Source organism: Variovorax ginsengisoli (genome assembly GCF_030486595.1).
Lineage (GTDB): Bacteria > Pseudomonadota > Gammaproteobacteria > Burkholderiales > Burkholderiaceae_C > Variovorax > Variovorax ginsengisoli_B.
Genome location: NZ_JAUJZH010000011.1, coordinates 1 through 55677, shown reverse-complemented (window position 1 = coordinate 55677; position 55677 = coordinate 1). Strand labels below are relative to the sequence as shown.

General features: G+C 69.7%; 54 protein-coding genes and 3 tRNA genes (1 of these 57 only partly in view). 44 read left to right on the top strand and 13 right to left on the bottom strand.

Features of this window, described 5'->3' with window-relative positions; all coding sequences use genetic code 11:
* Window positions 1-177 carry the beginning of a phenylacetic acid degradation protein PaaY gene (locus tag QZH52_RS16620; RefSeq protein WP_301810970.1) on the bottom strand. Its footprint begins 426 nt before the window's first position, so only the first 177 of its 603 coding nucleotides appear in the window; it begins with the start codon at window positions 175-177; its stop codon lies off the left edge, out of view.
* Window positions 178-339: 162 nt separating this feature from the next.
* On the opposite strand from QZH52_RS16620, the gene QZH52_RS16615 reads away from it, so the two are divergent.
* The 17 genes from QZH52_RS16615 (at window position 340) to QZH52_RS16535 (ending at window position 18471) form a co-directional block, all read left to right on the top strand.
* Window positions 340-1140, top strand: a complete 801-nt coding sequence (locus tag QZH52_RS16615; protein ID WP_301810969.1) for an enoyl-CoA hydratase-related protein — start codon at window positions 340-342, stop codon at window positions 1138-1140.
* A gap of 17 nt (window positions 1141-1157) precedes the next feature.
* Window positions 1158-1604, top strand: a complete 447-nt coding sequence (paaI, locus tag QZH52_RS16610; protein ID WP_286533655.1) for a hydroxyphenylacetyl-CoA thioesterase PaaI — start codon at window positions 1158-1160, stop codon at window positions 1602-1604.
* 35 nt (window positions 1605-1639) lie between these two features.
* Window positions 1640-2959: a phenylacetate--CoA ligase PaaK gene (gene paaK, locus QZH52_RS16605; protein ID WP_301810967.1), complete on the top strand. Its 1320-nt coding sequence runs from the start codon at window positions 1640-1642 to the stop codon at window positions 2957-2959.
* A gap of 24 nt (window positions 2960-2983) precedes the next feature.
* Window positions 2984-3997 carry a 1,2-phenylacetyl-CoA epoxidase subunit PaaA gene (paaA, locus tag QZH52_RS16600; protein WP_286520004.1) on the top strand — a complete coding sequence of 338 codons (1014 nt, stop codon included), beginning with the start codon at window positions 2984-2986 and terminating at the stop codon, window positions 3995-3997.
* 27 nt (window positions 3998-4024) lie between these two features.
* Window positions 4025-4330, top strand: coding sequence for a 1,2-phenylacetyl-CoA epoxidase subunit PaaB (gene paaB / locus QZH52_RS16595; RefSeq protein ID WP_286372007.1), 306 nt, complete (start codon window positions 4025-4027; stop codon window positions 4328-4330).
* A gap of 10 nt (window positions 4331-4340) precedes the next feature.
* Complete coding sequence (paaC, locus tag QZH52_RS16590) at window positions 4341-5114, top strand: 1,2-phenylacetyl-CoA epoxidase subunit PaaC (protein WP_301810964.1); 774 nt, start codon at window positions 4341-4343, stop codon at window positions 5112-5114.
* On the top strand, window positions 5111-5629 hold the full coding sequence (gene paaD, locus QZH52_RS16585) for a 1,2-phenylacetyl-CoA epoxidase subunit PaaD (protein WP_301810962.1): 519 nt from the start codon (window positions 5111-5113) through the stop codon (window positions 5627-5629). The genes paaC and paaD overlap by 4 nt, the downstream gene beginning before the upstream one ends.
* Window positions 5630-5639: 10 nt before the next feature.
* Entirely contained in the window at window positions 5640-6725 is a 1086-nt protein-coding gene (paaE, locus tag QZH52_RS16580; protein ID WP_286520009.1) for a 1,2-phenylacetyl-CoA epoxidase subunit PaaE, read from the top strand.
* A gap of 23 nt (window positions 6726-6748) precedes the next feature.
* Window positions 6749-7372 (top strand): TetR/AcrR family transcriptional regulator, encoded by a 624-nt coding sequence (locus QZH52_RS16575; protein ID WP_301810959.1) that lies wholly within the window; start codon window positions 6749-6751, stop codon window positions 7370-7372.
* Between the two features lie 54 nt (window positions 7373-7426).
* Window positions 7427-8581 (top strand): ABC transporter substrate-binding protein, encoded by a 1155-nt coding sequence (locus QZH52_RS16570; RefSeq protein ID WP_301810958.1) that lies wholly within the window; start codon window positions 7427-7429, stop codon window positions 8579-8581.
* Window positions 8582-8669: 88 nt separating this feature from the next.
* A complete protein-coding gene (locus QZH52_RS16565) occupies window positions 8670-9698 on the top strand; it encodes a branched-chain amino acid ABC transporter permease (RefSeq protein ID WP_286533667.1) in 1029 nt (342 codons plus the stop codon).
* Window positions 9695-11524 (top strand): branched-chain amino acid ABC transporter ATP-binding protein/permease, encoded by a 1830-nt coding sequence (locus tag QZH52_RS16560; protein ID WP_301810954.1) that lies wholly within the window; start codon window positions 9695-9697, stop codon window positions 11522-11524. Before QZH52_RS16565 ends, QZH52_RS16560 begins: the two co-directional genes overlap by 4 nt.
* Complete coding sequence (locus QZH52_RS16555; RefSeq protein WP_301810952.1) at window positions 11521-12258, top strand: ABC transporter ATP-binding protein; 738 nt, start codon at window positions 11521-11523, stop codon at window positions 12256-12258. The genes QZH52_RS16560 and QZH52_RS16555 overlap by 4 nt, the downstream gene beginning before the upstream one ends.
* Window positions 12259-12363: 105 nt before the next feature.
* The gene (gene paaZ, locus QZH52_RS16550) at window positions 12364-14409 is read left to right on the top strand and encodes a phenylacetic acid degradation bifunctional protein PaaZ (RefSeq protein WP_301810950.1); all 2046 of its coding nucleotides are present in this window, start codon (window positions 12364-12366) and stop codon (window positions 14407-14409) included.
* 79 nt (window positions 14410-14488) lie between these two features.
* Window positions 14489-17017 carry a DNA ligase D gene (ligD, locus tag QZH52_RS16545; RefSeq protein ID WP_301810949.1) on the top strand — a complete coding sequence of 843 codons (2529 nt, stop codon included), beginning with the start codon at window positions 14489-14491 and terminating at the stop codon, window positions 17015-17017.
* 55 nt (window positions 17018-17072) lie between these two features.
* Entirely contained in the window at window positions 17073-17462 is a 390-nt protein-coding gene (locus QZH52_RS16540; RefSeq protein WP_301810948.1) for a hypothetical protein, read from the top strand.
* A 91-nt stretch (window positions 17463-17553) separates the two neighbouring features.
* Window positions 17554-18471 carry a hypothetical protein gene (locus tag QZH52_RS16535; protein WP_286533676.1) on the top strand — a complete coding sequence of 306 codons (918 nt, stop codon included), beginning with the start codon at window positions 17554-17556 and terminating at the stop codon, window positions 18469-18471.
* A 6-nt stretch (window positions 18472-18477) separates the two neighbouring features.
* On the opposite strand, the gene QZH52_RS16530 is transcribed toward QZH52_RS16535, so the two are convergent.
* On the bottom strand, window positions 18478-19095 hold the full coding sequence (locus QZH52_RS16530; RefSeq protein ID WP_301810945.1) for a hypothetical protein: 618 nt from the start codon (window positions 19093-19095) through the stop codon (window positions 18478-18480).
* Window positions 19096-19253: 158 nt separating this feature from the next.
* Between QZH52_RS16530 and QZH52_RS16525 the strand changes: the two genes are divergently transcribed.
* Both QZH52_RS16525 and QZH52_RS16520 read left to right on the top strand, forming a co-directional pair.
* A complete protein-coding gene (locus QZH52_RS16525) occupies window positions 19254-20222 on the top strand; it encodes an AraC family transcriptional regulator (protein WP_301810944.1) in 969 nt (322 codons plus the stop codon).
* On the top strand, window positions 20219-20659 hold the full coding sequence (locus QZH52_RS16520; RefSeq protein ID WP_301810943.1) for a cyclophilin-like fold protein: 441 nt from the start codon (window positions 20219-20221) through the stop codon (window positions 20657-20659). The genes QZH52_RS16525 and QZH52_RS16520 overlap by 4 nt, the downstream gene beginning before the upstream one ends.
* On the opposite strand, the gene QZH52_RS16515 is transcribed toward QZH52_RS16520, so the two are convergent.
* Entirely contained in the window at window positions 20637-21110 is a 474-nt protein-coding gene (locus QZH52_RS16515) for a YqhA family protein (protein ID WP_301810941.1), read from the bottom strand. The genes QZH52_RS16520 and QZH52_RS16515 overlap by 23 nt on opposite strands.
* Before the next feature lie 81 nt (window positions 21111-21191).
* Here QZH52_RS16515 and QZH52_RS16510 point away from each other — a divergent pair, with 81 nt between their 5' ends.
* A complete protein-coding gene (locus QZH52_RS16510) occupies window positions 21192-21578 on the top strand; it encodes a DUF4345 family protein (RefSeq protein ID WP_301810939.1) in 387 nt (128 codons plus the stop codon).
* On the opposite strand, the gene QZH52_RS16505 is transcribed toward QZH52_RS16510, so the two are convergent.
* Window positions 21575-22393 (bottom strand): transglutaminase-like domain-containing protein, encoded by an 819-nt coding sequence (locus tag QZH52_RS16505; RefSeq protein ID WP_301810937.1) that lies wholly within the window; start codon window positions 22391-22393, stop codon window positions 21575-21577. The two genes, QZH52_RS16510 and QZH52_RS16505, sit on opposite strands and share 4 nt — an antisense overlap.
* 93 nt (window positions 22394-22486) lie before the next feature.
* Here QZH52_RS16505 and katE point away from each other — a divergent pair, with 93 nt between their 5' ends.
* Complete coding sequence (gene katE / locus QZH52_RS16500; RefSeq protein ID WP_436411593.1) at window positions 22487-24874, top strand: catalase HPII; 2388 nt, start codon at window positions 22487-22489, stop codon at window positions 24872-24874.
* 3 nt (window positions 24875-24877) lie between these two features.
* On the opposite strand, the gene QZH52_RS16495 is transcribed toward katE, so the two are convergent.
* Both QZH52_RS16495 and QZH52_RS16490 read right to left on the bottom strand, forming a co-directional pair.
* Complete coding sequence (locus tag QZH52_RS16495; RefSeq protein WP_301810934.1) at window positions 24878-25546, bottom strand: outer membrane lipoprotein; 669 nt, start codon at window positions 25544-25546, stop codon at window positions 24878-24880.
* 27 nt (window positions 25547-25573) lie between these two features.
* Window positions 25574-26524, bottom strand: a complete 951-nt coding sequence (locus QZH52_RS16490) for an amidohydrolase family protein (RefSeq protein ID WP_366919301.1) — start codon at window positions 26522-26524, stop codon at window positions 25574-25576.
* 10 nt (window positions 26525-26534) lie between these two features.
* Between QZH52_RS16490 and QZH52_RS16485 the strand changes: the two genes are divergently transcribed.
* From QZH52_RS16485 to QZH52_RS16460, 6 genes are all read left to right on the top strand, one after another.
* On the top strand, window positions 26535-30008 hold the full coding sequence (locus QZH52_RS16485; protein ID WP_301810931.1) for a response regulator: 3474 nt from the start codon (window positions 26535-26537) through the stop codon (window positions 30006-30008).
* The gene (locus QZH52_RS16480) at window positions 30005-30856 is read left to right on the top strand and encodes a CheR family methyltransferase (RefSeq protein WP_301810930.1); all 852 of its coding nucleotides are present in this window, start codon (window positions 30005-30007) and stop codon (window positions 30854-30856) included. Before QZH52_RS16485 ends, QZH52_RS16480 begins: the two co-directional genes overlap by 4 nt.
* 61 nt (window positions 30857-30917) lie before the next feature.
* Window positions 30918-31517, top strand: a complete 600-nt coding sequence (locus QZH52_RS16475; protein ID WP_301810928.1) for a chemotaxis protein CheB — start codon at window positions 30918-30920, stop codon at window positions 31515-31517.
* Complete coding sequence (locus QZH52_RS16470; RefSeq protein WP_301810926.1) at window positions 31507-32712, top strand: hybrid sensor histidine kinase/response regulator; 1206 nt, start codon at window positions 31507-31509, stop codon at window positions 32710-32712. The genes QZH52_RS16475 and QZH52_RS16470 overlap by 11 nt, the downstream gene beginning before the upstream one ends.
* 81 nt (window positions 32713-32793) lie before the next feature.
* On the top strand, window positions 32794-33150 hold the full coding sequence (locus QZH52_RS16465) for a response regulator (protein ID WP_286533696.1): 357 nt from the start codon (window positions 32794-32796) through the stop codon (window positions 33148-33150).
* Window positions 33151-33157: 7 nt separating this feature from the next.
* The gene (locus tag QZH52_RS16460; protein WP_301810923.1) at window positions 33158-33883 is read left to right on the top strand and encodes a hypothetical protein; all 726 of its coding nucleotides are present in this window, start codon (window positions 33158-33160) and stop codon (window positions 33881-33883) included.
* A 6-nt stretch (window positions 33884-33889) separates the two neighbouring features.
* On the opposite strand, the gene QZH52_RS16455 is transcribed toward QZH52_RS16460, so the two are convergent.
* The 4 genes from QZH52_RS16455 to QZH52_RS16440 form a co-directional block, all read right to left on the bottom strand.
* Window positions 33890-34108, bottom strand: coding sequence for a hypothetical protein (locus QZH52_RS16455; RefSeq protein WP_301810921.1), 219 nt, complete (start codon window positions 34106-34108; stop codon window positions 33890-33892).
* 190 nt (window positions 34109-34298) lie between these two features.
* A complete protein-coding gene (locus QZH52_RS16450; RefSeq protein ID WP_301810919.1) occupies window positions 34299-36290 on the bottom strand; it encodes an ATP-binding protein in 1992 nt (663 codons plus the stop codon).
* Entirely contained in the window at window positions 36287-37225 is a 939-nt protein-coding gene (locus QZH52_RS16445) for an ABC transporter substrate-binding protein (RefSeq protein WP_301810917.1), read from the bottom strand. Before QZH52_RS16445 ends, QZH52_RS16450 begins: the two co-directional genes overlap by 4 nt.
* Before the next feature lie 179 nt (window positions 37226-37404).
* Window positions 37405-39303 carry an ATP-binding response regulator gene (locus QZH52_RS16440; protein WP_301810915.1) on the bottom strand — a complete coding sequence of 633 codons (1899 nt, stop codon included), beginning with the start codon at window positions 39301-39303 and terminating at the stop codon, window positions 37405-37407.
* A gap of 257 nt (window positions 39304-39560) precedes the next feature.
* On the opposite strand from QZH52_RS16440, the gene phnD reads away from it, so the two are divergent.
* Window positions 39561-40568 (top strand): phosphate/phosphite/phosphonate ABC transporter substrate-binding protein, encoded by a 1008-nt coding sequence (gene phnD, locus QZH52_RS16435; RefSeq protein WP_436411596.1) that lies wholly within the window; start codon window positions 39561-39563, stop codon window positions 40566-40568.
* Between the two features lie 4 nt (window positions 40569-40572).
* The gene (locus tag QZH52_RS16430; RefSeq protein WP_301810913.1) at window positions 40573-41574 is read left to right on the top strand and encodes a phosphate/phosphite/phosphonate ABC transporter substrate-binding protein; all 1002 of its coding nucleotides are present in this window, start codon (window positions 40573-40575) and stop codon (window positions 41572-41574) included.
* On the opposite strand, the gene QZH52_RS16425 is transcribed toward QZH52_RS16430, so the two are convergent.
* Window positions 41571-41981 (bottom strand): hypothetical protein, encoded by a 411-nt coding sequence (locus QZH52_RS16425; RefSeq protein WP_301810912.1) that lies wholly within the window; start codon window positions 41979-41981, stop codon window positions 41571-41573. The genes QZH52_RS16430 and QZH52_RS16425 overlap by 4 nt on opposite strands.
* Before the next feature lie 101 nt (window positions 41982-42082).
* Here QZH52_RS16425 and fusA point away from each other — a divergent pair, with 101 nt between their 5' ends.
* Complete coding sequence (gene fusA, locus QZH52_RS16420; RefSeq protein WP_301810911.1) at window positions 42083-44143, top strand: elongation factor G; 2061 nt, start codon at window positions 42083-42085, stop codon at window positions 44141-44143.
* Window positions 44144-44157: 14 nt separating this feature from the next.
* Here the strand turns inward: fusA and QZH52_RS16415 are convergent, their stop codons facing one another.
* Window positions 44158-45504 carry a DotU family type IV/VI secretion system protein gene (locus QZH52_RS16415; RefSeq protein WP_301810910.1) on the bottom strand — a complete coding sequence of 449 codons (1347 nt, stop codon included), beginning with the start codon at window positions 45502-45504 and terminating at the stop codon, window positions 44158-44160.
* Between the two features lie 252 nt (window positions 45505-45756).
* Between QZH52_RS16415 and QZH52_RS16410 the strand changes: the two genes are divergently transcribed.
* Both QZH52_RS16410 and gph read left to right on the top strand, forming a co-directional pair.
* On the top strand, window positions 45757-46440 hold the full coding sequence (locus QZH52_RS16410; protein ID WP_286533714.1) for a LuxR C-terminal-related transcriptional regulator: 684 nt from the start codon (window positions 45757-45759) through the stop codon (window positions 46438-46440).
* A gap of 63 nt (window positions 46441-46503) precedes the next feature.
* Complete coding sequence (gene gph / locus QZH52_RS16405) at window positions 46504-47208, top strand: phosphoglycolate phosphatase (protein WP_436411592.1); 705 nt, start codon at window positions 46504-46506, stop codon at window positions 47206-47208.
* On the opposite strand, the gene QZH52_RS16400 is transcribed toward gph, so the two are convergent.
* Window positions 47169-47762 (bottom strand): chalcone isomerase family protein, encoded by a 594-nt coding sequence (locus QZH52_RS16400; protein ID WP_301810907.1) that lies wholly within the window; start codon window positions 47760-47762, stop codon window positions 47169-47171. The genes gph and QZH52_RS16400 overlap by 40 nt on opposite strands.
* Window positions 47763-48047: 285 nt before the next feature.
* On the opposite strand from QZH52_RS16400, the gene trpE reads away from it, so the two are divergent.
* The 12 genes from trpE to QZH52_RS16340 all read left to right on the top strand — a co-directional run.
* Complete coding sequence (gene trpE, locus QZH52_RS16395; protein ID WP_286655515.1) at window positions 48048-49550, top strand: anthranilate synthase component I; 1503 nt, start codon at window positions 48048-48050, stop codon at window positions 49548-49550.
* Window positions 49547-49939 carry a GxxExxY protein gene (locus tag QZH52_RS16390; RefSeq protein ID WP_301810902.1) on the top strand — a complete coding sequence of 131 codons (393 nt, stop codon included), beginning with the start codon at window positions 49547-49549 and terminating at the stop codon, window positions 49937-49939. Before trpE ends, QZH52_RS16390 begins: the two co-directional genes overlap by 4 nt.
* Window positions 49936-50520 (top strand): anthranilate synthase component II, encoded by a 585-nt coding sequence (locus tag QZH52_RS16385; protein ID WP_301810900.1) that lies wholly within the window; start codon window positions 49936-49938, stop codon window positions 50518-50520. The genes QZH52_RS16390 and QZH52_RS16385 overlap by 4 nt, the downstream gene beginning before the upstream one ends.
* 5 nt (window positions 50521-50525) lie before the next feature.
* Window positions 50526-51584: a low-specificity L-threonine aldolase gene (gene ltaE / locus QZH52_RS16380; RefSeq protein ID WP_301810898.1), complete on the top strand. Its 1059-nt coding sequence runs from the start codon at window positions 50526-50528 to the stop codon at window positions 51582-51584.
* A complete protein-coding gene (locus QZH52_RS16375; RefSeq protein WP_301810897.1) occupies window positions 51577-52233 on the top strand; it encodes a LysE family translocator in 657 nt (218 codons plus the stop codon). The genes ltaE and QZH52_RS16375 overlap by 8 nt, the downstream gene beginning before the upstream one ends.
* Window positions 52234-52246: 13 nt before the next feature.
* The gene (gene trpD, locus QZH52_RS16370; RefSeq protein WP_286533727.1) at window positions 52247-53272 is read left to right on the top strand and encodes an anthranilate phosphoribosyltransferase; all 1026 of its coding nucleotides are present in this window, start codon (window positions 52247-52249) and stop codon (window positions 53270-53272) included.
* 14 nt (window positions 53273-53286) lie between these two features.
* Window positions 53287-54087, top strand: coding sequence for an indole-3-glycerol phosphate synthase TrpC (trpC, locus tag QZH52_RS16365; protein WP_301810890.1), 801 nt, complete (start codon window positions 53287-53289; stop codon window positions 54085-54087).
* Window positions 54084-54806: a uracil-DNA glycosylase gene (locus tag QZH52_RS16360; RefSeq protein WP_301810889.1), complete on the top strand. Its 723-nt coding sequence runs from the start codon at window positions 54084-54086 to the stop codon at window positions 54804-54806. The genes trpC and QZH52_RS16360 overlap by 4 nt, the downstream gene beginning before the upstream one ends.
* A 96-nt stretch (window positions 54807-54902) precedes the next feature.
* A tRNA-Tyr gene (locus QZH52_RS16355) sits at window positions 54903-54988 on the top strand.
* Between the two features lie 65 nt (window positions 54989-55053).
* Window positions 55054-55127, top strand: a tRNA-Gly gene (locus QZH52_RS16350).
* A 41-nt stretch (window positions 55128-55168) separates the two neighbouring features.
* Window positions 55169-55243 (top strand) — tRNA-Thr (locus QZH52_RS16345).
* 74 nt (window positions 55244-55317) lie between these two features.
* Window positions 55318-55677 (top strand): GTP-binding protein (locus QZH52_RS16340; protein WP_301810887.1); only part of this gene is annotated, 360 nt, incomplete at its 3' end.

Genomic DNA, 55677 nt, shown 5'->3' with positions numbered 1-55677 from the left:
CTGCACGTTCGAGCCGCGCTCCAGGACGATGCGGCCGAAATCGCCGCGCAGTACGGCGCAGGGCCCGACATAGCAGTCGGGGCCGACGATCACGTCGCCGATCAGGACCGCGGTGGGGTGCACGTAGGCGCTCGGGTCGATGACCGGCACCACGCCTTCGATGGAATAACAAGGCATCGCGAAATCTCCGTCGTTTGAATTAAGGGTTATCCCTTGGCACTTTTGACTTGCGTCAAGCTCGGACCGATCCTATGATTAACCGACCGGTCGGTCAACGATACTTTTGACGCCGGTCAAGACCCCCAGCCCCACGCCAATAACCCAGACAGGAGGCACAGCTTGTCCGACTCCCTCGTCCTCGCGACCCAGCAGGGTCCGGTCCTGACGCTGACCTTGAACCGGCCCGCCGCCCTCAACAGCTTCACCGAAGGCATGCACCAGGCACTGCGCGCGGGGCTCGACGCCGCTGCCGCCAACCCCGAAGTGCGTTGCGTAGTGCTGACCGGCGCCGGCCGCGGCTTCTGTGCCGGCCAGGACCTGGCCGACCCGATGGTCGCGCCCGCGGCGCCGGGCGAGCCGCCCAAGGACCTCGCGCTGGCGATCAACACGCTCTACAAGCCGCTGGTGCAGCGCCTCAAGTCGATGCCGGTGCCGGTGATCGCCGCGGTCAACGGCGTGGCGGCAGGCGCGGGCGCCAACCTGGCGCTGAACTGCGACTTCGTGCTGGCCGGGCAGTCGGCCAGCTTCATCCAGGCTTTCGCCAAGATCGGGCTGGTGCCCGACACCGGCGGCACTTGGCTGCTGCCGCGCATCGTCGGCCGCGCCCGTGCGCTGGGCCTGGCGATGCTGGGCGACAAGCTGCCCGCGGCCGAGGCCGAGCGCATCGGCCTGATCTGGAAATGCGTCGACGACGCAGCCCTGGCCGACGAATGCGCCAAGCTCGCCCAGCGGCTGGCCGCGATGCCCGCGAAGGCGCTGGCCGCGACCCGCGCCGCGATCGACGGCGCGCAGGCGCTCACGCTCGACCAGGCGCTCGACATGGAAGCCGCGCTGCAGTCGCAGCTCGGCAGCGCCCACGACTACCTCGAGGGCGTGGCCGCCTTCGGCGCCAAGCGCGCCCCCGTCTTCACCGACCGATGAACGCAAGCCCCACAGACATGCCCGACACCTCCGACCGCACCCCCCAGCAGACCGCCGAACGGGTCCGCGAGCGCATGTACGCGAACGATCCCGCCGTGCGCGGCCTGGGCATCGACGTGACCGAGGTCGCGCCGGGCCAGGCCACGGTCACGATGACGGTGCAGGGCCACATGCTCAACGGCCACGCCACCTGCCACGGCGGCTTCCTGGCGGCGCTGGCCGACACCGCCTTTGCCTACGCCTGCAACTCGTACAACGAACTGACGGTGGCTTCGGGCTTCTCGATCGACCTGGTGGCGCCGGCGCGCGAGGGCGACGTGCTCACGGCCCGCAGCTTCGAGCTGTCGAAGGCCGGCCGCACCGGCGTCTACGACAGCGAGATCACCAACCAGCACGGCGAGCGCATCGCGATGTTCCGCGGCCGCTCCTACACCATCAAGGGCAAGCCGGCGGTCGCTGACTGACACGCCGCCGACCGAACCGCCAGAGGAGACACCACATGCCCGTCAAGCAACCCCAGCCCGGCGACCTCGATGCCATCGAGACCGCCAGCCGCGACGAGATCCAGGCGCTGCAGCTCCAGCGCCTGCGCTGGACCCTGCAGCACGCCTACGACAACGTGCCGCACTACCGCCAGGCCTTCGATGCCAAGGGCGTTCATCCGTCCGACCTGAAGCAGCTGAGCGACCTCGCGAAGTTTCCGTTCACGGCCAAGAAGGACCTGCGCGACAACTATCCCTTCGGCATGTTCGCGGTGCCGCGCGAGCAGGTGGCGCGCATCCATGCCTCGTCGGGCACCACCGGCAAGCCGACCGTGGTCGGCTATACGCAGGGCGACATCGACCGCTGGGCCGACCTGGTGGCGCGCTCGATCCGCGCCGCGGGCGGGCGCCGTGGCGACATCATCCACGTGGCCTATGGCTACGGCCTGTTCACCGGCGGCCTCGGGGCCCACTACGGCGCCGAGCGCGCGGGCTGCACCGTGATCCCGATGTCGGGCGGCCAGACCGAGAAGCAGGTGCAGCTGATCCGCGACTTCCGGCCCGACCTGATCATGGTCACGCCGAGCTACATGCAGGTGATCATCGAGGAGTTCGTGCGCCAGGGGCTGGACCCGCGCGAGAGTTCGCTCAAGGTCGGCATCTTCGGCGCCGAGCCCTGGACCGAGGCCATGCGGCGCGAGATCGAAGGCAAGGCCGGCATCGATGCGGTCGACATCTACGGCCTGTCCGAGGTCATGGGCCCGGGTGTCGCCAGCGAATGCATCGAGAGCAAGGACGGCCCGGTGGTCTGGGAAGACCACTTCTACCCCGAGATCGTCGACCCCGAGACCGGCGAAGTGCTGCCCGACGGCTCGGAGGGCGAGCTGGTCTTCACCTCGCTCACCAAGGAGGCGCTGCCGATCATCCGCTACCGCACGCGCGACCTCACGCGCCTGCTGGCGCCGACCTCGCGCAGCTTCCGCCGCATGGGCAAGATCGTCGGCCGCTCCGACGACATGCTGATCATCCGCGGCGTCAACGTGTTCCCGACCCAGATCGAGGAGATCGTGCTGCAGCACGCCAAGCTCTCGGGCCAATACCAGATCAACGTGGCGCGCGAAGGGCTGCTCGATACGGTCGTGGTGCAGTGCGAGCTGCAGCCGCAGGCCGCGGCGGGCACCGATGCCGCCGAGCTGCGCGAGATCACGCAATGGCTGCAGCAGCGCATCAAGACCCTGGTGGGCATCTCGACCACGGTCAACGTGCTCACCCCCGACACCATCGAACGCACGCTGACCGGCAAGGCCCGGCGCGTCGTCGACCAGCGACCGAAATAAGGCCCCGCGCCTGAAAGGATCACGATGTACACCCAAGCGATGGATACGATGGGCAAGGAGCCCGGCGACGCCAAGAAGCCGATCCGCTCCGCCGAAGAGATGCAGCTCGAGCAGCGCTTCGACGCCCGCATCGACGAAGGCGGCTTCATCGAAGCCAAGGACTGGATGCCCGAGCACTACCGCAAGACGCTGGTGCGGCAGATCAGCCAGCACGCGCACTCCGAGATCGTCGGCATGCTGCCCGAAGGCAACTGGATCACGCGCGCGCCGACCCTCAAGCGCAAGGCGATCCTGCTGGCCAAGGTGCAGGACGAGGCCGGCCACGGGCTCTACCTGTACTCGGCCGCCGAGACCCTCGGCACCTCGCGCGACCAGATGGTCGACGCGCTGCACAGCGGCCGCGCCAAGTACAGCTCGATCTTCAACTACCCGACCCTGACCTGGGCCGACATGGGCACCATCGGCTGGCTGGTCGACGGCGCCGCGATCATGAACCAGGTGCCGATCTGCCGCTGCTCCTACGCGCCCTATGCGCGCGCCATGATCCGCATCTGCCGCGAGGAGAGCTTCCACCAGCGCCAGGGCTTCGAGGCGCTGCTGACGATGATGCAGCACGGCACCGAGGCGCAGAAGGCGATGGTGCAGGACGCGGTCGACCGCTGGTGGTGGCCGTCGATCATGATGTTCGGCCCGCCGGACGACCAGTCGCCCAACTCGGCGCAGTCGATGCGCTGGGGCATCAAGCGCTTCACCAACGACGACCTGCGTGCCAAGTTCATCGACGCCGCGGTCGAGCAGGCCAAGGTGCTCGGCGTGACCCTGCCCGACCCCGACCTGAAGTGGAACGAGGAGCGCCAGCACCACGACCATGGCCCGATCGACTGGAGCGAGTTCTGGCGCGTGATCGGCGGCGACGGCCCCTGCAACCGCGAGCGCCTGGGCGCCCGGGTCAAGGCCTGGGAAGACGGTGCCTGGGTGCGCGAGGCCGCGCTCGCCCATGCCGCCAAGCGCGCCGAACCCACCTCACTGGCGGCCTGAGCGCCCCATCTGCAAGGAAAAGACGACATGACGAACCCCACCCCCGCCTCCGCCGCCGAATGGCCCCTCTGGGAGGTCTTCGTGCGCAGCCGCTCGGGCCTCGACCACAAGCATTGCGGCAGCCTGCACGCGGCCGACCCGAAGATGGCGATCCAGATGGCGCGCGACGTCTACACGCGGCGCCAGGAAGGCACCAGCGTGTGGGTGGTGCGCTCCGACCAGATCGTCGCCAGCGACCCGGCCGACAAGGACATGTACTTCGATCCGATGGAAGACAAGGTCTATCGCCATCCGACCTTCTACAAGCTCCCCGGTTCCGTCGACCACATGTGAGCGCCCGACCATGCAAGCCTCCATCGCCATCGAATCCACGCCCGCCGTGCAGTACCTGCTGCGCCTCGGCGACACCTGCCTGATCCTCAGCCAGCGCATCGCCGAATGGTCCGGCCACGCGCCGATCCTCGAAGAGGACATCGCCCTGTCGAACATGGCGCTCGACCTGATCGGCCAGGCCCGCGCCGTGCTGACGCACGCCGGCCGCATCGAGGGCCTCGGCCATGACGAGGACCAGCTGGCCTTCCTGCGCGACGAGAAGGACTACCGAAACCTGACGCTGGTCGAGCTGCCGCGCGGCGACTTCGCCTTCACGGTGCTGCGCAATGCCATGGTCGCGACGCTGATGAAGCTGCTGTGGGAGCGCCTGCGCGACTCTTCCGATGCCGAGCTCGCCGGCATCGCCGGCAAGGCGGTCAAGGAGGCGCGCTACCACCAGCAGCATGCGGCCGACTGGGTGGTGCGCCTGGGCGACGGCACCGAGGAATCGCGCCGGCGCATCGAAGCGGCGCTGGCCGACCTGTGGCGCTACACGCCCGAGATGTTCGAGTCCGACGCGGTCGACGAGGCCGCGGCCGCCGCCGGCCTGGGGCCGCGCTGGTCCGAGCTGGAGGCGCCCTGGCGTGCGGAGATGCGCACGATCCTCGGCGAAGCCGCGCTGGTCGAGCCCAAGGAAGCAGCCTTCCGCAGCACCGGCAAGAAGGGCGTCCACACCGAGCACATGGGCTACATCCTGGCCGAGATGCAGCACCTGCAGCGCTCGTTCCCAGGAGGCGTGTGGTGACTGCGCCCGCCGCGGCCGTCACGCGCTGCGCCCAGGCCTGGGACGTGCTCGGCACCGTGCTCGACCCCGAGGTGCCGGCGCTGTCGGTGCGCGACCTCGGCATCGTGCGCGACGTGATCGAGCATGACGACCGGCTCGAAGTCGTGCTGACGCCGACCTACTCGGGCTGCCCCGCCACCGAGGTGATCGAGCACGACGTGCTGGCCGCCATCGACCAGGCCGGCCTTGGCCCGGCCTATGTCACCTTGCAGCGCGCACCGGCCTGGACCACCGACTGGATCAGCGCCGACGGCCGCCGCAAGCTGTCCGAGTACGGCATCGCGCCGCCCGGACCGGCCTCGGCCGACGGCACGGTGCCGATCCGCTTCTTCGGCCGCCGGGTCGATGCGGTGGCCTGCCCGCGCTGCGGCAGCAGCAACACCGAGCGGCTGTCGGCCTTCGGCTCCACCGCCTGCAAGGCGATGTACCGCTGCGTGAGCTGCCGCGAACCTTTCGAACATTTCAAACCGATCTGACGGGCCTCCCATGAGCGTCATCTTTCATCCGCTTCGCGTGCGCGCCGTCGAGCCCGACACCGACGAAGCCGTCATCGTCTCCTTCGACGTGCCGACCGACCTGCGCGAGGCCTTCGGCTTCACCCAGGGCCAGTACCTCACCTTGCGCAAGGACATCGAGGGCCAGGACCTGCGCCGGTCCTACTCGATCTGCGCCGGCGTCGACGACGGCGAACTGCGCGTCGGCGTGCGCAAGGTCAAGGGCGGCACCTTCTCGAACTGGATCAACGAGAAGCTGCAGCCCGGCGACACCATCAGCGTGATGGCGCCGCAGGGCCGCTTCTTCGTGCCGATCGAGCCGCAGTCGAAGCGCCAGCACGTGGGGATCGTCGGCGGCAGCGGCATCACGCCGATCCTGTCGATCATGAAGACGGTGCTGGCGCGCGAGCCGCAGTCGCGCTTCACCCTCATCTACGGCAACCGCAAGCTGCAGTCCACGATGTTCAAGGAAGAACTCGAGGACCTGAAAAACCGCTACATGTCGCGCCTGGTGCTGCACCACGTGTTCTCGGGCGAGCCGACCGACGCGCCGCTCAACATGGGGCGCATGGACCGCGCCAAGCTCGGCGAATTCCTGTCGAGCGTGGTGCCGGCGGGCAGCATCGACCATGCCTACATCTGCGGCCCGTTCCAGATGAACGACGAAGCCGAGGCCGCGCTGCTCGCGGCCGGCGTGCCCGAGGAGCGCATCCACATCGAGCGCTTCGGGGTTGCCGCGCCCGAAGGCGCACCGGTCGGCGCCGTGATCCACGAGGCGAAACCGGGCGACGCCGAAGTGGCGAAGATCGTCATCGTGCGCGACGGCCTGCAGCGCGAGATCGAATTCCGCAAGGACCAGCCGAGCATCCTCGACTGCGCTTCGGCGGCCGGCATGGAAGTGCCTTTCTCGTGCACCTCGGGCGTCTGCGGCACCTGCCGCGCCAAGGTGATCGAGGGCAAGGTCCGGATGGAGCGAAACTTCGCCCTCGACAAGAATGAAGTGGCGGCCGGCTTCGTGCTGACCTGCCAGGCCCACCCGCTGACCGAGCGCGTGGTCCTCTCTTTCGACGAACGCTGAAACCAACACCCCCGAAGGAAGCCATGGCCCGAGGACGAGCTGCCGGATACGACGACCAACGCGACATGATCCTGGAGCATGCCGCGCTGCTGTTCGCCAACCGCGGCTATTCGGCGACCTCGATGAACCAGGTGGCGGAGGCCTGCGGCTTCTCGAAGGCGCTGCTCTATCACTACTACCGCGACAAATACAGCCTGCTCGTGAGCATCGCCGAGAACCACGTCTCGCGCCTCGAGGACCTGGTGAGCGACGTCGAGCGGCAGGGCCTGGCGCCGGCCGCGCGGCTGCGCGAACTGATCCGCCGCTTCGTCGAGGAATACGCCGGCGCCAAGCACGCGCATCGGGTGCTGACCGAGGACGTCAAGTTCCTCGAGGAAGACGACCGCGAGCGCGTGCTCGGCACGCAGCGCACCGTGGTGGCGGGATTCGCGCGCGTGGTCGCCGAACTGCGGCCCGACCTGGAGCAGGCCGCGCTGGCCAAGCCGCTGACCATGCTGCTGTTCGGCATGATCAACTGGATGTTCATCTGGATGCGCCCCGACGGCGAGCTCGACTACGACGCGATGGCGCCGGTGGTGGCCGACCTTTTTCTCGGCGGCCTGCCCGCCGTGCAAACGCCTGTTCGCGTGACGGCCATCGACGACTGACGCCCACGCTTCCCGCTTATCCTCAACCCCCTCGAAAAACCGGAGACAACCCGAATGAAACTACTCAAACCGATCGCCCTCGCCGCGATGCTGCTGGCCTCGGCGCTGGCCCAGGCCGACATCAACGTCGGCGTCACCGTGTCGGCCACCGGCCCGGCCGCCTCGCTCGGCATCCCCGAGAAGAACACGATCGCGCTGATGCCCAAGACCATCGGCGGCCAGAAGATCAACTACATCGTGCTCGACGACGCCAGCGACACCACCGCCGCGGTCAACAACACGCGCAAGCTGATCTCCGAGAACAAGGTCGACATCATCCTGGGCTCGACCACCACGCCGAACTCGCTGGCGATGATCGACGTCGCGGCCGAGAGCCAGACGCCGGTGATCTCGATGGCCGCCTCGGCCCGCATCATCGAGCCGATGGATGCCAAGAAGCGCTGGGTCTTCAAGACGCCGCAGAACGACATCATGATGTCGCTCGCGATCGCCGAGCACATGGCCGCCAGCGGCGTGAAGACGGTCGGCTTCGTCGGCTTCTCCGACGCCTACGGCGAAGGCTGGTACCAGGAATTCGCCAAGGCCGCCGAGCTCAAGAAGCTGCAGATCGTCGCCAACGAGCGCTATTCGCGCACCGACACCTCGGTCACCGGCCAGACGCTCAAGCTGATGTCGGCCAAGCCCGATGCGGTGCTGGTCGCGGGCTCCGGCACGCCGGCCGCGCTGCCGCAGAAGAGCCTCAAGGAACGCGGCTACGCCGGCAAGATCTACCAGACCCACGGCGTGGCCAATGCCGACTTCCTGCGTGTCGGCGGCAAGGACGTCGAAGGCACGCTGCTGCCGGCCGGCCCGGTGCTGGTGGCCGAGCAGCTGCCCGCGAGCAACCCTGTGAAGAAGTCGGCGCTGGCCTACGTCGCCGCCTACGAAGCCGCCAACGGCAAGGGCACGGTCTCGACCTTCGGTGCCCACGCCTGGGACACCGGCCTGCTGATGGCCGCCGCGGTGCCGGTGGCGCTCAAGAAGGCGCAGCCGGGCACGCCCGAGTTCCGCGCGGCGCTGCGCGATGCGCTCGAGCAGGTCAAGGAGCTGCCCGGTGCGCACGGCGTGTTCAACATGACGCCGAACGATCACCTGGGTCTGGATCAGCGCGCACGCGTGATGGTGAAGATCGAGAACGGCGCCTGGAAGTACATCCCTCCGGCGAACTGAGCGCAGCCGCTTGAAAGGAGGCGCCGCGCGGCGCCTCCTGCCTCCCTCCGATGAATGAAGGCCGCCGCACGGCCGATCCGGAATCAATATGGACTTGCAGATTGCCCTGTTGCTCGGGCAGGACGGCATCGTCAACGGCGCGGTCTACGGACTGATGGCCTTGGCCCTGGTGCTGGTGTTTTCAGTCACGCGGGTGATCTTCATCCCGCAGGGCGAACTGGTCGCGTTCGGCGCGCTGTCGATGGCGGCGCTGACCGCCGGGCGCGTGCCGGCCACGCTGTGGCTGCTGGTCGCGCTGGCCGCGATGACGCTGGTGGTCGAGGCCTGGCGCTGGAAGCGCGGGGCGACGGTCGACTGGAAGTCGACGCTGGTCTGGACGGTTCTGTTTCCCGTGCTCGCGGCCGGCCTGGTGCTGGGCCTGCGCCCCTCGTCGCTGGCGCTGCAGGCGGTGACCACGCTGTTCCTCATCACGCCGCTGGGGCCGCTGCTCTACCGGCTGGCCTACCGTCCGCTGGCCCACGCGACGGTGCTGATCCTGCTGATCGTCTCGGTGGCGCTGCATGGCGTGCTGGTCGGCCTCGGCCTGCTGTTCTTCGGCGCCGAGGGTTCGCGCACCCCGGCCTTCTCGGAAGCGCGCTTCGACATCGGCGGCGTGCCGATCAGCGGCCAGTCGCTGGTGGTGGTCGGCGTCGCCTTCGTGCTGGTGGTGCTGATGTTCCTGTTCTTCGAACGTTCGATTGTCGGCAAGGCGCTGCGCGCCACCGCGATGAACCGGGTCGGTGCGCGGCTGATGGGCATTCCGACCGACCTCTCGGGCGACCTGAGCTTCGCGCTCTCGGCGCTGATCGGCGCGGTCTCGGGCCTGCTGATCGCGCCGCTGACCACGGTCTACTACGACACCGGCTTTCTGATCGGCCTCAAGGGCTTCGTGGCCGCCATCGTCGGTGGCCTCGGCAGCTACCCGATCGCGCTGCTGGGCGCGTTGCTGGTCGGGCAGCTCGAAGCCTTCTCCTCTTTCTGGGCCAGCGCCTTCAAGGAAGTGCTGGTGTTCACCTTGATCATCCCTGTGCTCTGGTGGCGATCGCTGCGCAGCCGTCATGTGGAGGACGAGGAATGACCCGTCGCCACCTCACCCTCCTCTGCATCGCCGCGCTGGCGCTCAGCTGGCCCTGGCTGCCCGAGTTCACGGTCACGCTGTTCAGCTACATCGCGCTCTATTCGCTGGTCGCGGCCGGACTCGTGATGCTCACCGGCGTCGGCGGCATGACCTCCTTCGGCCAGGCGGCCTTCGTCGCCGTGGGGGCCTATGCCACCGCCTGGGTCTGCACCTCGCCGACCGCCGCCGCCGCGCTCGGCGGCGTCGTGCCTGCGCCACTGCTGCCATGGGTCGGCCTGCTGTTCGGCCTGCTGCTGACCTTCCTGGTCGCCTGGGGGCTCGGCGCGATCACGCTCAAGCTCTCGGGCCACTACCTGCCGCTGTGCACCATCGCCTGGGGCCTGAGCCTCTACTTCCTGTTCGGCAACCTCGAGTTCCTCGGCGGCCAGACCGGCATCACGGGCGTCCCGGCACTGACGGTCTTCGGCGTCTCGCTGGCGTCGCCGCGGGCGCTCGGGCCGCTGATCTGGGCGGTGCTGCTGCTGGCGCTGTGGGCGCTGCACAACCTGCTCGACTCGCGCGAGGGCCGCGCCGTGCGGGCGCTCAAGTCGGGCCGCGTGATGGCCGAATCGATGGGTGTCGACACGGCGCGCTACCGGGTCAAGGTGTTCGTGCTCGCTGCGCTGCTGGCGGCCCTGTCGGGCTGGCTCTACGCGCACCTGCAACGCTTCGTGAACCCGACGCCGTTCAACATCAACATCGGCATCGAATACCTGTTCATGGCGGTGGTCGGCGGCTCGGGCCACCTGTGGGGCGCGGTGTTGGGCGCGACCTTGATCACGCTGGTCAAGGAGCAGCTGCAGGACCTGTTGCCGAAGCTGCTGGGCGCCAGCGGCAACTTCGAGGTGATCGTCTTCGGCCTCTTGATGCTGTTCGTGCTGCAGCGCTTCGCCGAGGGGCTCTGGCCGACGCTGGCGCGCGTGAGCGGCCGCTTCCTGAAGCCGCAGCCGGTGAAGCCCGCCAAGGCGATCGCGGCGCTGGACGCCCGCACGCTGCCGGCCGCCGGCGAACTGCTGCTCGAGGCCGACCGCGTGACCAAGCGCTTCGGCGGCCTGGTCGCCAACAACGCGGTCGCCATGACGCTCAAGGCCGGCGAGGTGCATGCGCTGATCGGCCCCAACGGCGCCGGCAAGAGCACCTTCTTCAACATGATCTCGGGCGTCGACGACCCGACCGAAGGCGAAGTGCGCCTGCTCGGCGCGGCCATGACCGGCAAGCCCTCGCGCGACTTCGCGGCGCGCGGTCTGGGCCGGACCTTCCAGCACGTGCGGCTGCTCGGCAACCGCAGCGTGCTCGAGAACGTCGCGCTCGGCGCCCACCGGCGCGGACATCGCGGCTGGATCGCATCGATGCTGCGCCTCGACCGGGCCGAAGAGGCCGCGCTGCTGGCCGAAGCCCGCCGCCAGATCGAACGCTGCGGACTCGGCGCCCATGCCGACGCGCCGGCCGCCTCGCTGGCGCTGGGCCAGCAGCGGGTGGTCGAGATCGCGCGCGCGCTCGCCGGCCAGCCGGCCGCGCTGCTGCTCGACGAGCCGGCCGCCGGCCTGCGCCACCTCGAGAAGCAGGCGCTGGCCGAACTGCTGTCGCAACTGCGCGCGGAAGGCCTCGGCATCCTGGTGGTCGAGCACGACATGGAGTTCGTCATGAACCTGGCCGACCGCATCACGGTGCTCGAGTTCGGCGCCGTCATCGCCGAGGGCACGCCGGCCCAGGTGCAATCCAATCCCCGTGTGCTGGACGCCTATCTGGGCGGCAGCGACGAAGAACCGATGGCGGTGACTGCATGACAGCGCTTTTTGAACTCCGGGACTTCAGCGTCGCATACGGCGCGGTGGAGGCGGTGCACCAGGTCGCGCTGCAGGTGAACGAAGGCGAGATCGTCACCGTCATCGGCCCCAACGGCGCCGGCAAGACCACGCTGCTGTGCGCCGCGATGGGCCTGCTGCCGTCCAGCGGCAGCCTGAGCTTGGCGGGCGAACGCATCGCGCGGCCGAGCGTCGAGGCGATGGTCGCGCGCGGTGTGGCGCTGGTGCCCGAGCGGCGTGAGCTGTTCGGCGAGATGCCGGTCGAGGACAACCTGCTGCTCGGCGGCTTCTACCGCTGGCGCACCGGCAAGCGCGACCAGAAGGAGCGCATGGATGAGGTCTTCGCGATCTTCCCGCGCCTCAAGGAACGACGCGCCCAGCTCGCCAGCACGCTGTCGGGCGGCGAGCGCCAGATGCTCGCCATCGGCCGGGCGCTGATGGCGCGGCCGCGCCTGCTGATGCTCGATGAGCCCTCGCTGGGCCTGGCGCCGCTGATCGTGCGCGAGGTGCTGCACGTGGTGTCGTCGCTGCGCGCGCACGGCGTGTCGGTGCTGCTGGTCGAGCAGAACGCGCGCGCCGCGCTGCAGGTCGCCGACCGCGGCTATGTGCTGGAGACCGGCGCCGTCGCGTTGACCGGACCGGCGCAGGACCTGCTCCACGACCGGCGAATCATCGACACCTACCTCGGCCTCGGCAACAAGACCGCTGTGATATGACCCCCACGCTCTCTCACTTCGTGTAGTCGCTGCCCCCCGAGGGGGCCGCAGGCCGCCTTGGGGCGGCCCGGCGCCGGCCTCGTCTCTTCCTTCCTGGAGAACTCTATGACTCAAATCCTTCAAAGCTTCATCGGCGGCCGCTGGCTCGGCGCGCAGGCAGCGCAAGCGCTGCGCAGCGCGGTCAACGGCCGGCCGGTCGCCAGCACGCATGCCGAGGCCATCGACTTCGGCGAGGCGCTCCAGCATGCCCGCACGGTCGGCCTCGCCAACCTGCTGGCCATGGACTTCCAGCAGCGGGCCCAGCGCCTGCGCGCGCTCGCCAAGTACCTGGCCGAGCACAAGGAAGAGCTCTACGCGGTCTCGGCCCACACCGGTGCCACCCGCGCCGACAGCTGGGTCGACATCGAGGGCGGCGCCGGCACGCTGGCCGCCTATGCCGGCATCGGCGGCAACGAGCTGCCCTCGGGCAACCTGGTGCACGAAGGCCCGGCGATGCCCCTGGGCAAGAAGGGCGGTTTCGCGGGCACCCACATCCTGGTGCCGCGGCGCGGCGTGGCGGTCCACATCAACGCCTTCAACTTCCCGGTCTGGGGCCTGCTCGAGAAGTGGGCGCCGAGCTTCCTGGCGGGCATGCCCTGCATCGGCAAGCCGGCCACTTCGACCAGTTACCTCACCGAAGCGCTGGTGCGCCTGATGCACCGCTCGGGCCTGTTGCCCGAAGGCAGCCTGCAGCTGGTGATCGGCAGCACCGGCGACCTGCTCGACCGGCTCGACGGCATGGACGTCGTGACCTTCACCGGCTCGGCCGACACCGCGGCCAAGCTGCGCGTGCACCCCAACATCGTGCGCCAGTCGATCCCGTTCAATGCCGAGGCCGACTCGCTCAACTGCGCGATCCTGGCACCGGACGTGACGCCCGACGACGAGGAGTTCGACCTCTTCGTCAAGGAAGTGGCGCGCGAGATGACGGTCAAGTCGGGCCAGAAGTGCACCGCGATCCGCCGTGCCATCGTGCCGCGCCAGCACATCGACGCGGTGGCCGAGAAGCTGCGCGCGCGGCTGGCCAAGACCGTGGTCGGCGACCCGGCGCGCGAGGACGTGCGCATGGGCGCCCTGGCCTCGCATGCGCAGCAGGCCGACGTCGCCGAGCGCGTGCGCCTGCTGATGCAGGGCGCCGAACTGGTCTACGGCGAGCGCGACGGCTTCGCGCCGCAGGGCGAGGGCGTGGCCGAAGGCGCGTTCTTCTCGCCGACCCTGCTGCTGGCCCGCGACCCGATGGGCAACGATGCGGTGCACGACATCGAGGCCTTCGGTCCGGTCAGCACGCTGATGGCCTACGACGGCCTCGACGAAGCACTGGCGCTGGCCGCGCGCGGCCGCGGCAGCCTGGTCGGCACCTTGGTCACCAAGGACCCGGCGACCGCGGCCAAGGCGATTCCGATCGCCGCCGCCCACCATGGCCGCATGCTGGTGCTCGACCGCGAGGCCGCGGCCGAATCGACCGGCCATGGCTCGCCGCTGCCCTTCCTGAAGCACGGCGGCCCGGGCCGCGCCGGCGGCGGCGAGGAGCTCGGCGGCCTGCGCGCCGTCAAGCACTACCTGCAGCGCGCGGCGCTGCAGGGCTCGCCGAGCATGATCGCCGCCGTGACCGGCGAATACCTGCGCGGCGCGAAGCTCAACGAATCCGAACTGCATCCGTTCCGCAAGCACTTCGAGGACCTGGCCATCGGCGACTCGCTGCTGACCCACCGCCGCACCGTCGGCGAGGCCGACATCGTGGCCTTCGGCGGCATCTCGGGCGACTACTTCTACATGCACTTCGACGAGATCGCGGCCAAGGAAAGCCCGTTCGGCAAGCGCATCGCGCATGGCTACTTCGTGCTGTCGGCGGCGGCCGGGCTGTTCGTCTCGCCGGCGCCCGGCCCGGTGCTGGCGAACTACGGCCTCGACACGCTGCGCTTCGTCAAGCCGGTGGGCATCGGCGACACCATCCGCGCGCGCCTCACCTGCAAGCGCAAGATCGATCGGCAGAAGAAGGACGCCAACGGCGTCGGCCAAGGCGTCGTCGCCTGGGATGTCGAGGTGACCAACCAGGATGGCGACCTGGTCGCGAGCTACGACATCCTGACGCTGGTGGCCAAGCGGGGCTGAGGCCCGGGCTCCGACTCGGGGCGCGTTCCTACAGGCGGGTTCTCCAGTGCACACTAACGTGCCAGACTGGAGAACCCCCATGCCTGCAGCCACTCGAGCGAGCGACGCCCTGGCGCCCTACCACGGCAAGCGCGATTTCAAGAAGACGCCCGAACCTCGCACCGGCGGCAAGTCGGCGCGGGGCATGCTCTCCTTCGTCGTTCAGAAGCACCATGCAAGCCATCTGCACTACGACTTCCGCCTCGAACTCGACGGCACGCTGAAGAGCTGGGCGGTGCCCAAAGGGCCTTGCCTCGATCCGACGGTCAAGCGCATGGCGGTGCAGGTCGAGGACCACCCGCTCTCCTACGCGAGCTTCGAAGGCACGATCCCGCCCAAGCAGTACGGCGCCGGCAGCGTGATCGTCTGGGACCGCGGCCAGTGGGCGGCCGAGGGCGATGCGCGCGCGGCGCTGGCCGAAGGCAAGCTCAAGTTCGAACTGCGCGGCGACAAGCTGCGCGGCCACTGGACCCTGGTGCGGATGCGCGGCGAGGGCGAGAAGCAGGTGCCCTGGCTGCTCATCAAGGAGCGCGATGGCGAGGCGCGCCCGCTGGCCGACTACGACGTCGTCGAGGCCGAGCCCGACAGCGTGCTGAGCGGCCGCGGCGTGGACGACCCGGTGCGGCGCGAGGCGCCGGCCGCGAAGAAGGGCGTCGCAAAGAAGAGCGCCGCGAAGAGCGAGGGCCGCAAGGCGGCCCTGCCCGAAGCGCTGGCCCCGCAACTCGCGACTCTCGCCTCGGCGCCACCCGCCACGCCCGGCGACTGGCTCTACGAGCTCAAGTTCGATGGCTATCGGCTGCTGGCCCGCATCGACGGCGACAAGGTCCGGTGCTTCACGCGCAACGGCCACGACTGGACCTCGAAGCTGCCCACGCTCGCCAAGTCGCTGGCCAGGCTGAAGACGACTTCGGCCTGGCTCGACGGCGAGATCGTGGTCGCCGGCGAGCATGGCGCTCCCGACTTCCAGGCGCTGCAGAACGCCTTCGACAGCGGCGCCACGTCGGACATCGTCTACTGGCTGTTCGACGCCCCCTTCCTCGACGGCGTCGACCTGCGCGCGGTGCCGCTCGAAGAGCGCCGCGCCCGGCTGGCGCGACTGCTCGGCAGCCGGCCGCCGGCGCAGCTGCGTCTCAGCGAGGTCTTCGACGCCGCGCCGCGCGACCTGCTCGCCTCGTCGGCGCAGCTGGGCTTCGAAGGCATCGTCGGCAAGCGCAAGGGATCGATCTATGTCTCGCGCCGCTCGCCCGACTGGATCAAGCTCAAGAACCAGCGCCGCCAGGAGTTCGTGATCGGCGGCTACACGGCGCCCAAGGGATCGCGTTCGGGCTTCGGCGCGCTGCTGCTCGGCGTGCGCGACGATGCCGGCACGCTGGTCTACTGCGGCAACGTCGGCACCGGCTTCGACGAGAGCCGGCTGGCAGACATCAAGGCGCGGCTCGACCGCCAGGCCAGCGACACCTGCCCGTTCGGCGAGAAGCCCGCCGGGGTCAAGGCGCAGTGGGTGAAGCCGGTGCTGGTGTGCGAGGTGTCCTTCGGCGAGTGGACCCGCGAGGGCCGGATCCGCCACCCGGTGTTCCAGGGGCTGCGCAGCGACAAGCCGGCGGCGCAGATCCGGCGCGAGCGCGCCGAGCCGCCCGAGGCCGCCCCCGCGCGCGCCGACGGCCACGAAAGAGGAGCGATGAAGTCCATGGCGATGCGCATCACCCACGCCGAGCGCGTGATCGACACCGAGAGCGGCACCACCAAGGGCGAGCTGGTGGCGTTCTACGAGCAGGTGGCCGAACTCATGCTGCCGCACCTGAAGGGGCGGCCGGTGTCGCTGGTGCGGGCGCCCGAGGGGATCGGCGGCGAGCTGTTCTTCCAGAAACATGCGCAGCACAGCGAGCTGCCGGGCGTGAAGTTGCTCGACCCGTCGCTCGACCGCGATCACGATCCGCTGCTGCAGATCGACACCGCGCGCGGGCTGCTGTCGGCGGCGCAGATGAACGTGATCGAGTTCCATACCTGGAACGCGACGTCGAAGGCGATCGACACGCCCGACCGCATGACCTTCGACCTCGATCCGGGTGAGGGCGTTCCGTGGGCACGCATGCAGGAGGCGGCGATGCTGGTGCAGACGCTGCTGGCCGAGCTCGGCCTGCCGGCCTTTCTCAAGACCAGCGGCGGCAAGGGCCTGCACGTGCTGGTGCCGATCAAGCGGCAGCACGGCTGGGATGCGGTCAAGGGCTTCTCGCAAGCCGTCGTGCAGCACCTGGCGACCACCATCCCGGAGCGCTTCGTCGCCAAGAGCGGGCCGCGCAATCGCGTCGGCAAGATCTTCGTCGACTACCTGCGCAACGGTTTCGGCGCGACCACCGCCAGCGCCTGGTCGGCGCGCTCGCGTCCGGGGCTCGGCGCGTCGGTGCCGCTGGCATGGGACGAACTGCCCGATCTGCGCAGCGCATCGCAATGGACGGTGCGCAACATCGCCGAACGGCTGGCGGTTGGCAATGGTCCCTGGGACGGCATGGAGAAGAGCCGCAAGGCGCTGGGGCCGGCGATGAAGAAGCTGGGCTACGTGCCGGCCTGATGCGAGCTCTTCGTCCGCCTTGCGCAATCGGCGCGGGGATGCAATATTGCGCGGCATGAACAAGGTGATCCCGACCCTGCTCCTGGCCATGGCCGGGCTCCTGACCGCGGGGCCCGCCTCGGCCCAGTGGCACAACAGCCCGCAGTTCGACCGCGACCTCAGGGCGTGCGACCGGCGGGGCGTGAACTTCGAGCGCTGCATGTGGGAGCGCGGCTGGCAGCGGGGCCATGGCCAGCGCTGGGATCACAACCAGAACTGGCACCGGCCGCCGCACCAGCAGAACTGGCACCGGCCGCCACCGAATCACTGGAACCAGCCGCCGCCGCCGCGGCGCAACCAACCCCGGCTGAGCGACATGCAGCAGCGTGCCCTCGACAACTGCCGCCTGCTGCAGCCGTCCGAGCAGCCCCGCTGCCGCGCCACCGTGATGTCGACGGTGCGCTGACGGCCCTTGATTTCGCGGGCTGCCCGCGCGCTGCCTCGAGGCCATCGATGCGGCATACTGCCAGGCCCCCAACTCGCCACAAGCCTACTGAATGGACAAGGAAGTCGACCCCCAGGTACTCGCTGTCATCGATGAGAAGCGACTGTCAGGACCACGGCTCACCCCGGTCGAGATCGTCGCCAAGATGGGCGTGTTCGATGCCCGCGACAAGCCCTACGAGTACGCCTGGATGGCGACCGGCGACAACGTCATCGCCACCATCTGGGCCGAATATGTCAGCGTCGGCGCCGGTGGACGCTGGTTCTACCTCGAGTCGCTGGACACCCAGCACCGCGCGAGCGGCGGCGCACGCACGGCCAACCAGGTCCAGCGCGCCAAGGACCGGCTGGCCTTGCTCAAGCGAACCCTCGACGCCGGCCAGGGCTTCAGGGCGGTCGTGCAGACCAACCGGGTCCCGATCGCCGAACTCGAGACCAACAAGAGCGCCAAGGTGTCGACCCGGGTGCGCGACGACGACGAATGGCACGTCGCCTCCTGGGAACCCGACCAGCTGCTGGCGGTGCTGGTCCGCGGCCCGCGCGGCTGGCTGCCCACCGAGGCCGAAGTGCAGGCCGCCAAGGCGCGTGGCGGTGTTCCGGCTCCGGCCGAGGCGGCCCCTGCGGCGGCGCAGGCCGCTTCGCCGGAGCAGCTCCAGGCCGCCGCGCTCGACTACGTGAAGCGTCACTTCGGCGGCTACGGCTACAAGGCCGAGGACGTCAGCGCCCAGCAGATCGGCTTCGACCTCGAGGTGTCGAACGCCAAGGGCGTGACCTTGCTGAAGGTCGCGGTGAAAGGCACCGCCTCGGGCCTGCCGGGTTTCAAGCTCACCGGCGAAGAGCGCACGGCCTCGGCGCGCGATCCCCTCTGGCGCCTGCTGGTGGTCACGGACGCCGGCGGCCCGGCGGCGCAGCACAAGATCTACAAGCCTTCCGAGATGAGCCAGGCACCCGGCTTCGACCCGCTGGGCTGAGGCCCCTCAGCGGTTCTCGCGCAGCTGCTCCGCCTGCTGCGCGAGCCGCGCGGCCTCGATGATCTGCGCGATCGACAGCACGCCCGTGGGCTCGATGTCGCCGGTGAGGAGGCTCTCGAGCGCTGCCTGCCCCGCCGGCCCGGCCAGCCACGCGAATGCGGACGTGATCGATCCGCCGCCGAACCTGGCTTGCAACGCCTTCGACGCCGCCCGACCGACCTGGGCGAAGGCCTGCTGGTCCGGTGCGGCCGAGGCGGCACGCACGATCATGCAGAACGCATCGAGCTTCTCGGCTTCGGTGCGCAGGCGTCGGGCCTTGGCCTCGCTGTGGGCGGCGGGCCCCAGCAGCGCCGCCTCGAAGGCATCGCCGAAGAGCCGGATGTCGCGTCCTTCGACCGCGTCGGAATCCGCTCGCGCCAGCACGGCCACGGTGCGGCCGCGCGCCGCGGACGCGCGCTCGGCCGCCGCCTGCGCGGCAGGCGCCTCGGTCGCGGGCCACGCCAGCAGGGGGGATCGCGCACTGCCCTGCAGGGCCCATCGGCCCGCGGCATTCAGCACGCGCGGAGGGCCGCCCGGCGACGCAGGGTCCGCAAGGCTGAGGAACAGTGGCTGTGGGGGCGGCATCTTGGCGGTGATTTCGAACGACGCGCCGATTGTCGCCCCAGGCTGCCGCGTCGCCGCGAAGCCTTCGGCTTGCAGGATTCTGGAGGATGTTTGCACGATGGTCCGGCAGACGCGCCCGGGCCGAGACAAGCGGGCGCGAGATGCCTAAGCTTCGCTCCATGTTCACTTCCACCCCTCGATCGCTGCACGGCGAGCGCCCCGTCGAGCAACTGCAGACCACCGTGATGCGGGCCGAACTCGCCGCGCTGATCGACCGGATGACCGTCGTCGACGGCGCCCATCAGACCGCGATACCGCGCCTGCTCCTGGCCCGGGCTTCGCAGATGCAGCATCCGGTGCATGCGATCCACGAGCCGGCGTTCTGCGTGCTGGCGCAGGGCAGCAAGCGGGTCCTGCTCGGCGAAGATGTCTACATCTACGACAGCAGCCAGTACCTGGTCGTGGCGCAGAACCTGCCGGTGTCGGGCCAGGTGGTCGACGCCTCGCCGGAGGCGCCGTACCTTGGCCTGCGGCTGAGTTTCGACGTCAAGGACATCGCGGCGCTCGGCCTGGACCTGCAGCTCGACGCCGCGCTCCCGAACCGACGCTCGCCGCGCGGCATCTTCACCGGCGACCTGTCGACCACCCTGCTGGACCCGCTGCTGCGCCTGACCCGGCTGCTGGACACGCCCGAGGACGTGCCGGCGCTGGCGCCGCTGATCACGCGCGAGATCCTGTACCGGCTCCTGAAGGCGCCAGACGGCTGGCGGCTGGCCCAGATGGCGATGGTCGACAGCCACAGCCAGCGCATCGCCCAGGCCATCAGCGTGCTCTCGCAGCGCTTCCAGCAGGCGCTGCGGGTCGAGGACCTGGCGGACGAGGTCCACATGAGCGTGTCGTCGCTGCACCAGCACTTCAAGGCGGTCACGGCGATGAGTCCGCTGCAGTTCCAGAAGCAGCTGCGGCTGCAGGAGTCGCGGCGCATCATGATCAGCGAAAACGTCGACGCCGCCACGGCGGGGCATCGGGTCGGCTACGAGAGCCAGTCGCAGTTCAATCGCGAATACAGCCGCTTCTTCGGCTCGCCCCCCGCGCGCGACGTCAAGCGCCTGCGCGAACTCGAGCTGGGCCGGGGAGGGCAGACATGAAGATCCATCTGAAGCTGAATGGCCAGGTGATCCCGGCCACCCTGGCGGACAACCGGGCGGCGCAGGAGTTCGTCGCCATGCTGCCGCTGACGCTCACGCTGCACGACCTGTTCAGGCGCGAGAAATTCGGCCCGCTGCCCTCGGCCGTCTCGGCGAGCGGCACGCGGACCCAGGCCTACGAGGTCGGCGACATGATCTGCTGGGCGCCCGGCCCCGACCTGGCGATCCTCTATCGCCAGGACGGGCAGGCCATCAGCGGCGGCTTCCACGTCCTCGGCCGGATCGATGCCGGGGTCGAGGCCTTCGCTGCGCCGGGTCCGATCGAGGTGACGATCGAAGTGCCGGCGGGCGAAGTCGACGAGGCGGTGCTCGCCGTCGGTGCCCGCGGCCTGCGCTCGCGGGGCGGGCCTTGCGTCATCGGCGGGCGTTGTTCTTGATGAGGAAGAAGGTCAGGGCGCCGATCACCAGGGCCATGCCGGCGCCGAACGCGGCGATGGCGCTGGTGCCGTCCCAGGCTACGACCTCGCGCAGGAACAGCACGGCGAGCACCGCGATGACCACGCTGACCAGGTTGCCCTTGAGGTCCTCGAGGTTGTGGACCTCGAGCCACTTGGGCAGCGGCAGCTTGTCGTCGATGAACAGCGAATAGAGGCCGATGCTGATGATGTAGACCGCGATGGCGATCAGGAAGACGTCGACCGCCTCGACGATGCCGACCGCGAAGATCTTGACCGCCTTGGCCGAGACGGTGCCGTCGCGGATGGTGTCGATGAAGCTCGCGTACAGCGCCATGGCCTCGTACAGGATCAGCGCCATCGACCCCAGGAAGGTGCCGATCACGGGGACGATCATGATGTAGCGGCTCGAAGCCAGGATTGTTCGCAGCATCCGGCACCTTCCTCTGCAGTGGGGTTCGCCGGATCTTAGCCTTGGGCAGAATGCGGCAACGGATCACCAGAAAGAGGCTCCATGACGCCCGACGCCCCCCTCCTCGCCAGCCAGGTCATCGTGCGTGCCTGCCTGTTGCTCGTGGCCGCCATCGCCCTGTTCGGCGGCACCGTGCAGATGGTGCTCGGCCAACCGGACACCAGTCCGCGCCTGGACAACGTTCACCGCTTCATGGCGGGCGCCTATTTCTCGATGGGGCTGATCTGCCTCTGGGCCGGCATCACGGTCCGCCAGCAGGGCTTCCTGGTCTACCTGATCGCCCTGGGCGTGCTGCTGGCGGGCCTGGGCCGGCTGTTGTCGATCTCGAAGGTGGGCCTGCCCGAGCCGCGCCGGGTCTGGCTCGCGTACCTGGTTCCCGAACTGGTGATTCCGTTCGTGATGGCGGGGGCGCACTTCAGTGCAAGCTAGGCAAGCACCTCGTCGGTCGTGACCTCGAAGCGCTGCAACGTGTTGACGCCGAACACCATCGTGATCGGCACGTCGGCCGCGTCGCGGCCCCGCGCGATCACCACCCGTCCGATGCGCGGCGTGTTGTGCCGGGCATCGAAGGTGTGCCAGCGGTCGCCCAGGTAGACCTCGAACCAGGCACTGAAGTCCATCGGATACGGCACCGGTGGAATGCCGATGTCGCCCAGGTAGCCCGTGACGTAGCGCGCCGGGATGTTCATGCAGCGGCACAGGGTGATCGCCAAGTGCGTGAAGTCGCGGCAGACGCCGACACGCTCCCGCCAGCCTTCCAGCGCGGTGCGCGTGGCGCGGGCGCATTGGTAGTCGAATCGCAGGTGCCGGTGCACGAAATTGCAGATCGCCTGCACCCGCTGCCATCCCTGCGGCACGCCGCCGAACTGGGCCCACGCGAACTGCAGCAGTTCACTGTCGACCTCGCAATAGCGGCTCGGCAGCAGGAACTGCAGTGTCTCCAGAGGCAGGTCGGCGGGCGCATGTTCGATCGCGTCCAGGCTCACCGGGTCCGGCCAGCCGGTGTCGAACACCACCGCTTCGTTGCGCAGTCGCACGCGGCTCACGCCGGCGGGCACCGCCACGCGAGCGCAGTGGTTGTTGAAGCTGTCTGTGTAGTGGTCGGTGCGCAACGGCGGGCTGATCGTGAGCTGCTCGCTGCCTTGGAGATCGGCCGCGCGCGAAGGATGGAGCTGCAGCATGTAGATGAGGGCCGTCGGCGCCGTGACCCCGAGCTCGATGTCGAATCCGATTCTGATGAGCATGGTGCGCGGACCTTTGGGTGGGGAGAAGCTGGTAAAGCAGGTTTGATGCCGACCGTCGGCGTTTCATCGTAAAGAAGTGCACCGCGGCGTCGCGTGGGCAGGGCCGCCCGAAACCGCGTAGGTCATCCCGCGGGATCGTCGGCGCGGTCCTACCGTGACCGCCTCGCACTGCCGACAGCCGGGAGCGCGCGCCCACTACGTGCTTCGCGCCGGCCCGACCTTAAGCTGGAGGCATCACCCGCAGTATGGACCGCGGCCCGGTCGCCGGCCGTCGTTTTGCGAAAACCCGAGGACACCCCGATGACGCAACAGAACAAGGCGGCCGCCGGCCGTCGCCCGAAGCCGGGCGACGGCAGCCAGGCCAAACAGGAGCAATTGGCTGCCTTCACCAGCGACAATGTCGCCCGGCTGACCACCAACCAGGGCCTGCAGGTGCCCGACAACCACAACTCGCTGAAGGCGGGGCCGCGCGGGCCGACCTTGCTCGAGGACTTCATCCTGCGCGAGAAGATCACGCACTTCGACCACGAGCGCATTCCCGAGCGTGCGGTGCATGCCCGGGGGTCCGCGGCGCACGGCTATTTCGAGGTCTACAAATCGATGTCGCAATTCACGGCGGCCGAATTCCTGCAGGATCCGGCGGTGAAGACGCCCGTTTTCGTGCGCTTCTCGACCGTGGCGGGATCGAAAGGCTCGGCCGACACGGTGCGCGACGTGCGCGGCTTTGCGGTCAAGTTCTACACGCAGCAGGGCAACTACGACCTGGTGGGCAACAACATCCCGGTGTTCTTCATCCAGGACGCGATGAAGTTCCCCGACCTGGTCCACGCCGTCAAGCCGGAGCCGCACCATGGCATGCCGCAGGCGGCGAGCGCGCACGACACCTTCTGGGACTTCGCCTCGCTGATGCCCGAGACCACCCACATGCTGATGTGGGCCATGTCGGACCGCGCCATTCCGCGCAGCCTGCGCATGATGGAGGGCTTCGGCGTCCATACCTTCCGCTTCGTCAACGCGCGTGGCGAGAGCCACTTCGTCAAGTTCCACTGGAAGCCCAAGCTGGGTATTCACGGCCTGGCCTGGGACGAGGCGCAGAAGATCGCCGGCAAGGATGCCGACTTCCATCGGCGCGACCTGTGGGAGGCGATCGAGGCCGGTGATTTCCCCGAATGGGAGCTCGGCGTGCAGATGATCCCGCAGGACAAGGAACACGCCTTCGGCTTCGACCTGCTCGATCCGACCAAGCTGATCCCGGAGGAAATGGTGCCGGTGCAGCGCATCGGCCGCATGGTGCTGAACCGCAATCCGGACAACTTCTTCGCCGAGACCGAGCAGGTGGCGTTCCATCCGGGCCACGTGGTGCCGGGCATCGATTTCTCGAACGACCCGCTGCTCCAGGGGCGCTTGTTTTCCTACACCGACACGCAGATCTCGCGCCTGGGCGGCGCCAACTTCCACGAGTTGCCGATCAACAAGGGCGTCTGCCCCTTCCACAACTTCCAGCGCGACGGCATGCACCGGCAGACCATCGCGCGCGGCCAGGTGGCGTATGAGCCGAATTCGCTGGGCGACGGCAAGGAGTTCCGGGTCGATGGCGCCAGCGCCGGCTTCCAGTCCTTCCCGGAGGAGCTGGAGCCGCCCAAGCTGCGCCGGCGCAGTCCGTCCTTCGACGATCACTTCACGCAGGCCCGGCTCTTCTTCAACAGCCAGAGTGCGCCCGAGAAGGAGCACATCATCGCGGCCTTCCGCTTCGAGTTGTCCAAGGTCGAGGTGCCGGCCGTGCGCCAGCGCATGGTCGACAACCTGGCGCATGTGGACGAGAAGCTGGCGCGGCGCGTCGCAGAGGTGCTGGGCATCAACGCGCCCGACGCCAAGGCCGCGGCCGGGCGCGCGGGCTTCCGGGCCCACCGCTTCACGATGCCGATCGACGAATCGCGGGCGCTCCGCATGGCAGACACCGGCAACGGCTCGATCAAGACCCGCAAGGTCGCCATCCTGGTCGCCGACGGGGTCGACTCGGCGTCGCTGAAGGCGATCCGCGAGGGCATCGAGCAGGCCGGCGCGCAGTGCAAGCTGGTCGGACCGCGGCTCGGCACCGTCGCCAGCGCCTCGAAGCGCCAGCTCGATATCGATGCGACTTTCGTCAACATGCCCTCGGTGATGTTCGACGCCGTGCTGGTGCCGGCCGGGGCCGAGGGCGCTCGAACGCTGGCAGCCAACGGCGACGCGGTGCACTTCGTGCTCGAGGCCTACAAGCACTGCAAGGCGATCTGCACCGTGGGCGAGGGGGTCGAACTGCTGGCCACGCTGGGCATCGGCGCCGACCCGAAGGCGGCGCCGTCGGGCGTGGTCGTGGCGGCGACCCCGGTCACCAACCTGGGCGATGCCAGCGCCGCGCAGCAGGTGGCGCAGGACTTCGTCGCCGCGATCGCGAAGCACCGGCACTGGGACCGGGCCAACGTCGACGCGGTGCCGGCCTGAACCTTATTTGTGGCCGTCGGCCGGCTGCAGCAGCTTGCCCTTGAGTGTGACCGCCTTGCCGACCGGCGGCGCGGTGGCGGTCTCGACGGTGCGCAGCGATCCGTCCTGCATCCGCACTCCGACCTCGTAGACGGTGGCGGTGTGGTAGCGCTTCTCGACCTCGTTGCCCGCGAAGCCACCGCCCACCGCGCCGATCACCGTCGCCGCGGTGCGGCCGTTGCCATGGCCGATCTGGTTGCCCAGGACGCCGCCCAGCACCCCGCCCGCGACTGCGCCGACGCCGGTGGCCGGAACCTGGCGCTGCACGGGGTGGACCGACTCGACGTGGCCGCAGGTGGCGCAGACCGGCACCGGGCGCGGCGCCGGGGCGGCTGCTGCCGGCGCGGCAGGTGGCGGCAGCACGTCGGGCGCGCGAACGGGGGCGGGCGCCTGCGCCACGACCGGCGGTGGCGGCGCGGCCGGCACCAGGCCGGGCTTGCCGTCATCGGGCGCGGGCGCCAGCATCGGCGGCGCCGCGGCCACCGGTGAAGCCGGCGCCGAGTCCGCGTTGCGGGCCAGCTGGTGCAGCAGGACGCCACCCAGCGCCGCGACCGCCACGGCGAGGGCGCCGATGGTGGCCCACATCGCCTTGAGCGAGCGGCCCGGGGGAGGGTGGAGGGGTGTGGGGTCCATGGCGGTTCCTTTCCGGCGCCGCGCGGCTCAGTCGGTCCATCCAAAAAGCCGTCGGGGCGTTTCCCAGAACAGCTTCCGGCGCTCGCCGGCATCCGGGAAGAGCTGCTCCATCAGTTTCAGCTGTAGGCCATAGTCGATTCGTTCGGTCGCCCTCAGGTAGGGCCAGACGGAGCCCCACAGGCAGCGCTCGAGCGTGAACGCCTCGGCCAGGGCCCGCACGAAGGGCCAGACATCTTGGTGCGGATGCGGTTGGCCCGAGAACTTCGCGAAGCCGGACAGCTTGACGCAGGCCTTGCCCGATCGTCCCAGGCCGAGCAGCGCCTGGAAGCCGGGCTGCCGCAGGCCTGCCGCGATATCGGGCTTGCCGCAATGGTCGATCAGGATCGGCACCCCGGCGTCCGCCAGCAGCGGCAGCAGGGCGGGCAGCTGGTCCCGCTCGACCTGCACCTGCAGCAGCAGGCCGAGCTCGCGCAGCTTGCCGATCAGCGCGCCGGCACCGAGGTAGTAATCGACGCCGAGGAAGGAGGGGTTGAAGGCCACGCCCACGATGCCCTGCGCCTTCAGCTCGGCCAGTGCGTCGAGCGCGATGCCGTTGTCGACCACCGCGATCCCCTTCATGCGGCCCTGGCTGCGCGCGATGGCGTCGATCAAGCAGGCGTTGTTGCCGGTGCCGTAGCCGGAGTTGGGGCCGACGACCAGGGCCCGCTGCACGCCATGGGCCGCCATCACGGTCAGGAAGAGATCGGCCGAGCCCGTCTCCTGGCCCGCCGGCGCGTAGTGCGTGTCGCTCGCATAGGGGAAGCGCCTGGGGTCGAGGATGTGGTTGTGGCAGTCGATCTTGGGTTCGTCGAAGATGTCCATGGGGCAAGGGTAGCGCGGCGCTGCCGCATCGTAAGGCGCGGCGGCCCAGTTCGCGGCCATATCCGACAGGGCTCCGCCGCCGGGTCTGGCACGCTTGTCGGGTTTTGCTTCGTCCATCTTCGCCTCCATGAAAACTCCTTCCGCGATCGACCCCGAGGAATTCCAGCGCCTGCTCAGCCGCAACCTGAAGCTGCCGCTGATCGGCGGCGTGGTCGGGGCCGTGGTGTTCGTCGGGTTGATCCTCTACCTGCTGTCGGTGATCGGCTGGGTCGAGCACACCGACCGCGTCACGGGCAGCGCGACCGAGCTGCAGCGCCGCAGCATCGACATGGAGACCGGCATGCGGGGCTTCCTGATCACCGGCGACGAGAGTTTCCTGGAGCCCTACGACAGCGCCCTGGCGCGCGTGAAAGACGACTTCGGCGCCTTGAAGGCCCTGGTGTCTGACAACCCCGCGCAGGCGACGCGGGTCGACCGCATCGCTGCGCTGCAGGCCTCGTGGAACGACTTCGCCCGCGAGACCATCGCCCTGCGGCGCAACGGCGGCGACTACCAGCAGGCGGTGAGCCTGGGCCGCGGCAAGCGCCTGACCGACGACATGCGCGCCGAGTTCGCGGCCTTCGTCGACACCGAGCGCAACCTGCGATTCCAGCGCAACAACGAGGTCACGAGCACCAGCATCGCGATCGTCGCGCTGTTCGTGCTGTTCACCCTGGCCTCCACCGGGCTGCTGGCCTATTTCGGCCGGCGCCAACTGCTGCGCCTGTCGGACAGCTACGACGCGGTGCTGGGCGAGCAGGCCGCGCATGCCGAGACGCTGCGGCAGCAGGCCTGGCTGCGCAGCGCCCAGACCGAGCTGGGTGCCGAACTGGTGGGCGAGCCCGGCGCCCAGGAGATGGGGCGCAAGGTGCTGGCCTTCTTCTCGCGCCATGTCGGCAGCCTGGTCGGCGCGATGTACCTGCGCGAGCGCCATGGCGCGCTGCACCGGATCGCGAGCTATGGCTTCTCGACCGCGGCCGAGGCCTCGTCACAGGTGTTCGCTCCCAACGAGGGCCTGGTCGGGCAGGCGGCGTCGGAGAGGCGATTGCTGCGGGTCGAGCCGGTGCAGGCCGACTACCTGAAGGTCAATTCGGGGCTTGGCGAGATGGCGCCGGCGGCCGCGGTGCTGCTGCCGGTCCAGAACGACGGCGTCGTCAACGGCGTGATCGAGCTCGGCCTGCCGCGCCCGCCGAACGAGCGCGACCTGCAGCTGCTCGACCTGGTGGCCGCCACCATCGGCAGCGCGGTCGGCGCGGTGCGCTATCGCCAGCAACTGCAGGACGCGCTGGCCGAGACCCAGCAGCTCAACGAGGAACTCCAGGTCCAGCAGGAAGAGCTGCGCACCGCCAACGAGGAGCTCGAGGAGCAGTCGCGCGCATTGCGGGCCTCGCAGGCCACGCTGGAGAACCAGCAGGCCGAACTGGAACAGACCAACAGCCAGCTCTCGGAGCGCACGGAGGCGCTGGACCAGCGCAATGCCGCGCTGCGCCGGGTCCAGCGCGACCTCGAGGAGCGGGCCGACGAACTGCAGCGCGCCAGCCGCTACAAGTCCGAATTCCTGGCCAACATGTCGCACGAGCTGCGCACGCCGCTCAACAGCGCGCTGATCCTGGCCAAGCTGCTGGGTGACAACCCGCGGGGCAACCTCGACGCCGAGCAGGTGAAGTTCGCCGAATCGATCTACGCCTCAGGCAACGACCTGCTGGTCCTGATCAACGACATCCTCGACATCGCCAAGGTCGAGGCCGGCAAGCTCGACGTGGTGGCCGAGCATGTGCCGTTGGCCAGGCTCGGCGAGAGCCTGCGCATGAACTTCGCTCCGCTGGCGGGGCAGAAGCAGCTCGGCTTCCGGCTCGACATCCGTCCCGACGCGCCGGCTTCGCTGGTCACCGACCGGCAGCGGGTCGAGCAGATCCTCAAGAACCTGCTGTCGAACGCGCTCAAGTTCACCGACCGTGGCGAGGTCGCACTGACCGTGTCGGGCACGGCCGATGGGGGAGCCGCCTTCGCGGTGTCCGACTCGGGCATCGGCATCCCGGCCGACCAGCAGGAGGTGATCTTCGAAGCCTTCCGCCAGGCCGACGGCACCACCAGCCGGCGCTACGGCGGCACCGGCCTGGGCCTCTCGATCTCGCGCGACCTGACCCGCCTGCTCGGCGGCACGCTGAACGTGCACAGCGTGCCCGGCGCCGGCAGCACCTTCACGCTGCAATTGCCGGCGCGGGCGCCGCAGGCCGACGCGCAGGCGGCGCCCATGGCGCCCCCTGCGCCGGCCCGCGCCGATCTGCCGCCGGCGCCGCCGGCCCCTGCGGCCCCGGTCGCGGCGGCGATCCCCGCGCCCCAGTTCGCCGACGATCGCGCCCTGCCGCGCGACCAGGCCCGGCGGGTGCTCGTGATCGAGGACGAACCGCAGTTCGCCCACATCCTCTACGACCTCGCGCACGAGCTCGGCTACCGCTGCCTGATCGCCCACGGCGCGGCCGACGGCTTCAGCCTGGCGACCCAGTTCCTGCCCGACGCGATCCTGCTCGACATGGGGCTGCCCGACAGCCCCGGCCTGGGCGTGCTGCAGCGCCTCAAGGACGATCCGCTGACCCGCCACATCCCGGTCCACGTCGTGTCGGCCCAGGACAGCGCCGAGGCGGCGCTGCACATGGGCGCGATCGGCTATGCGCTGAAGCCGACCACGCGCGACCAGCTGAAGGCCGTGTTCCGCAAATTCGAGGACAAGCTGACGCAGAAGGTCAAGGCGGTGCTGCTGGTCGAGGACGACGCGCTGCAGCGTGAAAGCGTGGTGAAGCTGATCGCCGACGACGACGTCGTGATCACCGCGGTGGCGTCGGGCGAGGAGGCGCTGGCGCTGCTGCGCAGCCGCGTCTTCGACTGCATGATCACCGACCTGCGCCTGCCCGACATGCAGGGCAGCGAGCTGCTCAAGCGGATGGCGACCGAGGAGATCGTCTCGTTCCCGCCGGTGATCGTTTACACCGGGCGCAACCTGACCCGCGACGAGGAAGCCGAGCTGCTGCGCTATTCGCGCTCGATCATCATCAAGGGCGCGCGCTCGCCCGAGCGCCTGCTCGACGAGGTCACGCTGTTCCTGCACAAGGTCGAGGCCGACCTGTCGAGCGAACGCCAGAGCATGCTGAAGACCTCGCGCGGCCGCGACCGGGTGTTCGAGGGCCGCCGCATCCTGCTGGTGGACGACGACGTACGCAACATCTTCGCTCTCACCAGCGCGCTGGAGCAGCGCGGCGCCACGGTCGAGATCGGCCGCAACGGCCGCGAGGCGCTCGAAAAGCTCGACCAGGTCGAGGACATCGACCTGGTGCTGATGGACGTCATGATGCCGGAGATGGACGGCCTCGAGGCCACGCGCCGGCTGCGCCAGGACCCGCGTTTCGAGAAACTGCCGGTGATCGCGGTCACCGCCAAGGCCATGAAGGACGACCAGGAGCAGTGCCTGGCGGCCGGCGCCAACGACTATCTGGCGAAGCCGGTCGACCTCGACCGGCTGTTCTCGCTGCTGCGCGTGTGGATGCCGAAGATGGAGCGGCTGTGAAGACGAATCCGGTGCAACGCGCACTGCATCCGCCGAGCGCCACGGAGATCGAGCTGCGCCTGCTGATGGAGGCGATCTACCTCAAGTACAGCTACGACTTCCGCGACTACACCGGCGCCTCGCAGAAACGGCGCGTGCTGTATGCGCTGGGCCAGCTCGGCCTGCCGAACATCTCGGCGCTGCAGGAGCGCGTGCTGCGGGACCCGGCGCTGTTCGCGCAGCTGCTGCAATACCTCACGATCCCGGTCAGCGAGATGTTCCGCGACCCGGCCTACTTCCTGGCGCTCAGGCGCCAGGTGGTGCCGGTGCTCCACACCTATCCGTCGCTGACGGTCTGGGTGGCTGGCTGCAGCACCGGCGAGGAGGTGTTCTCGCTGGCCATCCTGCTGCGCGAGGAAGGCCTGCTCGAGCGCACCCGCATCTATGCGACCGACATCAATCCGGCCTCGCTCGAGAAGGCGCGCCAGGGCATCTTTCCGCTCGAGTCGGTGCGCAACTACACCGCCAACTACCAGCGCGCCGGCGGCCAGCGCGCCTTCTCGGACTACTACACGGCGGCCTACGACGCCGCCCGCTTCGATCCTTCGCTGTGCGCCGACGTGACCTTCGCCGACCACAGCCTGGCGACCGACAGCGTGTTCGCCGAGACCCACCTGGTGTCCTGCCGCAACGTGCTGATCTACTTCAACCGGGCCCTGCAGGACCGCGCGCTGGGTCTGTTCCACGAGTCGCTGTGCCACCGCGGCTTTCTCGGCCTCGGCGCCAAGGAGAGCATCGACTTCTCCGGCTATGCCGAGCGCTTCGGGGTGCTGGCGCGCGCCGAGCGCATCTACCGGAAGGCCTCATGAGCCCCCGCCCGGCCGCTCCGAAGGGGGCTCGCACCGCAGTGCGAAGCACGGAGGTTGCCGCATGACCGCCAGTCCGCTGCCGGCGCGCCGGATCGAGGCCGTGGTCGTCGGCGCCTCGGCCGGTGGCGTCGACGCGCTGATCGCGCTGCTCGGCAACCTGCCGGCAAGCTGGCGGCTGCCGACCGCGGTCGTGATCCACTTGCCCGAGGCCCATGAAAGCCGGCTGGCCGAGATCTTCCGCCACCGGCTGCCGTTCCCGGTCCTGGAGGCCGAGGACAAGGCGCCGGTGGCGCAGGGCACGCTGTACTTCGCGCCGCCTGGCTATCACCTGTCGATCGAGCGCGACCGCTGCTTCTCGCTCAGCTGCGAGCCGCCGGTGCTGTTCTCGCGGCCGGCGATCGACGTGCTGATGGCTTCGGCGGCCGATGCCTATGGCCCGGCGCTGGCCGGCGTGCTGCTCACCGGGGCCAACGAAGACGGCGCCGAGGGCCTGCTGCGCATCCACCAGGCCGGCGGACTGACGGTGGTCCAGGACCCGGCCGAGGCCTTGGTGCCGACCATGCCGCGCGCGGCCATCGCCGCCCACGCGCCCGATTTCGTGCTACCCCTGCGCGAGATCCGCGCGCTTCTGCTGGAACTGGATGCTGCCCATGCCCATTGATGTCGAAAGCAAGCTGCTGATCGTCGACGACCTGCCGGAAAACCTGCTGGCGCTCGAGGCGCTGATCCGCGGCCCGGGACGGCCGGTGTACCAGGCGTCGTCGGCCGAGCAGGCGCTGGCGCTGTTGCTGGAGCACGAGTTCGCGCTCGCCATCCTCGACGTCCAGATGCCAGGCATGAACGGCTTCGAACTGGCCGAGATGATGCGCGGCACCGAGCGCACGCGCCACATCCCGATCATCTTCGTGAGCGCCGCCGGGCGCGAGATGAACTACGCCTTCAAGGGCTACGAGAGCGGCGCGGTCGACTTCCTGCAGAAGCCGCTGGACGCCCAGACGGTCAGCAGCAAGGTCAGCGTCTTCGTCGACCTGTACCGGCATCGCAAGGCGCTCAAGCACGAGATCGACGCGTTGGCCGTGTCACACCGCCGGCAGGAGGCACTGGTGCAGCAGCTGCAGTGCACCCAGCGCGAGCTGGAGCGCGCGGTGCGCATGCGCGACGACTTCATGTCGATGGTCTCTCACGAGCTGCGCACGCCGCTCAACACGCTCTACCTCGAGACCCAGGTGCGAAAGCTGCACCTGTCGAAGAACAACATGGCGCCTTTCGCGCCCGACCGCCTGCCGGCGATGATCGAGCGCGACCAGCGGCAGATCCAGAACATGGTGCGGCTGATCGACGACATGCTCGACGTCACCCGCATGCGCAGCGGCGCCCTGTCGATCCAGCCCCGGCCGGTGGACCTCGCGCAGCTGGCGCGCGGCGTGGTCGAGAGCCTGGCACAGCAGGCCGAGGCGGTGGGCCCGCCGATCCGCTTCGAAGCGCCGGCCGGCGTGCCGGGCGTGTGGGACGAGTTCCGCATCGAGCAGGTGCTGACCAACCTGATCACCAACGCCCTGCGCTACGGTGCCGGCAAGCAGGTCGAGGTCAGCGTGCGCCAGGAGGGTGGCCGCGCGCGGATGAGCGTCAGCGACCAGGGCCCGGGCATCGCGGCCGAGGACCATGCGCGGATCTTCGAGCAGTTCGAGCGTACCGACGACAGCCGCCGGCAGGCCCCGGGTCTGGGCCTGGGCCTCTATATCGCGCGCCAGATCGTGCGCTCGCACGGCGGCGAAATCGACTTGGCGAGTGCGCCGGGCCAGGGCGCCGCCTTCAGCGTGATTCTGCCGCTGAGCGCCGAAACGCCGGCGGCCTGAACGGTGCGGGGCGGCGTCCTACACCGCCGCCGCGCTTGCCGGCCCGATACTCTGGAACTTTGCTTTGGCGGAGATTTGCAAGTGAATGTCCTGATCGTCGACGACAACCACGCCGCGGCGGACCTGCTGCAGGAGCTGCTGGTGCTGCAGGATCACACGGCATGCTGCACCTACACCGGCCAGCAGGCGCTCGATGTGGCCGCCCAGCAGCGCTTCGACGCCGCGCTGGTCGACCTCACCCTTCCCGATTTTCCCGGCACCGAGGTGGCGCGCCAGTTGCGCGCCAGCGCCCGCGGCGAGCCGCCGCTCCTGGTCGCGATCTCGGGCTACGCCGCCGACGAGGCCGGCGACGCCGCGGGTCTGTTCGATCACCACCTGCAGAAGCCGATCGATTTCGACGTCCTCGATCGCATCCTGGCGCGGCCGTTGGCGGGATGACGGCTCGATGAAGTCTTCGCCCGGAGCGCGCAGCTGGATGGCGGCAGGGGTGCGCCACGAGCTGCTGACCCGCGCCTTGCCGGCGCTGCGCCACGAGATGGCGGCCCCGGTGTCGGTGATCCGGATGGGCGTGCTGCTGCTCAAGCGCCAACTCGCCAGCGGGGCCGAGGCTCCCCCCGATGCCGCCGCCATGGCCGAGCGCGTGGCGCTGATCGAGGACCAGGTGGCGGCCCTCGCCACCGGCGTGCGCTCGTTGCGCGACTGGGAGCTGGCCACACATGACGACGGCATCACGCGCAGCGCACTGGTGGCCCAGTGCACGACCTTGATGCGGGTGGCATTCGAGCTCAACGGCATCGGGCTGAGGCTCGGCGAGGGGCTCGCGTCGGTCGAAGGCGAGCCCCGCTTTCCGGCCGCCGCGGCGCTGCGCTACATGGCGCTGGGCGCCCTCGGCCACCTGCACGACAGCGTGCCCAACCTGGGCGAGATCCGGGTCGAGGCCGAGGGCAGCGACGGGCTGCGCTTCGTGGCCAGCCACGGCGCCGCGGAGCCGGTCGAGCCCATCGCCGGCGCCCACCGGGCGCCGCGCGCGCTCGCGATCGACGCCATCGCGCTGCAGGCACTGGCCGACGGGCTGGGCTGTGCGGTGGCGGTGGAGGGCGAGAGCGTGCGTTTCGGGCTCGGAACCGCCATGGATCCCGTCCTGACGGAGCCGGGCCGCGCGCCAGGCTGAACGCGCTCAGCGAAGCCGCGAGCCCGCCGGGCCGGCCTCGGCGCCTGTGGCCATCGGATTCATGCGCTCTTCGCACTCGGACATCATGCGGATGCTGCGCTTGACCCGGGCCGTCATCTTGTCGTTGAGGTGGTTCCAGCCACGGTACATCGGCACCACGACCAGCCAGCCGATGCCGATCACGCCGCCCAGGGCGCCCATGTATTCCCAGTGCATCGGTTCCATGTCCCACTCATCCTTCCGCACCAGGCGGGCCGGGGTAAAGACACAAATGGTATCAATAGCGCGCAACAAAACCGGCGATCGTCGTGCCGGCGCATGCGTCATTCCGCAGCGATGTCACGGTCAACCAACAAGTTGACGCGACAAGGAGTGCTTTCGAATTCATCGGAGCGGCCGTGCCGCAGGGCCGCCGTCAGGCCATGACAGTGCTGCGCCGGGTCGACAGCAGGGCCCGCAGCTTGGCCGGCGCCACCGGCTTGGTGAGCAGCAGCACGCCGCCCTGCCGCAAACGCTGCAGCGCCTCGGGCCCGGTGGCGCCCGACACCAGCACCGGCAGCGCGTCCGGCTGCAGTCGGTGCGCCGCCGCGAGCACTTCCATGCCGTCCTCGTCGTGGGCCAGCTGCAGGTCGCACAGCACGACGTCGAAGTGGGCGCCGTCGGTGCCGAGCTGCGCCAGGGCCTCGGCCCGGTTGGAGGCGCAATCCACCTGGCAGCCCCATTGCGCGAGCAGCGTCCGGCTGCCCTCGAGGATCGCCGGGTCGTCGTCCACCACCAGACAGTGCAGGCCCGCCAGCTGCGCCGACGCCGGTGCTTCGGGCGCCACCGGCACCACCTCGCGCGGGCTCGCCAGCGGCAGCTCGATCGCGAAGGTGCTGCCGGCCTGGAGCGCCGAGCGCACCGAGATGCGGGCGCCGAGCAGGGCCGCGATGCGCGAGCAGATCGCGAGGCCGAGGCCAAAGCCCTGGCGCCGGTCGCGCTCGGTGTTCGCGACCTGGTAGAACTCCTCGAAGATGCGGGTCTGGTGGATCGGCGCAATGCCGACCCCGTTGTCGCGCACCTCGATGCGCACGTCGGCGCCGCGTCGCCGCGCGGTCACCAGCACCGTGCCGTCCGGCGGCGTGTGGTGCACCGCGTTGCTGACCAGGTTGCCGACGATCCGCAGCAGCAGCGCGGCATCGCTGCGCACCGCCAGGCCGCGATCGCGCCACAGCAGCCGCACCCGGGCGGCGGCCGCGGGCGCGGCGTGCCGGGCCTCGAGCTGGTCGAACAGCGTGGCCAGCGAGACGCCGCCGATCGCCGGCGTCAGCACCTGCGCGTCGAGCCGCGAGATCTCCAGCAGGTCGTCAAGCAGCACGCCCATGAACTCGGTCGCTTCCTGCAGCCGCAGCACCGCCGGCCGCTGGAGCGTCGAGGCGGTCGGCAGCAGGCCGTCGATGAACAGGCCCATGGCGTGCAGCGGCTGGCGCAGGTCGTGGCTGGCGGCCGCCAGGAACCGGGCGCGGGAAAGTGCCGCCTGCTCGGCCTCGGCCATCCGCTGCAGTGCGACCGCGGTCGCTTCGCGCACCCGCTCCTCGCTCGCCTGGCGGTTGCGCTGCAGCCGCTCGGCCAGGCGATTGATATCGTGCGCCAGGTTGGCGAACTCGTGCCGGGCGCGACGGTCGCGGGCGCCGGCTTCGCGCTCTCCCTCGTCCTCGGCCACCACGTTGCAGCGAGCGTCGAAGCGGCCGGATTCCAGCGCCGCCACGGTGCGCGAGATGCGCCGCAGCGGCTGGGCGACCGCGCGCGCCGTATGGCGCACCCAGGCCCAGGCCGCCAGCAGCGCGATCATCGCGATGCCGATGCCGGCCATCAGCGAGCGGGTGCGTTCGCGATCGTAGGCGGTGGTGTCGCGGAAGGTCTGGACCAAGCCGATCGGCGTCTCGCCGGAGGCGGTCGACCCGGCCGGCGCGAAGGCGTTGGCGCGCGAGGCCTCACGCAGCGTGACCGGCGCGGTGAACATGCGCAGCTGGGCCAGCGGCGCGGTCTTCGGTCCGGCCGTGACATAGATGCCGGCGCTGTTGCTGATCTCGACCCGCGTCACCTGGCCCCCGCGCAGGGCCGCGTTGGCGACGCTCTGAAGCGCTGGCAGGTCGCCGGCGTAGAGGCTCAGGTCGGACATCGCCGCCACCTGGCGTGCCACCGCCTCGCCCTCTGCATCGAAGGCCGCTTCGAGCGTCGCCAGCCGGCCCTGGGTGAACCACGCGGTCAGCGCCAGCGCCACCGCCACGCACGGCACCACGCCCAGCCGGAACAGGTCGCGCTGCAGGCTGGCGCCGACCACCAGTGCCCGGCGCTCCGCAACCGGCGGGTCGCTGGCCCGCACGATCGGCGCGGGCGCGGCGAGGCGGTGGCTCGGGGCGGTCATCGGAGGGCGCTCACCCGCGCGGTCAGTTCGCGTTCGTCGGGCAGGCGCAGGCCGAGGCCGCGCGCCACGGTGGTATTGACGCGGACCGTCGCCGGCGCGGCGACCTCGACCCGCACGCCGGACGGCGTGCCGGACGCCTCCAGCTTGCGACCGAGCGAGTGCGCCTGCCGGGCCAACTGTCCCGGCGTCGCCACCACGGCGGCGAGGCCACCCGAGCGCACCAGGCCATCGCTGGTACCGAACACCGGCAGGCCGGCACTGGCGCCGGCGCGCAGCACCGCCAGCGTGGCGGCCTGGCTGTCGCCGATCTTGTCGGGCAGCACCAGCAACGCGTCGCTGCGCGACACCAGCAAGCGCAGCACCACCGCCAGCGACTTGGCGTCCGGCGCGTATTCGACCTGCAGGTCCCAGCCCTGGCCGGCGCGCAGCAGTTCGCTCACGATCGGCTCCGACTCGGCGGTGGCGACGACGCCCACCCGGCGCTTCGCCGGCAGCAGCGCATCGATCAGCGCCAACTGGTCGGCCATCGCGGGTTCGCGCAGCAGCACGCCGATCTGGCGCTCCGGCCGCCGCAGGGCGGGCGTGGCCTTGAGGCTTTCGTAGTCGAGCCGGCTGAGCATCGCGAGCACCAGCGGATCCTGGCCGGGCCGCTCGATCGCCGAGCGCGCCGCGCTCATGCCGACCGCCATCGTGATGCCGGGCGCATGCTCGTCGAGGCTGCTTTCGCCGGCCGCCAGGTGGATAAGGTCGAACCGGCTGTCGGCCTCCTGGGCGTCGCGCAGCTGGCGCACGAATTCGGCATGGGCGGCGGTCTCGTCGGCCATCAGCACCGTCAGCCCGGCCGCCTGCGCGCCGCCGCACAGCCAGGCTGCACAGAACACGGCGACAAGGGCGCGCTGCGCTCGAAGCAGCGTAGGGAAACGGCAGGCAAACATCGGGACTGCTTCCGCAGGGGTGAGAGGTCCAATGAATGTACGGAGCCGGCTGTTTCGGCGCGATAAGGCAGAGGGCTTATGTCGCCCCGCGGCCTGCCGCATTGTGGGAAACGCAGGCGAAAATCCGCAGCCTGTCGGTCTATGCCGGACGACGTACGGGCGCGTCCGACGGCGGGCGCCTACAGTGCCGCGGCGGCGCTGCGCACCGCGGCCAGCTGGATGTTGATGGCCTGGCGCAGCACCCGTGGCGAAACCGGCTTGTAGAGCACCGCGACGCCGGCGCTGGCGACTTCGCGCAAGCGGTCGGGCTTGGTCTCGCCGGTCACCAGCAGCCGCGCGGTCGATGGCCCGATGCCGCGCGGATGGCGTTCCAGCGCCGCGATCACGTCGAGCCCGTTGTCCCCGCCCTGCAGCAGCAGGTCGCTCACGACGATGTCGGGCGGCCGGTCCCAGGCGTCGGCCAGTGCCAGGGCTTCGGAACGGCTCTGCGCCGCCAGCACCTGCGCGCCCCAGTTCGCCAGCACGACCTGCAGGCCCTCGAGGATGGTGCGCTCGTCGTCGATCACCAGCACCACCATGTCGACCAGGCCGGCATCGTCTTCGGCCGGCGGGCCGAACGCCTGCGCGGGCGGCGCAGGCAGGCTGGTCGCGGGCGCGGTGGCGCGCACCGGCACCCGCACGCAGGTGCCCTTGTTGGGCCGGGAAATGAGCTCGACCCGGGTGTTGAGCAGGGCCGCGAGCCGCTGCACCGTGGCCAGGCCCAGCCCCATCCCGCGCGACTCCCGGCCACCCTGCCGGCCCTGCGGGTCGACCTGGTAGAACTCCTCGAAGACCCGCGGCTGGTGATGGGCCGCGATGCCGATGCCGGTGTCCCAGACGTCGATGCGGATCGCCTTGCCGCGCCGCCGGGCGCCGACCAGGATTCCCCCCTCGGTGGTGTGGCGCAGCGAGTTCGAGACCAGGTTGTTGAGGATCCGCGACAGCATGACGTAGTCGCAGCGCACCCAGGCCTCGGTCTTGCGCACCACCAGCCGCAGGTTCTTCTGCTCTGCCACCGCCCGGAAGTTGCGGCTGATTTCGTCGAACAGGGTATCGAGCGCGAAGTCGGTCCACTGCGGCTGCAGCACGCCGGCGTCGAGCTGCGAGAGGTTCAGCAGCTCCGAGAACAGCCGGTCCAGCGACTCGACGCACTCCCGGATGTGGCCGATGCGCTGCAGCCGCACCGGATCGGTCTCGCCCTTGGCGAGGCCGTCCGAGAACAAGGTCAGCGCATGCAGCGGTTGCCGCAAGTCGTGGCTGGCGGCGGCCAGCAAACGGGTCTTGGCCTGGCTGGCGACCTCCAGCTGCTGGTTCTTGCTGGCCAGCTCGGCGGTGGCGTTGACGATGCGGCTCTCCAGCTGGTTGCGGCTGTCCAGCAGCGCCCGCGCCGCCAGGTTGAAGCCGTGCTGCAGCCGCCGCACCTCGGCCGAACCCTCGATCTCGACCTGCGCGTCCTCTCCGGCGCCGAGCCGGTCGACCGCCTCGCCGAGCGCCTGGATCGGCGCGCTGATGCGTCGCGCCGCCCACCAGCCGGCCAGCCCGACGCCGGCCAGGCTGGCGCCCAGGACGATCACGACATTGAGCCAGACCGCCTGCTTGGCGCTGGCGACCGCGTCCAGGCTCATCTCCACCATCACCTTGCCGTTGTGCCTGCCGTCATCGCCGGTGATCGGGGCGACCACCTGCAGCCCCTCCCCGCGCTGCCGGTCCACGGTTTCGGCATTGGCGACGATCTCGCCTTCTTCCGACCAGATCTGCACCTGCTGCACATGCGGCTGGAAGCTGCCGGACAGCGCGGTGCGCTGCAGCGCCCGGCGGTCCATGTGCTGCATCTGCGACTGGGCCACGGTCGCGACCTGAAGCGCCACCGTCTGGGCGTTGGCGCGCATCAGCGCGGTCAGGTTCTCCAGGTGCTGGCGCGTCAGCACCGCGATCGCGCCCAGGGTCGCCACGGTCGCCGGCAACAGCGCCAGCAGGACCAGCTGCTGCGCCAGTGTCAGACCGGCCAGCAGGCGCAGGGCGCGGAAGGACCAGCTCATCGAGGAGCTGGAACGGCTGCGGCTGTCAGCCACTGAGCGGCACCCCGTTGCGCATGGATCAATGAAAATGACACGTTTACTGCTTAAGTTGGTTTCTAATTGTGTTGTAGGCAGCACTCGCTTGACCAGCCCATTCGGCTCGTCGGGCCGATGCGGTCCAGAAAAAGATGCAGGCTTCCGTCCTATGCGCTTCCCTTGTTGTCGCGGTTTCCCGGCCGGATCGGTTCCGGGCCGGTGCGGCGCGGGTGGCGGCCTGGATGCTGCGCGCCGGGCTCGCGCTGGCGCTGGGCTGGCAGCTCGGGGCGGCGGCGCAGGCGGCCGGCGGGGCCGAAGCCGCCGCCGGCACCGCCGTGCGCTTCGGCATCCTGCCGCTTGGCGGGGCTTTCGAGTCGCGCAACGACTGGGAGCCGTTGCTGGCGGACCTGCAGCGCGCCATCGGCCGGCCGGTCACCATGCTGTCGGTCACCTCGTACGAGGCCCTGGAGCAGGCGATCCAGCGCGACCAGGTCGACATGGCCTTCCTGTCCGGCAAGATGGCGCTCGACGCCGTGACGCTGCGGCGCATGAAGGTGGTGGCGCAGGTGACGCGCCATGACGGCCTGCCGGGCTATCGCGCGCTGCTGCTGACGCGCAAGTCGGGCCCTCGCACCACCCTCAAGGAGCTGCTGGCCGAACCCGAAGGCTGGCGCCTGGCGCGCGGCGAGAGCCGGTCGGTGTCGGGCTTCATCGTGCCGCAGCTGCAGCTCTTCCTGCCCAACCACATCGCGATGGAGACCCGCTTCCGCAGCGAGGTGGTGGGCACCCACCAGGTGACCGCGCTGGCGGTGGCCAACGGCGAGGCCGACGTCGCCACCAACAACACGGCCGACTTCGAACGCTTCCGGCTGCAGTTCCCGGCCGAAGCCGATCGACTGCAGGTGATCTGGGAGTCGGAACTGATTCCGCATGCGCAGATCGTGATCCGGCGCGGTTACGGGCCCGAGTTCGAGAAGAAGGTGCAGCTCTTCCTGGTCGAGTACGCGCGCGGCAAGGGCCCGCGCGGCGACAGCGAGCGCGCAGTGCTGAAGTCGCTGCACGACCTGGCCGGCTTCGTGGCGGCCGACAACAGCTCGCTGCTGCCGGCCGCCAAGCTGGCCTACCAGCTGGCGCGGCAGAGCACCATGACCTCGCAGTGGGTCAACGAGGCGGCGCGCCAGGCGCGGTTGCAGCGCATCGAAGCCACCTATGCCGAGCAGGTGGCGGCGTTGCGTTCGGGGGCGCCGTGACGGCATGCTGAGACGAGGCGCCCTGGCGATCGCCGGCGTGGCGCTGGCCGCTGCGCTCGGCTGGCACGCCGGTGCCGCGGCGCAGGCCGCGCCGGCCGAGTTGCGCTTCGGCGTGCTGCCGGTCGGCGGCGTGGTCGAGTCGCGCGAAAGCTGGACCCCGTTGCTGGCCGAGCTCAGCCGTGCGCTGGGCCGGCCCGTGACGGTGCATTCGGCGACCACCTACGAGGCGCTCGGCGAGGCCATCCGGCGGCGCCAGGTCGACCTGAGCCTGCTGTCGGCGCAGCTCGCGCTCGATGCCGTGACCCAGCGCCGCATGGTGGTGCTGGCCCAGGTCGAGCGGCATGGCGGTACACCGGACCACCGCGCCGTGCTGCTGGTGCGCAAGGACGGGCCGTCCGACCCGCTCGCCGACCTGCTGGCCCGGCCCGAGCAATGGCGCCTGGCGCGCGGCGACAGCCGGTCGGTGTCGGGCTTCATCCTGCCGCAGGTCCAGCTCTTCCTGCCGAACCGGATCGCGATGGAGACCCGCTTCAAGAGCGAGATCGTCGGCACCCACCAGACCACGGCGTTGGCGGTGGCCAATGGCGACGCCGACGTGGCGACCAACAACACCACCGATTTCGAGCGCTTCCGCGCGCAGTTCCCGGCCGAGGCCGAGCGCCTGCAGGTGATCTGGCAGTCGGAGCCGACGCCGCCGGCCCAGGTGCTGGTGCGCAGCGACGTGCCGCCGGAACTCCAGAAAAAGCTGCGCGCCTTCCTGGTGGGCTACGGGCGAGGGCGGGGTCCGCGGGCCGAGGCCCAGCGCGAGGTCCTCAAGTCGCTGCGGGCGTCGCTGGGCTATGCCGCCGCCGACAACAAGGCGCTGCTGCCGGCGGCCCGGCTGCAATACCAGCTCGCCCGGCAGAGCGCGCTGAACGCGCAATGGGTCAGCGAGGCCGCGCGCCAGGCCCGGCTGCAGCGCATCGAGACCGCCTACGCGGAGCAGGTCGCCGCCTTGCAGGACTAGGGCCTGTTCACGCCCTGATCCTGCGGGCGCTCCAGCAGCCATTCCGGCGGCGCGTAGATGTCGGCGAAGCGGACACGGGCGATCGAGTAGTGGATCTCTGTGCCCGGCGGCACGCCGATCGCCGGCAGCGCCGCCTGCAGCAGGGCCCGTCCGGCGGCGATGTCCGAGATGTCGATGTCGACCCGGGTGAACGCGACCCGGCGCCGGCCGCGCCGCGTCGGCTCCCCGAGCGAGTCGCCCCAGCCGAGCACCGAGCCCAGCCCGTCGGCGCGCAGCGCCTGGTCGATGCGTTCCTCGCGCTGGTGCCAGCGGTCGTCCACGTCCTCGACGACCGGGATCTTGACGACCATGAATTCGCGGCGTTGGTAGCCCGTGCTGTCGGGGGTGGAGGCGATCGGCAGTCCCATGGCCGACATTGTCCGGCAAGCGGCGGCTGGCGCGTCCGGCTTGCATCGGAGCGGCCGATCCCGTACGCTGGGCCGCCGCCCAGGCGCCGAGGAGACAGCCCATGCCAAGCCGAACGAACGGCCAGACGGCCGAAATGGAAGCGGTGCGAACCCTGGCGCTCGTCGGCGCCTCCGCCGCCGGCAAGACCTCGCTCGCCGAGGCCCTGCTGCACAAGGCGGGTGCCATCGGCGCCCGCGGCAGCGTCGAGCGCGGCAGCACCGTGAGCGACCACGATCCCCTCGAGCGCCGCATGCAGCATTCGCTCAATGCCTCGGTCATGCACCTGACGCACGCCGGCACCCGGGTCCACTTCATCGACACGCCCGGCGGCGCCGACTTCCTCGGCCAGAGCCTGCCGGCCCTGGAAGCCGTCGAGACCGCGGCGGTGGTCGTCAATGCGGCCACCGGGATCGAGCCGATGACCCTGCGCATGATGGCCTATGCCGCCGAGCGGCACCTGGCGCGGATGGTGATCGTCAACAAGATCGACACCCAGGGCGTCGACCTGCGCAGCCTGCTGGCGCAGATCCAGGCGACCTTCGGGCGCGAGTGCCTGCCGCTCAACCTGCCGGCAGCGGGTGGCACGCAGGTCGTCGACTGCTTCTTCAACCGCGAGGGGCAGTCCGACATCGGCAGCGTCGAGGACGCGCATCGGGCGCTGGTCGAGCAGGTGGTCGAGGTCGATGCGGCCTTCGTCGACCGCTACCTGTCCGAGGGCGACGTCGATGCTGCCGAGTTGCACGCGCCGCTCGAGCAGGCGCTGCGCGAAGGCCACCTGATCCCGGTCTGCTTCGTCTCGGCGCGCAACGGCGCCGGCCTGGCGGAGCTGCTCGACGTCGTCGTCAAGCTGCTGCCCGATCCGACCGAAGCCAATCCGCCGGACTTCCTGCTCGGCGAGGGCGCCGCGGCCGAGCCGATGCAGGCCCGGCCCGACCCGTCGCTGCACGTGCTGGCGCATGTCTTCAAGGTCACGGTCGATCCCTACGTGGGCAAGCTCGGGATCTTCCGCGTCCACCAGGGCACGGTCACGCGCGACAGCCAGCTCTATGTCGGCGACGGCCGCAAGCCCTTCAAGGTCGGCCACCTGTTCATGCTGCAGGGCAAGGACTACGTCGAGGTGGGGCGGGCGCTGCCGGGCGACATCGTGGCGGTGGCCAAGGTCGACGAGATCCACTTCGACGCCGTGCTGCACGACGCCGCCGAGGACGACCACGTGCACCTGGCGCCGCTGGCCTTCCCGGTGCCGGTGCACGGCCTGGCGGTCGAGCCCAAGCGCCACGGCGACGAACAGCGGGCCTGGGAAATCCTCGGCAAGCTGGTCGCCGAGGACCCCTGCCTGCGGGTCGAGCACGTGGTGGCCACCAACGAGACCATCATCTACGGCCTCGGCGAGCTGCACCTGCGGGTGATGCTCGAGCGGCTGCGCGAGGTCTACCGCTTCGAGGTCGAGACCCGCCCGCCGCGCATCGCCTACCGCGAGACCGTGACCGCGCCGGCCGAGGGCCACCACCGCCACAAGAAGCAGACCGGCGGCGCCGGCCAGTTCGGCGAGGTCTTCCTGCGCATCGAGCCGCTGGCGCGCGGCGCCGGCTTCGAGTTCGCCGACGAGGTCAAGGGCGGCGCGATCCCGGGCCAGTTCATCCCGGCGGTCGAGAAGGGCGTGCGCGAGGTGCTGGCGTCGGGCGCGATCGCCGGCTACCCGGTGGTCGACGTCCGGGTGGTGGTGCATGACGGCAAGCACCACAGCGTCGACAGCAAGGACATCGCCTTCGCGACCGCCGGGCGCAAGGCCTTCATGGCCGCCATCCGGGCGGCGCGGCCGATCGTGCTGGAGCCGATCGTGCAGATCGAGATCGCCGCGCCCGACCACGCGATCGGCGACGTCACCGGCGACCTGTCCTCGCGCCGCGGGCTGGTCACGGGCACCGCGAACGGCGGCGCCGGGACGGTCGTGGTCCGGGGCCAGGTGCCGATGTCGGAGCTGGCCAGCTACCAGTCGCGGCTCAACGCCATGACCAGCGGCCAGGGCCGCTACACCATCGCGCTGTCGCACTACGAGGCGGTGCCGCCGGGCACCCAGCAGACCTTGACCGCGCAGCATCGCGTGCGCGACGACGACTGAGCTGGTTCAGAACCTCAGCGCGGCACCGTTTCGAGGAACACCATCTCGGCCACGGCGCGGGCGCCGAATTCGCCCACCGCCAGCGATTCGCGCAGCCGCTGCAGGTAGGCCGAGGCCAGCTCGAAGGGCGGCCGCTCCGACGCCTGGGCGAAGGGCATCGGAGAGGACAGCGCGGTCACCAGCACCGTGCCGAAGGGCGGCGCCGCGAGCCAGCTCGACGGGATGTCGCGTCCGAGCTCGATGGTCTCTCCTGCGGTCAGGCGCAGCTGCACCGGCCCCGCGTTCAGGTGCAGCACGGCGCCGTCGGCCGTGTAGTAGTCAACCCACAGGTAGCCGTCGCGCCGCGCGTTCGTGACCTCGATCAGGACCCGGTCGCCTTCCCGCAGGCGGCCCGTCGGTGCCGTCGGCGTGGCGATCGCCAGCCCGAGGGCCAGCTCGCGGTTGCGCGCCTGGTAGGGCTTGAGCAGGGCCAGCACCTCGCAGTGCGGCCAGATCCGCAGCTGGAGGTCGAACTCTGCGGCGCTGACCCCCGGCAGGGCGCGCACGTCCTGCTGCACCTGCACCATCTCCTCGGCGTTCGAGACGAAGCCCTGCACCCGCGCCTGGCCATCGGGCGCCACCGTGGCGGACAGGTCCGCGCAGGCATAGGCCTGGAGTTGCAGGTCGATGCGCTGGGCCAGCGTCAGCGGCGCTTCGCTCGACCCCGCGAACATGAACCAGAGCGCGTAGGCCAGCGGGACCAGCAGCGCCAGCGCCCCGCCGGCTCGCAGCAGCGCGCGCCGGCGCCACAGCGGATCGCGCGGATCGCGCGGGCCGGGCGGGCCGGGCGGGCCGGGGAGGCCATCGGGCTGCGGCGTGATGGGGGCCTGGGCCAGGCCGTCGATCGGCGCCGGCTGCAGCGCGAGCTGCTCGGCGTGCAGCGCCTTGAGCTTGCCCAGCTCGCCGCTGTCGTCGTTCTCGAAGTAGTACTGGCCCTTGAAGCCGAGTGCCAGCACGCGCCAGTAGACCTCGCGCACCTCGTCGTCGTCGACCGTGAGCGTCGACAGGTGATGGAAGAACTCGCTGGCGGCATTGCTGGAATTGAACAGCCGCAGCTGCAGCGGCGACCCGCCCGCGTTCTTGCAGCCGGGGTGCCGCGCCAGGATCTCGTCGATCCAGGCGACCATCGCGAAGCGGGCCGACTCGACCGCCGCGGCCGGGCGGCCGAGCGCCAGGGCCGCCGTCCGGGCCTCTTCCAGCAGGTTCAGCGCCTGCTGCCGGGCGCTCTCGCAGCCGGGCTCGGCACGGTCCGCCGCGATCGACGCATCGAGGCCCAGCCCGAACGACACGAAGCTGGAAAAAGTGTCGAGCAGGCGAGCCATTCAGCCCTCGCGGCCGTGCCTGTTCACGCCGGGGCGTGGCTGCCGATCGGAGCCCTGCGGTTGCGCCTGCATCGTTGGCACATGCCCTTGTCTCCGCTCGTTCTTGGATGCGAAATATTCCTTCATTGCCGCGCGCCGGCGCCATATCGCTTGGGAGCTATGTCGTTCGAGGAGCGAAATCCGCCTTGATGCGCGTCTCGTTCACCGTTATCGTCGGCGAGCCAATATCCATCCATGTCGCTGGGGAAAGCCATGAAAATCCTGATCGCCGACGACCACCGGCTCGTCATCGAGGCGGTCAAGGCCAAGCTGTCGGAACTAGAGCCCGGCATCGACTTCGTCCTGGCCATGAGCGTCGACGAGTTGCTCGCCAGCGCCAGCGACGACCTCGACCTGGCCGTGATCGACCTGAACATGCCCGGTGCCGAGGGCCAGGCCCACATCGACGAGGTCCGCCGCCGCCTGCCGGCGGTGCCGGTCATCGTGCTGTCGGGCTACGAAGACCCGGCCGTGATGCGCAGCGTGCTCGAGCGCGGCGTGCTCGGCTTCATTCCCAAGGCCTATTCGCCGGAGGTCATGCTGTCGGCGGTGCGGCTGGTGCTGGCCGGCGGCGTCTACGTGCCGCCGATGATGCTGTCGTCGCTGCCGCCCGGCGTGGTCGCCGGCATCCCCGGCGTCGGCGCCGCCGACGGTGTCCAGCGCGGATCGGGTGCCGCGACGGCCCAGACGCTCGAGCACCTGCGCAACGTGCTCACCGAACGCCAGGTCGAGGTGCTGCAGCTGCTGTCGCAGGGCAAGCCCAACAAGCTCATCGGCCGCGCCCTCGGCATCAGCGAGGGCACGGTCAAGATCCACCTCGCGGCGATTTTCCGCGCGCTCAACGTGCGCAACCGCACCGAGGCGGTGGTCGCGGCCCAGACTGTCACCGAGGCTTGAATCGGGGCGCGTGCGGCATTTCCGCATCGCTGCTGCTGTCGCCGGACCCCTATGATCCGGCGCGTGAAACCTCAACCCATCGACCTTTCCCGCTTCGACGCCGCGATCGTCGACCTCGACGGCACCCTGGTCGACACCCTCGGCGATTTCGTCGTCGCCCTGAACCTCATGCTGCGCGACCTGTCGCTGGCGGCGGTCGAGGCGCCGGCCGTCGAGGCCATGGTCGGCAAGGGTTCCGAGCACCTGATCGCGTCCGTGCTGCGCCATGTCGGCGCCGCCGCGGCGCTCTACGAACGCGCCTGGGACCGCTATCAGCACCACTACCTCGCGATCAACGGGGCGCATGCCCGGGTCTACGAAGGCGTGGCCGCCGGGCTGTCGGCGCTGCGGGCGCGGGGCCTGCGCCTGGCCTGCCTGACCAACAAGCCGACCGCCTTCGCCCTCCCGCTGCTGGCCGCCAAAGGCCTCGACGGCTACTTCGAGCAGGTCTTCGGCGGCGACGCCTTCGAGCGCAAGAAGCCCGACCCGCTGCCGTTGCTGAAGACCTGCGAGGCGCTGGGCACGCTGCCGGCGCGCACCCTGATGGTGGGCGACTCGAGCAACGACGCCCGGGCAGCGCGCGCGGCCGGCTGCCCGGTGGTGCTGGTCAGCTACGGGTACAACCATGGCGAACCGGTGCGCGGCGTGGACGCCGACGGTTTCGTCGACTCGCTGCTCGAATTGAGCGCTCAGGACGATTTGCCCAGCAGCGCGTCCTTCAGCTTGTAGTCGGCCGGGGACGGCCCGATCCAGATGCGCAGCAGCGCATTGAAGAAGGCCTGCTCCTTGATCGGCTCGCCCTGCGGCACGCCGCGCACCGTGACCAGGCTGCCGCTGCCCGGGATCCAGTCGACCGTGAAGCCGTCACCGGCCTTCAGCATCTTCTGGTCCGCGAACATCTGCCCCATGCGCAGCAGGCCGGGGATCAGCTGCGACATGTCGCTCTTGGGCGAGTTGTCCTCGACGCCGCGCGTGAACAGCTTGCCGAGCTCGTTGGCATCGATGTCGCGCAGCATGGTGATGGTCACGCGCTTCGGCCCCGGTGCGGCCAGCACTTCTTCGACGGTGTCGGCCTTCTTGCCGAGGTAGAGCCCGGCGGTGTAGACCTTGAAGACGGCCTTGTAGCGCACGCCGGCGCCGTTCAGCAGCAGCTTGCTGCCGCGCAGGTCGAGGGTGTCGTCGAGCTTGACCCCCGCCACATCGACCTGGGCGGCCGATGCCGCGAAGGATGCGAGCGCAAGGGTGGACAGCGCGAGCAGGCGCCGCAGGTGGAAGAAGGGCATCAGGGTCTCCGTAGGCCGCACGAATTTTTTAAAGAACCCCAATGTATCTTTTTGTATGTGCCTTGTCCCTGGGCTAAACTCCCGATTCACATGTTCATTCATCACGTCATTCAGACAGGTCAAGGCAGCCGGGGAGCCTGGCCTTGGCGCACGCCATCGTCGTTGCCTGTCTGATTGCACGGCGCACGCCGTGCGCCCGCGGCCTTCAGTTCACCTGAACCGGCCAACCAGAATGACCCCGCCAGCGACCATCGAAGCGTCAGCTGGCCGACGGAGACCCCACCCGTGATCACCGAACTCGAATTCAAGAGCCTCAGCGCGCAGGGCTACAACCGCATCCCGCTGATGGTCGAGGCTTTTGCCGACCTCGAAACGCCTCTTTCCCTCTATCTCAAGCTGGCCTACACCAAGGACAGCGGCAAGCACAGCTTCCTGCTCGAATCGGTGGTGGGCGGCGAGCGCTTCGGCCGCTACAGCTTCATCGGCCTGCCGGCGCGCACGCTGCTGCGGGCCAGCGGCTTCGGCGCCGACGCCCTGACCGAGGTTGTAACGGACGGCAAAGTCGTGGAAAAAGCCCATGGCAACCCGCTCGACTTCGTTGCGGCCTACCAACAGCGTTTCAAGGTGGCGCTGCGTCCGGGCCTGCCGCGCTTCTGCGGCGGCCTGGCCGGCTACTTCGGTTACGACACCGTGCGCCACATCGAGAAGAAGCTCGAGAAGAGCTGCCCCCCCGACACCCTGGGCTGCCCCGACATCCTGCTGCTGCAGTGCGAGGAGCTGGCGGTGATCGACAACCTCTCGGGCAAGCTCTACCTGATCGTCTATGCAGACCCGGCGCAGCCCGAGGCCTATGCCAACGCCAAGCGCCGGCTGCGCGAACTGCGCGACCAGCTCAAGTACTCGGTCAGCGCGCCGCAGGTGAAGGCCAGCCAGGCGCATCCGGCGCAGCGCAGCTTTGCCAAGGCCGACTACCTGGCGGCGGTCGAGCGCGCCAAGGAGCTGATCGCGGCCGGCGACTTCATGCAGGTGCAGGTCGGCCAGCGCATCAGCAAGCGCTACACCGAGTCGCCGCTGTCGCTGTACCGGGCGCTGCGTTCGCTCAACCCGTCGCCCTATATGTACTACTACCACCTGGGAGATTTCCACGTGGTGGGCGCCTCGCCCGAGATCCTGGTGCGGCAGGAGCACACCGGCGAGGGCGAGCAGAAGATCACGATCCGCCCGCTGGCCGGCACCCGGCCGCGCGGCGCCTCGCCCGAGCTCGACCGCGCGGCCGAGGTCGAGCTCATCAACGACCCCAAGGAGCGCGCCGAGCACGTGATGCTGATCGACCTGGCGCGCAACGACATCGGCCGCATCGCCAAGACCGGCACGGTGAAGGTGACCGAGGCCTTCGCGGTCGAGCGCTACAGCCACGTGATGCACATCGTCAGCAATGTCGAAGGCACGCTCAAGGACGGCATGACCGCGATCGACGTGCTCAAGGCCACCTTCCCCGCCGGCACCCTCACGGGCGCGCCCAAGGTGCACGCGATGGAGCTGATCGACCAGCTTGAGCCGACCAAGCGCGGCCTCTACGGCGGCGCCTGCGGTTACATCAGCTATGCCGGCGACATGGACGTCGCGATCGCGATCCGCACCGGCATCGTCAAGGACCAGATGCTGCACGTGCAGGCCGCGGCCGGCGTGGTGGCCGACTCGGTGCCCGAGCTCGAATGGAAAGAGACCGAGGCCAAGGCGCGGGCGCTGCTGCGCGCTGCCGAGCTGGTCGAGGAGGGCCTGGAATGAGCACCGAAGACAACAACAACAACGACTTCTCGCACGAGATCATCGGCGCCGCGGTGGAGGTGCAGCGGGTGCTCGGCACCGGCCTGCCCGAAGCGGTCTACGCCGCCGCGCTCGAGATCGAGCTCGCCGAGCGCGAGATCGGCTTCCAGCGCGACGTGCCGGTGGCGGCCAGCTACAAGGGCCGTTCGCTGGGCGAAGTCTGCCGCGCCGCCTTCGTGGTCGAGCAGTCGGTGGTGGTCGAACTCAGGGCGGTCGACGCGCTGACCGACCTGCACCGCGCGCAGGCACAGGCGGCCGTGCGGCTGTCGGGGCTCAGGCTGGGCCTCCTGATCAACTTCAACGTGTTCCCGGTGGTCAAGGGCGTGCACCGGATCGGAGTCAAGCCATGAAGCTCCTGATGATCGACAACTACGACAGCTTCACCTACAACCTGGTGCAGTATTTTGGCGAGCTCGGCGCCGAGGTCGAGGTGCATCGGAACGACGAGATCACGCTCGAGGGCCTGCAGGAGCGCATCGCCGGCGGTGTCGACCGGCTGGTGATCTCGCCGGGGCCGTGCTCGCCGGCCGAGGCCGGCGTCTCGGTGGCGGCGATCCAGGCCTTCGCGGGCCAGCTTCCGATCCTCGGCGTCTGCCTCGGGCACCAGGCGATCGGCGCCGCCTTCGGCGGCAAGATCATCCGTGCCCAGCAGCTGATGCACGGCAAGGTCAGCGAGATCACGACCACGCGCGAAGGCGTCTTCGCCGGCCTGCCCGAGAAGTTCAGCGTCAACCGCTATCACTCGCTGGCGATCGAGCGCCAAAGCTGCCCCGAGACGCTCGCGCTCACCGCCTGGACCGACGACGGCGAGATCATGGGCGTGCGCCACACCGGCTTCGCCCATGCGGTGCGCGTCGAAGGCGTGCAATTCCACCCTGAATCGATCCTCACCGAGCATGGCCACGCGATGCTCAAGAACTTCCTGGAGTGACGCCAATGAGCCATCCCTCGTCCAAGGTCGTCGACCTGCGCAGCGACACCGTGACCCAGCCGACCGAGGCCATGCGCGCAGCCATGCTCGCGGCGCCGCTCGGCGACGACGTCTTCGCCGACGACCCCAGCGTCAACGCGCTGCAGCGCCAGATCGCCGAGCTGCTGGGCTTCGAGGCGGCGCTGTTCGTGCCCACCGGCACGCAGAGCAACCTGTGCGCGATCCTCTCGCACTGCCAGCGCGGCGACGAATACATCGTCGGCCAGCAGGCGCACTGCTACCGCTGGGAAGGTGGCGGCGCGGCGGTGTTCGGCAGCGTGCAGCCGCAGCCGCTCGACCACCAGCCCGACGGCACGCTGGCGCTGGACGCGATCGAGGCCGCCATCAAGCCCGACGACGCCCACTTTGCGCGCACCCGGCTGCTGGCGCTCGAGAACACGCTGGGCGGCAAGCTGCTGCCTTTCGCCTATGTGGAGCAGGCCACGCAACTCGCGCAGGGCAAGGGGCTGGCGCGCCACCTTGACGGCGCCCGGCTCTTCAACGCGGCCACCGCCCAGGCGGCCGCGCTCGGCGCCGACGTGCGCGCCGAGGCGCGGCGGATCGCCGGCTGCTTCGACAGCGTGTCGGTCTGCTTCAGCAAGGGCCTAGGCGCGCCGGTCGGCTCGGCCCTGTGCGGGTCGCGCGAGTTCATTGCACGTGCCCACCGCATCCGCAAGATGGCGGGCGGCGGCATGCGCCAGGCCGGACTGCTGGCCGCGGCCGCTTCCTACGCGCTCGAAAACCACGTCGATCGCCTAGCCGACGACCATGCGCTGGCGCAGCGGCTGGCGCAAGGCCTGCAAGGCATCGACGGCCTGCAGGTCGAGCTGCCGCAGACCAACCTGCTGTTCGTCGACCTGACGGGCGCGGCGCGTTCGCGCTCCGGCGAGTTGCTGGCCCACCTGAAGGAACACGGCGTGCTCGCCACCGGCCTCTACCGGCTGCGCTTCGCCACCCACCTGGACGTCGACGCTGCCGGCATCGACCGCGCCATCGGCGCGATCCGGAGCTTCTTCCGTGCCTGACGCCCATTCCCTGCTGCTGTTCGTCGCCGCCGGACTGCTGCTGAACCTCACGCCGGGGCCCGACGTGCTCTACATCGTGAGCCATTCGCTGCGCTCGGGCGCGCGAGCCGGCATCCTGGCGGGCTTCGGCATCACCGCCGGCTGCTTCGTCCACATCATCGCCGCGGCGCTGGGCCTGAGCGCGCTGATGGCCGCCTCCAGCACCGCCTTCACCGTGCTCAAGTGGGTCGGCGCGGCCTACCTGCTGTGGGTCGGCGTGCGGATGCTGTTTTCCCGGCCTTCGGGCGCCGCGCCGGCCCTGGCCGCGGCCGGCCCGGCGAACGCGAAGAGCGTGTTCCTCGGCGGCTTCTGGACCAATGCCCTGAACCCCAAGGTGGCGCTGTTCTTCCTGGCCTTCGTGCCGCAGTTCATCGCGCCGGGCACCGACGACAAGGCGCTGGCCTTCTTCCTGCTCGGCGTGCTGTTCAACTTCAATGCGATCTTCGTCAACGTGGCGTGGGCGCTGGCGGCCGGCTGGACCGCGCGCCGCGTCGGCCTGGTGCAGCGCGGCATGCACTGGCTGCAGCGCGGCGCCGGCGCGCTGTTCGTCGGCTTCGGTCTTCGCCTCGCGCTTTCCGATTCACCGCTGGCGCCGCCAGCCACCCACTAGAGAGACCAGCACCATGCCCATCACTCCCCAGGAAGCCCTGCAGCGCACTGTCGAGCACCGCGAGGTGTTCCACGACGAGATGCTGCACATCGTGCGCCTCATCATGAGCGGCGAATGCTCGCCCGTGATGATGGCGGCGCTGATCACAGGCCTGCGCGTCAAGAAGGAGACCATCGGCGAGATCACCGCTGCCGCGCAGGTGATGCGCGAGGTCGCGACCAAGGTGCCGGTGGCGGACACCACGAACCTGGTCGACATCGTCGGCACCGGCGGCGACGGCTCCCACACTTTCAACATCTCGACCTGCACGATGTTCGTCGCCGCGGCGGCCGGCGCCAAGGTCAGCAAGCATGGCGGGCGCAGCGTCAGCAGCAAGTCCGGCAGCGCCGACGTGCTCGAGTCGCTGGGCATCAACATCAACCTGAAGCCCGAGCAGATCGCCAAGTGCATCGCCGATGTCGGCATCGGCTTCATGTTCGCGCCGAACCACCATCCGGCGATGAAGAACGTGGCCCCGGTGCGCAAGGAACTCGGCATCAAGACCATCTTCAACATCCTTGGTCCGCTGACCAATCCGGCCGGCGCGCCGAACATCCTGATGGGCGTGTTCCACCCCGACCTGGTCGGCATCCAGGTGCGCGCGCTGCAGCGCCTGGGCGCCGAGCATGCGCTGGTGGTCTATGGCCGCGACGGCATGGACGAGGTCTCGCTCGGCGCCGCCACCATGGTCGGCGAACTGAAGGACGGCGAGGTCCGCGAGTACGAGCTGCACCCCGAGGACTTCGGCTTCTCGATGTCGAGCAACCGCAGCCTGCGCGTCGAGACCCCCGAGCAGTCGAAGGCGATGCTGCTCGACGTACTCGACAACCAGCCGGGCCCGGCGCGCGACATCGTCGTGCTGAACGCCGCCGCCGCGCTCTACGCGGCCAATGTCAGCGATTCGATCGCCGCCGGCGTCGAGCGCGCCCGGGCCGCGCTCGACAGCGGCGCGGCCAAGGCCAAGCTGGCCGAATTCGCTGCCGCCACCGCGGCCGCCTGAGGAGGACACGAGACATGTCGAACACCCTGGACAAGATCGTCGCCGTCAAGCGCGAGGAGATCGCCGCCGCCAAGAAGAAAAGCCCGCTGGAAGCGGTGCGCTTCGATGCCGAGAGCCGCGTGCTGACGCGCGACTTCGTCGGCGCCCTGCGCGCCAAGATCGACGCCGGCGCCGCCGCGGTGATCGCCGAGGTCAAGAAGGCGAGCCCGAGCAAGGGCGTGCTGCGCGCCGAATTCATCCCGGCCGACATCGCGCAAAGCTACGCCGAGGGCGACGGCCAGGTCAGCGCCGCCTGCCTCTCGGTCCTGACCGACCGCCAGTTCTTCCAGGGCGGGGTCGACTACCTGAAGCAGGCCCGGGCGTCCTGCGAGCTGCCGGTGCTGCGCAAGGATTTCATCGTCGACCCCTACCAGGTCTACGAGTCGCGCGCGATGGGCGCCGATGCCATCCTGCTGATCGTCGCCTGCCTCGACGATGCCCAGATGCGCGACTATGAAGCCATCGCGGCCGGGCTCGGCATGGCGGTGCTGGTGGAAGCGCACGACGGCGCCGAACTCGAGCGCGCCCTCAAGCTGCGCACGCCGCTGATCGGCATCAACAACCGCAACCTGCGCACCTTCGAGGTGTCGGTGCAGACCACGCTCGACCTGCGGGCCCAGGTGCCGGCCGATCGCCTGCTGGTGACCGAGTCGGGCATCGCGACCCGCGACGAGGTGGCCCGGCTGCGCGCCGCTGGCGTCCACGCCTTCCTGGTCGGTGAGACCTTCATGCGGGCGGACGAGCCGGGCGAGGCGCTGGCCGAGCTTTTCAGATGAGCTTGCACGGCCAACTCGCCACGGCCGATCCGGCCGATTGGCCGGTCGCGCCGGGCTGGCAGCCGCTGGTCGACGGGTTCTTCGCCGGCCCGGTCGGCGTCAAGCTGCTGGCCTACCTGCGCGAGCGGCTCGACGCCGGCGCCGTGATCTTCCCGCCGCAGCCGCTGCGGGCGCTCGAACTGACACCGCCCGAGGAAGTCCGGGTCGTCATCCTCGGCCAGGACCCGTACCACGGCCGCGGCCAGGCCGAGGGGCTGGCGTTCTCGGTGGCGCCCGGCGTGCCGCTGCCGCCGTCGCTGCGCAACATCTTCAAGGAATTGCAGCGCGACCTCGGCACGCCGCCGCCGGCCTTCCCGAACCCGGGCGGCAGCCTGGCGAAATGGGCCACGCACGGCGTCCTGCTGCTCAACACCTGCCTGACGGTGGAGGAGGGCCAGGCCGCCAGCCATTCGGGGCGCGGCTGGGAGACGCTGACCGACGCGGTGATCCGTCACGTGGCCGAGCGCGACCGGCCGGTGGTCTTCATGCTGTGGGGGGCGCATGCCCAGACCAAGCGGGCCCTGATCGATACAAGTCGTCACAAAATATTGGTAGCCAACCATCCCTCGCCGCTGTCGGCCCTGCGGCCCCCGCTGCCCTTTATCGGTTGTGGCCACTTCGGGCAGGTGCGCGCCTGGCGCGAAGCAGAAACCTTGGGGTCGGGGCAAGAAGGGGCCTGATTTCGTGCGAAAATCTAAGGCTCTCGGGAAATGAGCCCCGGTAGAAGGCCTGCGATCGACCAGCCCTTCTACTCGTGCTATATTCCGAGGTTCGCCGGAGAGGTGGCCGAGTGGTTAATGGCAGCAGACTGTAAATCTGCCCTCTTACGAGTACGCTGGTTCGAATCCAGCCCTCTCCACCAGCGAAAAATGGATTTTGCAGAGCGCTTGACTGTGACCGTTGCGGCACCCCGGAGGGTGTCACGATGCGGGAGTAGTTCAATGGTAGAACCCTAGCCTTCCAAGCTAATGACGCGGGTTCGATTCCCGTCTCCCGCTCCAGAGGTCCAGGTCAGCGCGAAGCGCAGGTTTTTTTTGATATCGCCCATTTGGCTCAGTGGTAGAGCACTCCCTTGGTAAGGGAGAGGTCGCGGGTCCGATTCCCGCAATGGGCACCAGTTTTGGGGTTGCAGCCGGCCGGTTGCAACCCCATGTCAGTGTGTTGATCTAGTTATTTTTCGGAGTCGAGAAAATGGCAAAAGGAAAATTCACCCGCACGAAGCCGCACGTCAACGTGGGCACGATCGGTCACGTGGACCATGGCAAGACGACGTTGACGGCGGCGATCGCCACCGTGCTGTCGGCCAAGTTCGGCGGCGAAGCGAAGGCCTACGACCAGATCGACGCGGCTCCTGAAGAAAAGGCGCGCGGCATCACGATCAACACCGCGCACGTCGAATACGAAACGGCCAACCGCCACTACGCGCACGTCGACTGCCCGGGTCACGCCGACTACGTGAAGAACATGATCACCGGCGCCGCCCAGATGGACGGCGCGATCCTGGTGTGTTCGGCCGCCGACGGCCCGATGCCCCAGACCCGCGAGCACATC

Bases quoted from the DNA above. Each gene is read 5' to 3' on its own strand.
- paaI (WP_286533655.1), top strand. From the start codon at position 1,158: ATGCCCGACACCTCCGACCGCACCCCCCAGCAGACCGCCGAACGGGTC.
- paaK (WP_301810967.1), top strand. From the start codon at position 1,640: ATGCCCGTCAAGCAACCCCAGCCCGGCGACCTCGATGCCATCGAGACC.
- paaA (WP_286520004.1), top strand. From the start codon at position 2,984: ATGTACACCCAAGCGATGGATACGATGGGCAAGGAGCCCGGCGACGCC.
- paaB (WP_286372007.1), top strand. From the start codon at position 4,025: ATGACGAACCCCACCCCCGCCTCCGCCGCCGAATGGCCCCTCTGGGAG.
- paaC (WP_301810964.1), top strand. From the start codon at position 4,341: ATGCAAGCCTCCATCGCCATCGAATCCACGCCCGCCGTGCAGTACCTG.
- paaE (WP_286520009.1), top strand. From the start codon at position 5,640: ATGAGCGTCATCTTTCATCCGCTTCGCGTGCGCGCCGTCGAGCCCGAC.
- QZH52_RS16575 (WP_301810959.1), top strand. From the start codon at position 6,749: ATGGCCCGAGGACGAGCTGCCGGATACGACGACCAACGCGACATGATC.
- QZH52_RS16570 (WP_301810958.1), top strand. From the start codon at position 7,427: ATGAAACTACTCAAACCGATCGCCCTCGCCGCGATGCTGCTGGCCTCG.
- QZH52_RS16565 (WP_286533667.1), top strand. From the start codon at position 8,670: ATGGACTTGCAGATTGCCCTGTTGCTCGGGCAGGACGGCATCGTCAAC.
- QZH52_RS16560 (WP_301810954.1), top strand. From the start codon at position 9,695: ATGACCCGTCGCCACCTCACCCTCCTCTGCATCGCCGCGCTGGCGCTC.
- QZH52_RS16555 (WP_301810952.1), top strand. From the start codon at position 11,521: ATGACAGCGCTTTTTGAACTCCGGGACTTCAGCGTCGCATACGGCGCG.
- paaZ (WP_301810950.1), top strand. From the start codon at position 12,364: ATGACTCAAATCCTTCAAAGCTTCATCGGCGGCCGCTGGCTCGGCGCG.
- ligD (WP_301810949.1), top strand. From the start codon at position 14,489: ATGCCTGCAGCCACTCGAGCGAGCGACGCCCTGGCGCCCTACCACGGC.
- QZH52_RS16540 (WP_301810948.1), top strand. From the start codon at position 17,073: ATGAACAAGGTGATCCCGACCCTGCTCCTGGCCATGGCCGGGCTCCTG.
- QZH52_RS16535 (WP_286533676.1), top strand. From the start codon at position 17,554: ATGGACAAGGAAGTCGACCCCCAGGTACTCGCTGTCATCGATGAGAAG.
- QZH52_RS16530 (WP_301810945.1), bottom strand. From the start codon at position 19,095: ATGCCGCCCCCACAGCCACTGTTCCTCAGCCTTGCGGACCCTGCGTCG.
- QZH52_RS16525 (WP_301810944.1), top strand. From the start codon at position 19,254: ATGTTCACTTCCACCCCTCGATCGCTGCACGGCGAGCGCCCCGTCGAG.
- QZH52_RS16520 (WP_301810943.1), top strand. From the start codon at position 20,219: ATGAAGATCCATCTGAAGCTGAATGGCCAGGTGATCCCGGCCACCCTG.
- QZH52_RS16515 (WP_301810941.1), bottom strand. From the start codon at position 21,110: ATGCTGCGAACAATCCTGGCTTCGAGCCGCTACATCATGATCGTCCCC.
- QZH52_RS16510 (WP_301810939.1), top strand. From the start codon at position 21,192: ATGACGCCCGACGCCCCCCTCCTCGCCAGCCAGGTCATCGTGCGTGCC.
- QZH52_RS16505 (WP_301810937.1), bottom strand. From the start codon at position 22,393: ATGCTCATCAGAATCGGATTCGACATCGAGCTCGGGGTCACGGCGCCG.
- QZH52_RS16495 (WP_301810934.1), bottom strand. From the start codon at position 25,546: ATGGACCCCACACCCCTCCACCCTCCCCCGGGCCGCTCGCTCAAGGCG.
- QZH52_RS16490 (WP_366919301.1), bottom strand. From the start codon at position 26,524: ATGGACGAAGCAAAACCCGACAAGCGTGCCAGACCCGGCGGCGGAGCC.
- QZH52_RS16485 (WP_301810931.1), top strand. From the start codon at position 26,535: ATGAAAACTCCTTCCGCGATCGACCCCGAGGAATTCCAGCGCCTGCTC.
- QZH52_RS16475 (WP_301810928.1), top strand. From the start codon at position 30,918: ATGACCGCCAGTCCGCTGCCGGCGCGCCGGATCGAGGCCGTGGTCGTC.
- QZH52_RS16470 (WP_301810926.1), top strand. From the start codon at position 31,507: ATGCCCATTGATGTCGAAAGCAAGCTGCTGATCGTCGACGACCTGCCG.
- QZH52_RS16460 (WP_301810923.1), top strand. From the start codon at position 33,158: ATGAAGTCTTCGCCCGGAGCGCGCAGCTGGATGGCGGCAGGGGTGCGC.
- QZH52_RS16455 (WP_301810921.1), bottom strand. From the start codon at position 34,108: ATGGAACCGATGCACTGGGAATACATGGGCGCCCTGGGCGGCGTGATC.
- QZH52_RS16450 (WP_301810919.1), bottom strand. From the start codon at position 36,290: ATGACCGCCCCGAGCCACCGCCTCGCCGCGCCCGCGCCGATCGTGCGG.
- QZH52_RS16445 (WP_301810917.1), bottom strand. From the start codon at position 37,225: ATGTTTGCCTGCCGTTTCCCTACGCTGCTTCGAGCGCAGCGCGCCCTT.
- QZH52_RS16440 (WP_301810915.1), bottom strand. From the start codon at position 39,303: ATGAGCTGGTCCTTCCGCGCCCTGCGCCTGCTGGCCGGTCTGACACTG.
- phnD (WP_436411596.1), top strand. From the start codon at position 39,561: ATGCTGCGCGCCGGGCTCGCGCTGGCGCTGGGCTGGCAGCTCGGGGCG.
- QZH52_RS16430 (WP_301810913.1), top strand. From the start codon at position 40,573: ATGCTGAGACGAGGCGCCCTGGCGATCGCCGGCGTGGCGCTGGCCGCT.
- QZH52_RS16425 (WP_301810912.1), bottom strand. From the start codon at position 41,981: ATGGGACTGCCGATCGCCTCCACCCCCGACAGCACGGGCTACCAACGC.
- fusA (WP_301810911.1), top strand. From the start codon at position 42,083: ATGCCAAGCCGAACGAACGGCCAGACGGCCGAAATGGAAGCGGTGCGA.
- QZH52_RS16415 (WP_301810910.1), bottom strand. From the start codon at position 45,504: ATGGCTCGCCTGCTCGACACTTTTTCCAGCTTCGTGTCGTTCGGGCTG.
- QZH52_RS16410 (WP_286533714.1), top strand. From the start codon at position 45,757: ATGAAAATCCTGATCGCCGACGACCACCGGCTCGTCATCGAGGCGGTC.
- QZH52_RS16400 (WP_301810907.1), bottom strand. From the start codon at position 47,762: ATGCCCTTCTTCCACCTGCGGCGCCTGCTCGCGCTGTCCACCCTTGCG.
- QZH52_RS16390 (WP_301810902.1), top strand. From the start codon at position 49,547: ATGAGCACCGAAGACAACAACAACAACGACTTCTCGCACGAGATCATC.
- QZH52_RS16385 (WP_301810900.1), top strand. From the start codon at position 49,936: ATGAAGCTCCTGATGATCGACAACTACGACAGCTTCACCTACAACCTG.
- ltaE (WP_301810898.1), top strand. From the start codon at position 50,526: ATGAGCCATCCCTCGTCCAAGGTCGTCGACCTGCGCAGCGACACCGTG.
- trpD (WP_286533727.1), top strand. From the start codon at position 52,247: ATGCCCATCACTCCCCAGGAAGCCCTGCAGCGCACTGTCGAGCACCGC.
- trpC (WP_301810890.1), top strand. From the start codon at position 53,287: ATGTCGAACACCCTGGACAAGATCGTCGCCGTCAAGCGCGAGGAGATC.
- QZH52_RS16360 (WP_301810889.1), top strand. From the start codon at position 54,084: ATGAGCTTGCACGGCCAACTCGCCACGGCCGATCCGGCCGATTGGCCG.